General features: G+C 62.5%; 94 protein-coding genes and 2 tRNA genes (1 of these 96 only partly in view). 91 read left to right on the top strand and 5 right to left on the bottom strand.

What is annotated here, in order from left to right; translation table 11 throughout:
• The 34 genes from ACFPN9_RS09025 to ACFPN9_RS08860 all read left to right on the top strand — a co-directional run.
• On the top strand, positions 1-93 hold the final stretch of the coding sequence (locus ACFPN9_RS09025) for a hypothetical protein (RefSeq protein WP_377816527.1). 861 nt of this gene lie to the left of the window's left edge; the window shows 93 of its 954 coding nt (coding positions 862-954); the start codon falls outside the window, past its left edge; it ends in the stop codon at positions 91-93.
• Positions 90-731: a hypothetical protein gene (locus ACFPN9_RS09020; RefSeq protein WP_377816525.1), complete on the top strand. Its 642-nt coding sequence runs from the start codon at positions 90-92 to the stop codon at positions 729-731. Before ACFPN9_RS09025 ends, ACFPN9_RS09020 begins: the two co-directional genes overlap by 4 nt.
• A 30-nt stretch (positions 732-761) precedes the next feature.
• Complete coding sequence (locus ACFPN9_RS09015; RefSeq protein WP_068204475.1) at positions 762-1,280, top strand: hypothetical protein; 519 nt, start codon at positions 762-764, stop codon at positions 1,278-1,280.
• 2 nt (positions 1,281-1,282) lie between these two features.
• Positions 1,283-1,462, top strand: coding sequence for a hypothetical protein (locus tag ACFPN9_RS09010; protein ID WP_156451798.1), 180 nt, complete (start codon positions 1,283-1,285; stop codon positions 1,460-1,462).
• A 65-nt stretch (positions 1,463-1,527) separates the two neighbouring features.
• Positions 1,528-1,833: a hypothetical protein gene (locus ACFPN9_RS09005; protein ID WP_068204471.1), complete on the top strand. Its 306-nt coding sequence runs from the start codon at positions 1,528-1,530 to the stop codon at positions 1,831-1,833.
• A complete protein-coding gene (locus tag ACFPN9_RS09000) occupies positions 1,820-2,989 on the top strand; it encodes a DNA cytosine methyltransferase (RefSeq protein WP_068204468.1) in 1,170 nt (389 codons plus the stop codon). Before ACFPN9_RS09005 ends, ACFPN9_RS09000 begins: the two co-directional genes overlap by 14 nt.
• A 214-nt stretch (positions 2,990-3,203) precedes the next feature.
• Positions 3,204-3,959 (top strand): hypothetical protein, encoded by a 756-nt coding sequence (locus ACFPN9_RS08995; protein ID WP_377816521.1) that lies wholly within the window; start codon positions 3,204-3,206, stop codon positions 3,957-3,959.
• Position 3,960: 1 nt separating this feature from the next.
• Positions 3,961-4,425: a hypothetical protein gene (locus ACFPN9_RS08990; protein ID WP_377816519.1), complete on the top strand. Its 465-nt coding sequence runs from the start codon at positions 3,961-3,963 to the stop codon at positions 4,423-4,425.
• Positions 4,426-4,589: 164 nt separating this feature from the next.
• Positions 4,590-5,093, top strand: a complete 504-nt coding sequence (locus ACFPN9_RS08985) for a hypothetical protein (RefSeq protein ID WP_377816517.1) — start codon at positions 4,590-4,592, stop codon at positions 5,091-5,093.
• A 36-nt stretch (positions 5,094-5,129) separates the two neighbouring features.
• Entirely contained in the window at positions 5,130-5,498 is a 369-nt protein-coding gene (locus ACFPN9_RS08980; RefSeq protein ID WP_156451700.1) for a hypothetical protein, read from the top strand.
• A 301-nt stretch (positions 5,499-5,799) separates the two neighbouring features.
• Positions 5,800-6,174, top strand: coding sequence for a hypothetical protein (locus tag ACFPN9_RS08975; RefSeq protein WP_377816515.1), 375 nt, complete (start codon positions 5,800-5,802; stop codon positions 6,172-6,174).
• Positions 6,167-6,439, top strand: a complete 273-nt coding sequence (locus ACFPN9_RS08970) for a hypothetical protein (protein WP_377816512.1) — start codon at positions 6,167-6,169, stop codon at positions 6,437-6,439. The genes ACFPN9_RS08975 and ACFPN9_RS08970 overlap by 8 nt, the downstream gene beginning before the upstream one ends.
• Before the next feature lie 86 nt (positions 6,440-6,525).
• The gene (locus ACFPN9_RS08965) at positions 6,526-6,972 is read left to right on the top strand and encodes a hypothetical protein (RefSeq protein WP_377816510.1); all 447 of its coding nucleotides are present in this window, start codon (positions 6,526-6,528) and stop codon (positions 6,970-6,972) included.
• Between the two features lie 61 nt (positions 6,973-7,033).
• Positions 7,034-7,714 carry a hypothetical protein gene (locus tag ACFPN9_RS08960; RefSeq protein WP_377816508.1) on the top strand — a complete coding sequence of 227 codons (681 nt, stop codon included), beginning with the start codon at positions 7,034-7,036 and terminating at the stop codon, positions 7,712-7,714.
• Between the two features lie 64 nt (positions 7,715-7,778).
• A complete protein-coding gene (locus ACFPN9_RS08955; protein WP_377816506.1) occupies positions 7,779-8,456 on the top strand; it encodes a hypothetical protein in 678 nt (225 codons plus the stop codon).
• A gap of 60 nt (positions 8,457-8,516) precedes the next feature.
• Positions 8,517-8,696: a hypothetical protein gene (locus tag ACFPN9_RS08950; RefSeq protein ID WP_068204269.1), complete on the top strand. Its 180-nt coding sequence runs from the start codon at positions 8,517-8,519 to the stop codon at positions 8,694-8,696.
• 52 nt (positions 8,697-8,748) lie between these two features.
• On the top strand, positions 8,749-8,922 hold the full coding sequence (locus tag ACFPN9_RS08945) for a hypothetical protein (RefSeq protein ID WP_156451698.1): 174 nt from the start codon (positions 8,749-8,751) through the stop codon (positions 8,920-8,922).
• A gap of 128 nt (positions 8,923-9,050) precedes the next feature.
• The gene (locus ACFPN9_RS08940) at positions 9,051-9,725 is read left to right on the top strand and encodes an HD domain-containing protein (RefSeq protein ID WP_377816503.1); all 675 of its coding nucleotides are present in this window, start codon (positions 9,051-9,053) and stop codon (positions 9,723-9,725) included.
• 109 nt (positions 9,726-9,834) lie between these two features.
• Entirely contained in the window at positions 9,835-10,170 is a 336-nt protein-coding gene (locus ACFPN9_RS08935) for a hypothetical protein (RefSeq protein ID WP_377816501.1), read from the top strand.
• A 31-nt stretch (positions 10,171-10,201) separates the two neighbouring features.
• On the top strand, positions 10,202-10,750 hold the full coding sequence (locus ACFPN9_RS08930; RefSeq protein ID WP_377816499.1) for a hypothetical protein: 549 nt from the start codon (positions 10,202-10,204) through the stop codon (positions 10,748-10,750).
• A gap of 157 nt (positions 10,751-10,907) precedes the next feature.
• Complete coding sequence (locus ACFPN9_RS08925; RefSeq protein ID WP_377816496.1) at positions 10,908-11,264, top strand: hypothetical protein; 357 nt, start codon at positions 10,908-10,910, stop codon at positions 11,262-11,264.
• A gap of 92 nt (positions 11,265-11,356) precedes the next feature.
• Positions 11,357-11,953 carry a ribonuclease H family protein gene (locus ACFPN9_RS08920; protein WP_377816494.1) on the top strand — a complete coding sequence of 199 codons (597 nt, stop codon included), beginning with the start codon at positions 11,357-11,359 and terminating at the stop codon, positions 11,951-11,953.
• 200 nt (positions 11,954-12,153) lie between these two features.
• A complete protein-coding gene (locus tag ACFPN9_RS08915; RefSeq protein ID WP_377816492.1) occupies positions 12,154-12,720 on the top strand; it encodes a hypothetical protein in 567 nt (188 codons plus the stop codon).
• Between the two features lie 34 nt (positions 12,721-12,754).
• The gene (locus ACFPN9_RS08910; RefSeq protein ID WP_068204285.1) at positions 12,755-13,300 is read left to right on the top strand and encodes a hypothetical protein; all 546 of its coding nucleotides are present in this window, start codon (positions 12,755-12,757) and stop codon (positions 13,298-13,300) included.
• A gap of 120 nt (positions 13,301-13,420) precedes the next feature.
• A complete protein-coding gene (locus tag ACFPN9_RS08905; protein WP_068204287.1) occupies positions 13,421-13,807 on the top strand; it encodes a hypothetical protein in 387 nt (128 codons plus the stop codon).
• Positions 13,808-13,817: 10 nt separating this feature from the next.
• Entirely contained in the window at positions 13,818-14,345 is a 528-nt protein-coding gene (locus ACFPN9_RS08900; RefSeq protein WP_068204289.1) for a hypothetical protein, read from the top strand.
• A 222-nt stretch (positions 14,346-14,567) separates the two neighbouring features.
• Complete coding sequence (locus tag ACFPN9_RS08895; RefSeq protein WP_377816489.1) at positions 14,568-15,641, top strand: DUF2336 domain-containing protein; 1,074 nt, start codon at positions 14,568-14,570, stop codon at positions 15,639-15,641.
• Between the two features lie 315 nt (positions 15,642-15,956).
• Entirely contained in the window at positions 15,957-16,301 is a 345-nt protein-coding gene (locus tag ACFPN9_RS08890) for a hypothetical protein (RefSeq protein WP_377816487.1), read from the top strand.
• A gap of 11 nt (positions 16,302-16,312) precedes the next feature.
• Positions 16,313-16,492 carry a hypothetical protein gene (locus ACFPN9_RS08885; RefSeq protein ID WP_377816485.1) on the top strand — a complete coding sequence of 60 codons (180 nt, stop codon included), beginning with the start codon at positions 16,313-16,315 and terminating at the stop codon, positions 16,490-16,492.
• A 23-nt stretch (positions 16,493-16,515) separates the two neighbouring features.
• Positions 16,516-16,683: a hypothetical protein gene (locus tag ACFPN9_RS08880; protein ID WP_377816483.1), complete on the top strand. Its 168-nt coding sequence runs from the start codon at positions 16,516-16,518 to the stop codon at positions 16,681-16,683.
• Between the two features lie 53 nt (positions 16,684-16,736).
• The gene (locus tag ACFPN9_RS08875) at positions 16,737-17,495 is read left to right on the top strand and encodes a hypothetical protein (protein ID WP_377816481.1); all 759 of its coding nucleotides are present in this window, start codon (positions 16,737-16,739) and stop codon (positions 17,493-17,495) included.
• A gap of 30 nt (positions 17,496-17,525) precedes the next feature.
• A complete protein-coding gene (locus tag ACFPN9_RS08870; RefSeq protein WP_377816479.1) occupies positions 17,526-17,942 on the top strand; it encodes a hypothetical protein in 417 nt (138 codons plus the stop codon).
• Positions 17,943-18,007: 65 nt separating this feature from the next.
• Positions 18,008-18,298, top strand: a complete 291-nt coding sequence (locus ACFPN9_RS08865; protein ID WP_377816477.1) for a hypothetical protein — start codon at positions 18,008-18,010, stop codon at positions 18,296-18,298.
• Positions 18,299-18,417: 119 nt separating this feature from the next.
• The gene (locus ACFPN9_RS08860; protein ID WP_377816475.1) at positions 18,418-18,834 is read left to right on the top strand and encodes a hypothetical protein; all 417 of its coding nucleotides are present in this window, start codon (positions 18,418-18,420) and stop codon (positions 18,832-18,834) included.
• Between the two features lie 59 nt (positions 18,835-18,893).
• Here the strand turns inward: ACFPN9_RS08860 and ACFPN9_RS08855 are convergent, their stop codons facing one another.
• Positions 18,894-19,523 (bottom strand): hypothetical protein, encoded by a 630-nt coding sequence (locus ACFPN9_RS08855; protein ID WP_377816473.1) that lies wholly within the window; start codon positions 19,521-19,523, stop codon positions 18,894-18,896.
• 89 nt (positions 19,524-19,612) lie between these two features.
• Between ACFPN9_RS08855 and ACFPN9_RS08850 the strand changes: the two genes are divergently transcribed.
• The 27 genes from ACFPN9_RS08850 (at position 19,613) to ACFPN9_RS08720 (ending at position 32,120) form a co-directional block, all read left to right on the top strand.
• Positions 19,613-19,969 carry a hypothetical protein gene (locus ACFPN9_RS08850; protein WP_377816471.1) on the top strand — a complete coding sequence of 119 codons (357 nt, stop codon included), beginning with the start codon at positions 19,613-19,615 and terminating at the stop codon, positions 19,967-19,969.
• Positions 19,966-20,460: a DUF6283 family protein gene (locus ACFPN9_RS08845; protein ID WP_068204748.1), complete on the top strand. Its 495-nt coding sequence runs from the start codon at positions 19,966-19,968 to the stop codon at positions 20,458-20,460. The genes ACFPN9_RS08850 and ACFPN9_RS08845 overlap by 4 nt, the downstream gene beginning before the upstream one ends.
• Positions 20,461-20,752: 292 nt before the next feature.
• The gene (locus ACFPN9_RS08840; protein WP_377816468.1) at positions 20,753-21,100 is read left to right on the top strand and encodes a hypothetical protein; all 348 of its coding nucleotides are present in this window, start codon (positions 20,753-20,755) and stop codon (positions 21,098-21,100) included.
• 186 nt (positions 21,101-21,286) lie between these two features.
• Positions 21,287-21,646, top strand: coding sequence for a hypothetical protein (locus ACFPN9_RS08835; protein ID WP_377816466.1), 360 nt, complete (start codon positions 21,287-21,289; stop codon positions 21,644-21,646).
• A gap of 121 nt (positions 21,647-21,767) precedes the next feature.
• A complete protein-coding gene (locus ACFPN9_RS08830) occupies positions 21,768-22,115 on the top strand; it encodes a hypothetical protein (protein WP_068204737.1) in 348 nt (115 codons plus the stop codon).
• Positions 22,115-22,735, top strand: a complete 621-nt coding sequence (locus tag ACFPN9_RS08825; RefSeq protein WP_377816464.1) for a hypothetical protein — start codon at positions 22,115-22,117, stop codon at positions 22,733-22,735. The genes ACFPN9_RS08830 and ACFPN9_RS08825 overlap by 1 nt, the downstream gene beginning before the upstream one ends.
• A 1-nt stretch (position 22,736) precedes the next feature.
• A complete protein-coding gene (locus tag ACFPN9_RS08820) occupies positions 22,737-23,021 on the top strand; it encodes an integration host factor subunit beta (protein WP_377816462.1) in 285 nt (94 codons plus the stop codon).
• Between the two features lie 34 nt (positions 23,022-23,055).
• Complete coding sequence (locus tag ACFPN9_RS08815; protein WP_377816460.1) at positions 23,056-23,370, top strand: hypothetical protein; 315 nt, start codon at positions 23,056-23,058, stop codon at positions 23,368-23,370.
• Positions 23,371-23,436: 66 nt separating this feature from the next.
• The gene (locus tag ACFPN9_RS08810; protein WP_377816458.1) at positions 23,437-23,841 is read left to right on the top strand and encodes a DUF2442 domain-containing protein; all 405 of its coding nucleotides are present in this window, start codon (positions 23,437-23,439) and stop codon (positions 23,839-23,841) included.
• Between the two features lie 180 nt (positions 23,842-24,021).
• Positions 24,022-24,189, top strand: coding sequence for a hypothetical protein (locus ACFPN9_RS08805; RefSeq protein ID WP_156451657.1), 168 nt, complete (start codon positions 24,022-24,024; stop codon positions 24,187-24,189).
• A gap of 7 nt (positions 24,190-24,196) precedes the next feature.
• A tRNA-Ser gene (locus ACFPN9_RS08800) sits at positions 24,197-24,286 on the top strand.
• A gap of 28 nt (positions 24,287-24,314) precedes the next feature.
• Positions 24,315-24,761, top strand: a complete 447-nt coding sequence (locus ACFPN9_RS08795) for a hypothetical protein (protein ID WP_377816455.1) — start codon at positions 24,315-24,317, stop codon at positions 24,759-24,761.
• Positions 24,718-25,080 (top strand): hypothetical protein, encoded by a 363-nt coding sequence (locus ACFPN9_RS08790; RefSeq protein ID WP_377816453.1) that lies wholly within the window; start codon positions 24,718-24,720, stop codon positions 25,078-25,080. Before ACFPN9_RS08795 ends, ACFPN9_RS08790 begins: the two co-directional genes overlap by 44 nt.
• 3 nt (positions 25,081-25,083) lie before the next feature.
• Complete coding sequence (locus tag ACFPN9_RS08785) at positions 25,084-25,404, top strand: hypothetical protein (protein ID WP_377816451.1); 321 nt, start codon at positions 25,084-25,086, stop codon at positions 25,402-25,404.
• A 4-nt stretch (positions 25,405-25,408) separates the two neighbouring features.
• The gene (locus ACFPN9_RS08780; protein WP_377816449.1) at positions 25,409-26,218 is read left to right on the top strand and encodes a hypothetical protein; all 810 of its coding nucleotides are present in this window, start codon (positions 25,409-25,411) and stop codon (positions 26,216-26,218) included.
• Entirely contained in the window at positions 26,218-26,712 is a 495-nt protein-coding gene (locus ACFPN9_RS08775) for a hypothetical protein (protein ID WP_377816447.1), read from the top strand. Before ACFPN9_RS08780 ends, ACFPN9_RS08775 begins: the two co-directional genes overlap by 1 nt.
• Complete coding sequence (locus ACFPN9_RS08770; protein ID WP_377816445.1) at positions 26,709-26,921, top strand: hypothetical protein; 213 nt, start codon at positions 26,709-26,711, stop codon at positions 26,919-26,921. Before ACFPN9_RS08775 ends, ACFPN9_RS08770 begins: the two co-directional genes overlap by 4 nt.
• A gap of 80 nt (positions 26,922-27,001) precedes the next feature.
• Positions 27,002-28,081 (top strand): IS630 family transposase, encoded by a 1,080-nt coding sequence (locus tag ACFPN9_RS08765; RefSeq protein ID WP_377816443.1) that lies wholly within the window; start codon positions 27,002-27,004, stop codon positions 28,079-28,081.
• 71 nt (positions 28,082-28,152) lie between these two features.
• Positions 28,153-28,788 (top strand): hypothetical protein, encoded by a 636-nt coding sequence (locus tag ACFPN9_RS08760; protein WP_068204695.1) that lies wholly within the window; start codon positions 28,153-28,155, stop codon positions 28,786-28,788.
• Between the two features lie 5 nt (positions 28,789-28,793).
• A complete protein-coding gene (locus ACFPN9_RS08755) occupies positions 28,794-29,273 on the top strand; it encodes an NUDIX hydrolase (protein ID WP_377816440.1) in 480 nt (159 codons plus the stop codon).
• On the top strand, positions 29,270-29,473 hold the full coding sequence (locus ACFPN9_RS08750; protein WP_068204689.1) for a hypothetical protein: 204 nt from the start codon (positions 29,270-29,272) through the stop codon (positions 29,471-29,473). Before ACFPN9_RS08755 ends, ACFPN9_RS08750 begins: the two co-directional genes overlap by 4 nt.
• A gap of 76 nt (positions 29,474-29,549) precedes the next feature.
• A complete protein-coding gene (locus ACFPN9_RS08745) occupies positions 29,550-30,116 on the top strand; it encodes a hypothetical protein (RefSeq protein WP_377816437.1) in 567 nt (188 codons plus the stop codon).
• A 218-nt stretch (positions 30,117-30,334) separates the two neighbouring features.
• Complete coding sequence (locus ACFPN9_RS08740; RefSeq protein ID WP_377816435.1) at positions 30,335-30,757, top strand: hypothetical protein; 423 nt, start codon at positions 30,335-30,337, stop codon at positions 30,755-30,757.
• 89 nt (positions 30,758-30,846) lie between these two features.
• Positions 30,847-31,026 (top strand): hypothetical protein, encoded by a 180-nt coding sequence (locus tag ACFPN9_RS08735; protein ID WP_377816432.1) that lies wholly within the window; start codon positions 30,847-30,849, stop codon positions 31,024-31,026.
• A gap of 13 nt (positions 31,027-31,039) precedes the next feature.
• Positions 31,040-31,360 (top strand): hypothetical protein, encoded by a 321-nt coding sequence (locus tag ACFPN9_RS08730; RefSeq protein ID WP_068078174.1) that lies wholly within the window; start codon positions 31,040-31,042, stop codon positions 31,358-31,360.
• Between the two features lie 245 nt (positions 31,361-31,605).
• Complete coding sequence (locus ACFPN9_RS08725; protein ID WP_068204673.1) at positions 31,606-31,788, top strand: hypothetical protein; 183 nt, start codon at positions 31,606-31,608, stop codon at positions 31,786-31,788.
• Between the two features lie 47 nt (positions 31,789-31,835).
• On the top strand, positions 31,836-32,120 hold the full coding sequence (locus tag ACFPN9_RS08720) for a hypothetical protein (RefSeq protein WP_068204671.1): 285 nt from the start codon (positions 31,836-31,838) through the stop codon (positions 32,118-32,120).
• Positions 32,121-32,200: 80 nt separating this feature from the next.
• On the opposite strand, the gene ACFPN9_RS08715 is transcribed toward ACFPN9_RS08720, so the two are convergent.
• Entirely contained in the window at positions 32,201-33,010 is an 810-nt protein-coding gene (locus tag ACFPN9_RS08715) for a DUF4339 domain-containing protein (protein ID WP_377816428.1), read from the bottom strand.
• Positions 33,011-33,286: 276 nt separating this feature from the next.
• Here ACFPN9_RS08715 and ACFPN9_RS08710 point away from each other — a divergent pair, with 276 nt between their 5' ends.
• From ACFPN9_RS08710 to ACFPN9_RS08695, 4 genes are read left to right on the top strand one after another with little or no spacing between them, the layout of a single operon-like run.
• On the top strand, positions 33,287-33,580 hold the full coding sequence (locus ACFPN9_RS08710) for a type 2 periplasmic-binding domain-containing protein (RefSeq protein ID WP_377816426.1): 294 nt from the start codon (positions 33,287-33,289) through the stop codon (positions 33,578-33,580).
• Position 33,581: 1 nt separating this feature from the next.
• Positions 33,582-33,752: a hypothetical protein gene (locus tag ACFPN9_RS08705; RefSeq protein ID WP_156451654.1), complete on the top strand. Its 171-nt coding sequence runs from the start codon at positions 33,582-33,584 to the stop codon at positions 33,750-33,752.
• A 42-nt stretch (positions 33,753-33,794) separates the two neighbouring features.
• Positions 33,795-34,106, top strand: coding sequence for a hypothetical protein (locus ACFPN9_RS08700; protein WP_068204662.1), 312 nt, complete (start codon positions 33,795-33,797; stop codon positions 34,104-34,106).
• 51 nt (positions 34,107-34,157) lie between these two features.
• Entirely contained in the window at positions 34,158-34,388 is a 231-nt protein-coding gene (locus ACFPN9_RS08695; protein ID WP_068204660.1) for a hypothetical protein, read from the top strand.
• A gap of 51 nt (positions 34,389-34,439) precedes the next feature.
• Here the strand turns inward: ACFPN9_RS08695 and ACFPN9_RS08690 are convergent, their stop codons facing one another.
• Positions 34,440-35,564, bottom strand: a complete 1,125-nt coding sequence (locus tag ACFPN9_RS08690) for a Fic family protein (RefSeq protein ID WP_377816423.1) — start codon at positions 35,562-35,564, stop codon at positions 34,440-34,442.
• A 211-nt stretch (positions 35,565-35,775) separates the two neighbouring features.
• Between ACFPN9_RS08690 and ACFPN9_RS08685 the strand changes: the two genes are divergently transcribed.
• The 17 genes from ACFPN9_RS08685 (at position 35,776) to ACFPN9_RS08605 (ending at position 41,957) form a co-directional block, all read left to right on the top strand.
• Positions 35,776-36,069 (top strand): hypothetical protein, encoded by a 294-nt coding sequence (locus ACFPN9_RS08685; RefSeq protein WP_377816421.1) that lies wholly within the window; start codon positions 35,776-35,778, stop codon positions 36,067-36,069.
• Positions 36,059-36,337: a hypothetical protein gene (locus tag ACFPN9_RS08680; RefSeq protein WP_377816419.1), complete on the top strand. Its 279-nt coding sequence runs from the start codon at positions 36,059-36,061 to the stop codon at positions 36,335-36,337. Before ACFPN9_RS08685 ends, ACFPN9_RS08680 begins: the two co-directional genes overlap by 11 nt.
• Positions 36,337-36,573, top strand: coding sequence for a hypothetical protein (locus ACFPN9_RS08675; protein ID WP_068204644.1), 237 nt, complete (start codon positions 36,337-36,339; stop codon positions 36,571-36,573). Before ACFPN9_RS08680 ends, ACFPN9_RS08675 begins: the two co-directional genes overlap by 1 nt.
• A gap of 97 nt (positions 36,574-36,670) precedes the next feature.
• The gene (locus tag ACFPN9_RS08670) at positions 36,671-37,006 is read left to right on the top strand and encodes a hypothetical protein (RefSeq protein ID WP_377816416.1); all 336 of its coding nucleotides are present in this window, start codon (positions 36,671-36,673) and stop codon (positions 37,004-37,006) included.
• A 1-nt stretch (position 37,007) separates the two neighbouring features.
• Positions 37,008-37,166: a hypothetical protein gene (locus ACFPN9_RS08665; protein ID WP_377816413.1), complete on the top strand. Its 159-nt coding sequence runs from the start codon at positions 37,008-37,010 to the stop codon at positions 37,164-37,166.
• A 143-nt stretch (positions 37,167-37,309) separates the two neighbouring features.
• Complete coding sequence (locus ACFPN9_RS08660) at positions 37,310-37,765, top strand: hypothetical protein (RefSeq protein ID WP_377816411.1); 456 nt, start codon at positions 37,310-37,312, stop codon at positions 37,763-37,765.
• A gap of 72 nt (positions 37,766-37,837) precedes the next feature.
• Complete coding sequence (locus ACFPN9_RS08655) at positions 37,838-38,272, top strand: hypothetical protein (protein ID WP_068204634.1); 435 nt, start codon at positions 37,838-37,840, stop codon at positions 38,270-38,272.
• Between the two features lie 33 nt (positions 38,273-38,305).
• Positions 38,306-38,476 (top strand): hypothetical protein, encoded by a 171-nt coding sequence (locus ACFPN9_RS08650; RefSeq protein ID WP_156451652.1) that lies wholly within the window; start codon positions 38,306-38,308, stop codon positions 38,474-38,476.
• Positions 38,477-38,571: 95 nt separating this feature from the next.
• The gene (locus tag ACFPN9_RS08645; RefSeq protein ID WP_068204632.1) at positions 38,572-38,931 is read left to right on the top strand and encodes a hypothetical protein; all 360 of its coding nucleotides are present in this window, start codon (positions 38,572-38,574) and stop codon (positions 38,929-38,931) included.
• Positions 38,932-38,992: 61 nt separating this feature from the next.
• Positions 38,993-39,322 carry a hypothetical protein gene (locus ACFPN9_RS08640; RefSeq protein WP_068204630.1) on the top strand — a complete coding sequence of 110 codons (330 nt, stop codon included), beginning with the start codon at positions 38,993-38,995 and terminating at the stop codon, positions 39,320-39,322.
• Between the two features lie 36 nt (positions 39,323-39,358).
• Complete coding sequence (locus tag ACFPN9_RS08635) at positions 39,359-39,805, top strand: hypothetical protein (RefSeq protein WP_156451651.1); 447 nt, start codon at positions 39,359-39,361, stop codon at positions 39,803-39,805.
• 39 nt (positions 39,806-39,844) lie between these two features.
• On the top strand, positions 39,845-40,168 hold the full coding sequence (locus tag ACFPN9_RS08630; protein WP_377816407.1) for a hypothetical protein: 324 nt from the start codon (positions 39,845-39,847) through the stop codon (positions 40,166-40,168).
• A 57-nt stretch (positions 40,169-40,225) separates the two neighbouring features.
• Positions 40,226-40,303, top strand: a tRNA-Ile gene (locus tag ACFPN9_RS08625).
• Positions 40,304-40,353: 50 nt separating this feature from the next.
• Positions 40,354-40,773, top strand: a complete 420-nt coding sequence (locus tag ACFPN9_RS08620) for an aminoacyl-tRNA hydrolase (RefSeq protein ID WP_377816723.1) — start codon at positions 40,354-40,356, stop codon at positions 40,771-40,773.
• Between the two features lie 9 nt (positions 40,774-40,782).
• The gene (locus tag ACFPN9_RS08615) at positions 40,783-41,352 is read left to right on the top strand and encodes a hypothetical protein (protein ID WP_377816405.1); all 570 of its coding nucleotides are present in this window, start codon (positions 40,783-40,785) and stop codon (positions 41,350-41,352) included.
• A gap of 84 nt (positions 41,353-41,436) precedes the next feature.
• Positions 41,437-41,751, top strand: a complete 315-nt coding sequence (locus tag ACFPN9_RS08610) for a hypothetical protein (RefSeq protein ID WP_377816403.1) — start codon at positions 41,437-41,439, stop codon at positions 41,749-41,751.
• Positions 41,748-41,957, top strand: coding sequence for a hypothetical protein (locus ACFPN9_RS08605; protein ID WP_068204610.1), 210 nt, complete (start codon positions 41,748-41,750; stop codon positions 41,955-41,957). Before ACFPN9_RS08610 ends, ACFPN9_RS08605 begins: the two co-directional genes overlap by 4 nt.
• Before the next feature lie 67 nt (positions 41,958-42,024).
• On the opposite strand, the gene ACFPN9_RS08600 is transcribed toward ACFPN9_RS08605, so the two are convergent.
• A complete protein-coding gene (locus ACFPN9_RS08600; protein WP_377816720.1) occupies positions 42,025-42,372 on the bottom strand; it encodes a KTSC domain-containing protein in 348 nt (115 codons plus the stop codon).
• Positions 42,373-42,524: 152 nt separating this feature from the next.
• Between ACFPN9_RS08600 and arfA the strand changes: the two genes are divergently transcribed.
• The 9 genes from arfA to ACFPN9_RS08555 all read left to right on the top strand — a co-directional run bounded on the left by arfA (position 42,525) and on the right by ACFPN9_RS08555 (position 46,621).
• Positions 42,525-42,677 carry an alternative ribosome rescue factor ArfA gene (gene arfA, locus ACFPN9_RS08595; protein WP_156451650.1) on the top strand — a complete coding sequence of 51 codons (153 nt, stop codon included), beginning with the start codon at positions 42,525-42,527 and terminating at the stop codon, positions 42,675-42,677.
• A 165-nt stretch (positions 42,678-42,842) separates the two neighbouring features.
• Positions 42,843-43,205, top strand: a complete 363-nt coding sequence (locus ACFPN9_RS08590) for a hypothetical protein (RefSeq protein ID WP_068204605.1) — start codon at positions 42,843-42,845, stop codon at positions 43,203-43,205.
• A gap of 13 nt (positions 43,206-43,218) precedes the next feature.
• Complete coding sequence (locus ACFPN9_RS08585) at positions 43,219-43,581, top strand: hypothetical protein (protein ID WP_377816399.1); 363 nt, start codon at positions 43,219-43,221, stop codon at positions 43,579-43,581.
• Positions 43,582-43,652: 71 nt separating this feature from the next.
• A complete protein-coding gene (locus ACFPN9_RS08580) occupies positions 43,653-44,102 on the top strand; it encodes a hypothetical protein (protein WP_377816397.1) in 450 nt (149 codons plus the stop codon).
• A gap of 180 nt (positions 44,103-44,282) precedes the next feature.
• Positions 44,283-44,594: a hypothetical protein gene (locus ACFPN9_RS08575; RefSeq protein WP_068204597.1), complete on the top strand. Its 312-nt coding sequence runs from the start codon at positions 44,283-44,285 to the stop codon at positions 44,592-44,594.
• Between the two features lie 32 nt (positions 44,595-44,626).
• Positions 44,627-45,238 (top strand): hypothetical protein, encoded by a 612-nt coding sequence (locus ACFPN9_RS08570; protein WP_377816394.1) that lies wholly within the window; start codon positions 44,627-44,629, stop codon positions 45,236-45,238.
• Between the two features lie 14 nt (positions 45,239-45,252).
• Positions 45,253-45,375 (top strand): hypothetical protein, encoded by a 123-nt coding sequence (locus tag ACFPN9_RS08565; protein WP_377816392.1) that lies wholly within the window; start codon positions 45,253-45,255, stop codon positions 45,373-45,375.
• A 464-nt stretch (positions 45,376-45,839) separates the two neighbouring features.
• The gene (locus tag ACFPN9_RS08560; protein ID WP_377816390.1) at positions 45,840-46,181 is read left to right on the top strand and encodes a hypothetical protein; all 342 of its coding nucleotides are present in this window, start codon (positions 45,840-45,842) and stop codon (positions 46,179-46,181) included.
• Positions 46,182-46,219: 38 nt separating this feature from the next.
• Complete coding sequence (locus tag ACFPN9_RS08555) at positions 46,220-46,621, top strand: hypothetical protein (RefSeq protein ID WP_377816388.1); 402 nt, start codon at positions 46,220-46,222, stop codon at positions 46,619-46,621.
• 93 nt (positions 46,622-46,714) lie between these two features.
• Here the strand turns inward: ACFPN9_RS08555 and ACFPN9_RS08550 are convergent.
• Positions 46,715-47,256 (bottom strand): UPF0149 family protein (locus ACFPN9_RS08550; RefSeq protein ID WP_377816386.1); only part of this gene is annotated, 542 nt, incomplete at its 5' end.

Genomic DNA, 47,256 nt, shown 5'->3' with positions numbered 1-47,256 from the left:
TGCGTATGGGCCCGCTGGTGGGAGGCCGGCAGCGACCTCCTCGAGGATCCAATCCTCAACAAGATCGCCGCCGAGACGGAGCGATATCAGTGACAACGGCCTTCGTTCACCACATCCCGGGCGAGCTCGACCAGGCTCGCGCTCAGTCCCTTGCCGAAAGACACGCCGGCAACCCCTTCATTTCCAGCGCCAACTGGGGAGCTGTGCAGTACGCGCTCGATATCATCGGCAAGGAGTTCGGCCAGAACCCGACCGCTGCTGACCTGATCGTCGAGAGGCACGTGCTCTGCGATGTGTCGTCTCTCGTCGCGATCCTCAACGAGGCCGACTACGAACACGGCGCTGACAGCCTTGGCTCACTGATGGATCGCGCTGAGCATCTCGCGGAAGGCATCGGCCACTACGAAGCCGCCGCACGATCTGCTGGATGGGCCGAAGGCACGCAAATCCACCGGATGGATGAGGACGATGAAATCCTCGTCGCCGACAGCTGGGAAGACGCCTGCGAGCAGGACGAGCTCGATGTGACCGAAACCGACATCCACCAGTTCTGGTCGGTCACCCCGTGGCTCGCGACCAAGCTCCTTGCGAAAGGCGAGAAGGTCGATCGCCGCTTCGCTGGACTGAATGTCTGGGCCCGGACCGAGTCGAATGCCCTCCTCAACGAGGACAAGGTCATCATCGCAATCGCTGAAGCCGGCTCACCTCCCGAGGCGCCCACGAAGGGTTAGCCGATCGGTGTCTCAAACCAGGATCTCGACGTGACAAGCACCAGCCACTCCAAGACCTATGAAGACGGCGTGCGCGAGGAGCGCACCCGGATCGCCGCTTGGCTCGATGAGCAGCGAAAGGATGTCCCAGCCCATGGGTGGGAATTCGCCGCTGCACTGAGGGCAGAGTGCGCGGGTGACACGAACCCCGTCGGGATCGCGCACGCGCTCACCCTGATGTGGGCCTTCGCCACTGAGCTCGTCGAGCGTCACGGCATGAATGGCGATGACACCCTGACCGATGCCGACCATCGGGCCTGGCAAGAGGCCTCTGGGGCCGCCTCAGAGGCTCTTCAGAAGGCCGCTGTCGATTGGAGTGTCGTCCGGCACAGCGAAGCTGTGGAGCTCCGCCCGATCACCTCGGCTGCGCGCCAATGGGCCATCGACTCCATGCCGGACGGCCTCACGCCTCACGACGGTGCATACCGCGTCGACGGCCCCCGATTGGAAGCCGTCCTTCAGTCCCTGCGCGACGAGAAATTCGTCGTCGCCGAAATGAACGGCACCTGATCGTGACTATGCTTCGCGTCGTCTCGGCCCAAACGCGGGTCACCAAATACTACCTCAACGGCCGCCGCTGCACGCGTGATCGCTGGTACGATCAGCTCGCGGTGGCCATCCGAGCGGGCAGCTACAATTCCAGCTTCACGCTGCGCAACAAGCGCGGCGATTACCATTATTGCCACGGCTGACACCCTGGCGACCAATCTGATCGGTCGCCGTCACGAGCTTCCTCTTACCAAATCGAGCCCGCCTGATGACTGACTTCTCCTTGCCCGAGAAAATCGGGACGATCTTCGATTGCTTCATGCGCAATGGCACCCGTGAGGGTGCATTCGGCACCCTTCGTGCCCTGGGCGCCAACGCTTACCGCATCGACGTCGATGGTCGAGAATTCACCGTTAGACGATGGATCGGCAGCTGGGCTGTCAGTCATCTCGGAGTCGAAGGTCTAGGCGCCAGCGTCGAAGACGCAGCCTATCTCGTAATCGATCAGCTTCGATCGATGTCCACTCACACCCCCGACTATTTCGAGGCTGCGCGCAACAATGCGTTCCGTTGAACTTTTCGCTGGCGCCGCCGGGCTTGCGCTTGGAACCCAGCGTGCTGGCTTCCACCATGAGATCGTGGTCGAGCGCGATCATGCCGCCTGCAACACCATGCGCCACAACCAGCGTCTTGGCTTTGCCGCCGTACAAGGCTGGAAGGTGCTCGAGGCAGATGTCGCAACGCTCGACCTGAGCGATGTCGCTTCCGAACCCGATCTCCTCTCGGGCGGCCCGCCGTGCCAGCCGTTCAGCATCGGCGGAGAACACGCCGGTGCCAGTGACGAACGCAACTGCTGGCCCTGGACGATCAACGCGACCCGGATCCTGCGTCCGAGAGCCGTGCTCTTTGAAAACGTGCCGGGCCTGCTCCGCTTCGCCGAGTACCTCGACTACCTGAAGCTCGCGCTCGGCAACCCTGGCCTATCGACCCCCGGCGTCGACTGGCGCGAGGATGCAGCCTTCCTGCGTGCCGCCCTCGACGCCAAGGCAATGAGCGACCCGCGCTACCGGATCTCCGTCGTCAAGCTCGACGCCTCCGACTACGGTCTCGCCCAGGCGCGGACCCGAGTATTCATCGTCGGCTTGCGCGAAGATGTGGCGCAAGAGTGGGAAGCGCCTGAGGCCACCCATTCGTCCGATCAGCTGATGACAGATAAGTGGATCACCAGCTCCTACTGGGATCGCCACAACCTTGCCCGCCCGGAAATGGACGATGCAGGGCGCCGCTATCTTCGCAAGCACAACCGCGCGACCAGCGATATCTTCGCAAAGCGCCTCGCTGCTCACCGCACCGTCCGCGATGCGATCGGCGACCTGCCCGAAGCGATGCCCGGCGGCAGCCCGGGGATCCACAACCACGAGGCCGCGCCGCGCGAGGCGAAGGTTTATAAGGGCCACACAGGATCGCCCATCGACGAGCCGTCGAAAACGCTGCGCGCCGGTGTCCACGGCGTTAGCGGTGGCGAGAACCTCGTCGACTACGGTGCTGGCCACAAGGGCAAGCGCTATCGCCACTTCACCGTGCGCGAAGCTGCCCGTCTGACTGGCATGGATGACGAGTACCAGTTTCCAGGAACCTGGTCCGACGGCCTGAAGCAGCTCGGCAACGCCGTCGGCGTCGACATGGCCGCCGCCATGGGCAAATCGCTAGCCCGCGTGCTCATCAACTGACTTGAGCGGCTTCCTCGATCTTGGGACCGATCTCGGCGGCGTCATCGGGCCAGCACTGCCAACCCTGTGCGGTGTCTACAGCTCGAGAACAGCTGGGCTCTCAGTCACCGCGGGTTCGAAGGTCTTGGAGCCAACGTCGAAGACACAGCCCCTCTCGCAATCGATCAGCCTTGATCGATGTCCACATATCTCCCCTGCCACATAGCGTGATCTCATGACCATCGAACCGCTCTCCGACGACGCCGACGCCGACATCGTCGGCGCTACGATCGAATTCGATACCTCAGTCGAATTCGACAATGGCATCTCATCAAGCGAGGGGTGGGGCATTTTCGAATGCAGCGGCTCCGCCAACGGCATCTACCAGCTTTGCCGGTCTGACGAAGAAGCCATCTTCCCGGATGACGAGGCAGCCTGGAAATATGTCGTCGGCAGGGTCGCCGAAGGCAGCGCCTATCATCGTGGCGCACTCGACTACATCCGCGCGAACAACGTGATCGAGTGGGCCTCATTCGGAAACGTGCACGGTGAGCCGCTCACGCACATCAATGGCAGCCCCATGCTCGACGCCGAAGGCGCACTGATCGATGTCGAGGGCAAGCGCATTCTCAGCGATGGACGCCCCCTGATGTTCAACAGCGCCGGCGGGTGCCAGCGTGACACGCAGCCTGCGGCCACTTCGCTCGACAAGCTCATTTCGATCCACAACGAGAAGGGCGTGCTTTCGATCGAGACCGAAGACGGAAAGGCCGTAGCGGTGTCCGCCGAACAATTCCCCATTGCGGATCTGCGACGGATCTTCGGCCAGTTCGCAGCGGCGCAGGCCATGGACAAGGCCGTCCGGAGCGCCCTCAAGATCCTCGAGCCCGCCGCCATGGTGGCGGAAAGCCACGGGGCCCATCACACCGCCTCTGCGCTACGCGAGACCCTCGTAGAGCTCAAGGCATCCCTCGCAACCACGGGAGCCTGACATGAGCGCGCTCAACCAACCGGACAACTTCATCGGCCGAGTCAATTATGCGGCCGCCGTCATTTCTGCAGGGAGGCACACCACGCGCGCCTTCGACAACTGCTTCGAAAATGATGACGGCGACGCTGTGGCCGCTGCCATCATGCGACGGGCGGAAAAGAACGAGAAGCTCCGGGCAAACCTGCCTCGCTACCTCGACCTCGCGCTGGCGACCGAAAATCACACGACGTACGCCGGCCGAGATCTGAAGGAGGTTTCTCGCCAGCTGCGGCTCCGGGCGCGCTGGTACAGCCATCTCTCCCATGGCAGTCGCAGTGTCGGCGAACTGGAAGAGCTCGCCGGCATCGAGGACCGCACCGGCTTTTGGCAGGCGTTTGCCAAGCTGGATAACAGCCTCGAATTGGGCATCAAAGAGCTCAAGCGGATCATCGTCGACAAGAAGGTCGACGAGGGAAATTTCCCGTGATCAAAGCCCCTTCGGGGGCTTTTTTCATGGCTGCCTGGAAAACCCCGATCAGCAACCAAACCATCCGTTGGTCGGGCAGACATATCCACGTAAAATAGGACTGAAAATCACGTTTTATCGTGAATTAGGCGAATTGAACCACGGCAAAAACCCCAAGGACCCCGATGACGCGGAATATTCGCCTCACCGTCGAGACCTCCCGCAAAGCGGTCGTTATCGACATGGCGCCCCGGCACGCCTGCAATGAGCAGGTGATCCAGGACGTCTTCCGGTCGCCCGAGTTTTCCCTCGCCTACCGCAGCGGCGACGACGCGAGTGTCTCACTTCCCGTCCAGACGATGGTCAATCGCATGCGCGGCTTCGAGCTTTGCGCCCGGATCCTGGATATCCAGCGCGACGCTGCGATGCGCGTTTCACTCATCGAGTTCCGCGACGCGGTTCTCGACGCCGCCGGCGACCCTTCCCTGAGGATCCATTTCGGTATCGGAAATGGCGTCGTCCCTGAGGTCGACGAGGAAGCGATGCGGATCGATCCCAACCGCTACCTCACGCCCCTGCGACAGCAGGAACTCATCGACCTGTCCGATGCCGGGCAAGGCGCCAGTGCAGTGCGTCTGGCAATCCGGGAAACCGCTGCAGCATTCAGCCGGCAGCTTCACCTCCACTAAGGCTCGAACCAACTGATCGCCACCGTCACTGCTGTGATGGGCCTCATCTGGTCGAGCATGCGCCCAATTGACGAATTGCAGCGCACCAGAAGCTCCGATGACACGGAAGGAAATCCGATGAAGACGTCCACGCTCAAGAGCGAGCCTGTAAACGACTCCGACTTCCTCAGGCTCGACAAGTTCGAGAACGCCCGCTTCCACGGATCGAAGCCAGGCGACGTCCTCGTGCTCTTCTACGCCGAGCGCCACGATGCCAAGAGCTTCAACAGCGTCGGCGCTGAGTACTTCTCGCCGCTGGACATCGCGAAAGCTGAAGGCGCTTTCGCCACCCGCCTCAAGGCAGCGAATCCTTGCCAGCCTGTCTACGGCCGCGGCCCGTCGGACATCCTCCCAGCGTCGCACTGACCGTCGCTTGGTCCCGGAGAACACATGGCAGACCTCAGCCATAACGAGACAATCGCGTTGAAGGCCCTCTGTGAGGTCTCGGGCGACTGGGATTATCTGAGCTTCAAGCTTATCTGCAAGCGATCAGGCCTTAACCTCGTGGAGACGAGGCAGGCTGTCAGATCACTCGCCGATCGAGGGTGCGCCGCATTCTCGCGAGGTCTCTGGACCGAAGACGGCGAACCCGCCGGAAGCGGATATCGGGCTACCGATGACGGCCGAAGCCGTTATCACGCCATCTCAGTCGTGAACGGAGAAAACCATGCTTGATTGGATCGCAAATCTGCTCGGCTTCGCGTCGAACTTCCCTTGGCGCCGACCCATCGTCGGTTTGGGCCTCGGCGTCATTGGCGCTTTAATCACCTGGTATTTCTCGGATCTGCCCTTTGCGAATATTGCGCTAGGGTTCGGCATTGCAACGGGCATCTGGGTCTATCTCGAGTCGCTCGGGCACTCTACTGCCGGCGCAACGGCCGGCTTCGGCGCTGGGTTGATCGCATTCTGGCTTACGAGCGGATTTGGCGCTGTCCAGAAGACCATTCAGAACGCACCGCCTGTAAAATGCGTTTATTTCGATCAGCGAACGCCGGAAGAGTGCCACGAGATTCTCGAGAAATCGAAAGAGCGCAATGGGTAGAAACGCGACGCCGAAAATCGGCGAATGGCGCGACGGCGAACGCTATGACGTCACCGAGCGCAACGGCATGACCCTGGCGACGCGGACAACCTTCCGCATCGAGGCTGGGGTCCGCGTCGAGCACGAGGAGATCCTGTGCTGCTTCTACAACGACAGCTTCGCTGAAGCCATTTTTGCCAGCTACAATTCCGGCTTCAACCGCGGAAAAGCCGCCGGCATCGCCGAGGCGCAGGCCACGTTCCGACAGGCGATGGGCTTGAACTAAGCCGGCCATAACGTTCGCCGACAGACCCGTCGCGGCCACCTTTGTCGGCCATTGCCAATGCGCCGTCGCTCACTCAAAGCCGGATCATGACGCTCTCAAACGTGACCAACAAACACCTCCAGCTCTATGCGGCCCTGGCTGCCGCCGTCGTGATGTCGCTGATCATTCTGATCGTCCCGATGGCCTTCATCATCAGGGACAAATACAGCATCTTCTGGCTCATCCCTGCCTGGGGCATCGGCCAGGGCATCGTCTATCTCTGGATGACCAAAATCGTCCGCCCTCTGTCGCTCTCGCTCGCGGCGGCCGAGAAGAACCCATTCTTGCTGCGCTACGATCTGCGGAAATACGCCATTGGCGCCGGGATCCTCGTCATCGCCTACGCCTCTTACAGCCTTGGGCATCGCGATGGCCGCTACGAGATGGACCGGATCGTCCAGCAGAACTGCGGGACGTCGCTCACATGTCACGCGAAGTACACCTTCGATCATGTGAAGGCCCGCAAGCGCGCGGAGCGCCAGAGCGAGAACTGAGACGATCTCGAAACGATCTCACGGGTGACCCCGTCGTCTGGGAAATCCCAAGGAGATCATGATGACCAACTCCGACACGACTTCCCCGACCTGGAACCGTCTCGCGGTGTCCGGCGGCCGCGCCTTTCTCCGTGCGGAAGCCTCTGGCGGCTCTTGGAAGATCAATCCGCCGATGGGCGCGGAGCCCGTTCGCCTCTCGTACAACCTCGCTGATGGCCGGGATTATTCTGAAATTCTCGCCGCCAAGAACGCCGAGAACCCAGAGCATGGCACGGAGGCCTACTGGCGCTACGCCAGCCTGCTCGGCACCGACTTCGAGCATCACGGCTATGCCGATACGCAGGAGGATGCCGTCGCCATGATCGAAACGCTGCTGAACGGCAGCGAAGATGGCGATGTCTCGGCCATGCTTACGGAAGCCAAATTCCGGTTCAAGCACCGCGTCGAGACGCGCTGGGCCGGCCCGCTCGATTTCTTCATCAAGCGCATGGGGCACAGCTACTTCACGATCATCCGGTCGGATACCCACATCCATCTCACCTTCGAGAAGGACGGCTGGGGCTACTGCGAGAATCTCGCGACGTTCACGCTGCGCTTCAAAGCCGATGCGGGCTACGATCACACGGTGTTCTGGCCCGAACGGGTGATGCAGAATTTCCCCGTCCTCACCCTGCGCGCCTGCCTGCAGATGGTCGATCGCTACATCGCAGACGGGCGCAACAAGCGCCGCAAGCGCGCATAGGCCCCTTGCGGAAGGCTTCGATTTTTCGTCGTTTAGCGGCTGCCGCCAACTTAATGATCCGAGAATGTCAGCGAGCCTTGCCTTCAACACCGATACCGATCGAAGCACAGTCTGGATCCACCAGAAGGATCGGCTTGTCGCCCGTTTCGGCATGATGGCGTACGAGATCATGTCGCCAGCGGCGCCCGAGCAAATGCTCACCTTCGGACGTGTCGTGTCCGCTCAATCCTGGCTTGAGTTTCGGGACAAGGTGCGAGCGGCTTATGGCTTTGAAGTCGTCGACGGACTGACCCCGCGCCGCTTCCACCAAGAGCTCGGCCTCAGCTTCGGATACGATTCCACCGATGAAATTTTCGAAATCGCGGTCTCGGCGATATCAAGGCTGTCGAATCCGCTCCGCCACAATATCTGGGGCCGCGACCGCGTCACCCGCGCGTCAGTGAAGGCGTGCATCGACCAGAACCGCCTCGCACCCACTTTCATTCCCATGGGTGTCCGAGGGCGTGTCGCGCCCGGCTGGGACAGCCAGCGGGTGGCATACTTCGTTGTCAATCCTGACCCCTGGCCCATCTCGATCGAGGTCACATCTCCCTGCGGGGCATGGACCATCGACGACGGGTTTCATCGGCTCGCAGGCGCAATCTACCGACAGACCCCGACTATCCTGGTCGCCCTGAGCGGCTACGTCGACGGGTGGGATCACTGCTTCCCGAAGAGAGTGCCGATCAAGCTCCAGACATAAGCTGCAGGGCAGGGGACCTTTGAACCAACTGCGTTCGAAACCCCGAAAAGGACATGAGCCATGGCCCTGCTCATTCTCGTCGCGATCTTGAATTTCGCAGCCGTAACCGGCTTCGTCGCCTACCGGGCCGCCAAGGGCAGGACCAACCTGATCGCTCTGTCCTGCCTCGCCTGCTTCGCGGCAACCGTCAGCGTGGGCGCCGTCCTGACGTTCGCCGTCACCAAGACCGGCATGGTTTGAGCCAAGCTCACCAAAGGCCGCCTGACCTTCTTCGCACACCGAAAGGCTACCCATGCAAACGATCGGTGCAGCGATCGCGGCGCTCGGCCTCGCCGGCGTATCCGCGGGCGTCGTCTGGACTGCTACTGCGAGCAGCGCGCGGTCCCAACTCGACCGAATGCTGAGCATTGTCTCCGCGGTGATCGTTGCCGCCATCGGCCTTGTCGTGAAGTCCTATCCCCTCTGACGCTTCGCCACGGAAGCCAACTCACCCGCCTCCGGCGGGTTTTCTTTTGCCCAAATCGGGCAACCCCTGACGCCGAGATCCTGGGAATTCGGGCGAAACCGCTTCGTCAAAAAACCCGAGGAAATGACATGGGCTCGATCGTTCCCGCACATATTGGCGGCCCGCAGAAGCGACTGATCGCCCTCCGCTACTGGCTCACCGGCAAGGGCTTTCACCTTGCTCTCGATGCTCTCCATTTCGCTTCGCTCTATCACACCGGCATGCGCAAGGACGGCGTCACGCCCGAGCTCGACCACCAGGTCTCGATCGCGCTCTACGCCCGCACGCTTCCGATCGCCGATGGGGACATCGAAAAGCTTATCATCGTCATCCTGCTGCATGACGTGCGTGAGGATTACTCGTCACCGGACCAGGTGCCTCCTGGCCTTATGCCGGTGAGCGAGGAGATTATCGCCCAGCGCTTCGGTGCGGACGTTTCTCGCGACATCGAGCTCCTGTCGAAGGTCACTCACGGCGTGAAGAAGGATGGGGCGATGTACTTCGCTCAGATCAGAGAGACCTGGCGCGCTTGCCTCGTGAAGCTGCTCGACCGGCTGCACAATCTCTCGACGATGCAGGGGGCCTTCAGCCCGCAAAAGCAGGTCGAGTATGTCGGAGAGGCCCGGCGCGATATCCTTCCGCTTGCGCGCTACGCGCGGCGCGCCTTCAGCCGCTACGAGCCGGCGTTCGAGAACGTGAAGCTCGGGATCGGACTGCAGATCGCGCTTCTCGACAAACTCAACGAGCCACTTTCTGTAGGCTAGCGCGGCAGCAGATCACTCGGGTCCGATGAAACTCGGGCCCGAGTGGGATATAATCGGCGACATAAAACGCGAACGATATTCCATCGAAAATCCCGAAAAGGATAATGCCATGGCGCGCAAGGTCGAACCCCATCAGGTCATCGCCCGCAATTTCGACAGCCTCACGCGCTGCGTCAGAAACCTCCTGATCGATAATCGGAATTTCAAGATTCAGCGCAATCCTGAGACGCACCGCGAAACCCAGGCCCATTATTTCAGCGAATATCCGAAGACGCCCGATTTCGTGCGCGAGGTCCTCGCCTCGCAGGCCGACTGCATTCTCGAGCGCATCGACGAACTGAAGACGCTCGCCGTCGATTATTCGAACATCCAGGAATTCTCGCTCGAAGAGCTCGAGGCCGAGGTCACCCGCCGCAAGACACTTCCGACCCAGGCCGCCGCCTGAAGGCCACATCGAGAAACAGGACGCCAGAGCCATGATCGAACTCCTCACCGCCCAGAGGCGGATCGACCCCGCGAGCCTTGACGCAGGGACGCTCGGGATTTCCCTTCGGCAGTTCTACTGCCGCAAGTATGTCACCCGCGCAGCCGGCCTCGGCGCGGCGCGTCTGGACGCAGAAACGCGCGACCTCATCGACACCACCGCGCGCTTCGTCGGCCGGATGGATGACGATTTTCGCGCAAGCCTGGAAGCCAAGCTGCGAAAGGCATTCCTGGTGACCGCCGACGAGCGGCAGAAGGCGATGGGCCTCTCCTACGTCTGCGCCGAGCTCGACGCCCTCGTCACCATCGTCACGGACCTCGCCAAGCCTAGCGCCCCGCTGGACCCGGTGGCCGAGGCGGAAGAAGCAGCACGCGCCGGCGTCGAGCAGCTCCTGTGCGGCACGCGCATCATCCGCAAGATCTCCGATGCCCTGGGCTTCAAGGACCCCGAAGGCGTCGCCGCAAAAGTCGATACCGACACCCTGCAGCGCGTGATCGCCGAACTCCTCGTCGCCGAGGTCCAGCGGGCCACCGGCCGCTAACAGCCTGCTGGAGAAGAACAGCCCGCCTTGCGGGCTTTCCTTTTGAATATCGGTGGCAACCCACAATAATATGGACGAAGCTCGGATGCGTCGATAATTTGGGTGTCAACAGTTTCAAAGACGAAAACTCGTTGACTAAACCGAATTAGGAGCATCAATGGACTACTCGATCTACGCGACGTTGTTTACAGTACGGCCTGAGGGGCCGATTTTCGCATCTTTGCCTATCGGCTTCGGCCCAGAGGATTTCCGTTCCGTTTATGATTTCATGCAAGGGGTGGATCCAGGTTTGGCCGATTATCCCGATCTCATGTGCCAGGATCATGGGGTTTTCGTCGGGGTGGATGCCAAAGCGCTCATTGATCTTATCCCAGACGAGGAGCACTTGCGGATCGGCGCCGGGCTGTTCAACAGAGCCGCATTCGATCGGATGCGCGACCTCAAGTCCAAGGCGGCAATGCTGGGGCTGGCAGCCAACAGCACTCCTGTCCACCTGTTCTTCCAACGCCGATAGAAAAATCGGGGGCTCAGACATCTGAGCCCCTTTCAGTTTGATCGACCGCCTCCTGCGAAATCACTCGACAAGAAAACCCCGAGGAAGTCGCAATGAACGCTCGCGTTACCCTGCTTTATGTCGCCGCGGCCGATAATGCGCGGATGACCGGCTTCAGTCACGTCATTGTCGAAGGGAACGAGCGCCCCGTCGCCAAGGGATCGAGCGAGGAAAAGCAGGGCGACCTCCTCCGCGGTCATCTCCTGGCATTCACTCGCGGCCTCGAGGCTCTGCTGCAGCAGAACCCGTCCGGCGGCCGGGACAGCATCCTTCTCGTCTGCCACCACGAATACCTCGTCAAAGGCATCGAGGAATGGATGCCCCGCTGGAAGGCCAATGGCTGGCGCAGCGCATCGCGCAAGCCGGTCGCCTACGCCGAACTCTGGATGAAAGCTGACGCTCTCATCGGGCGCCTCAAGAGCAGCAATACCGGTGACGTCCTTCTCTGGAAGGGGAAGGCTGATCATGAGCATCAGCGGCTGGCGCTCGCCGTCGCCGAAAAGGCGGCTCAGGTCGGTCTGGACATCACCGCACTCGGTGACCAGTCACCACAGCACCCGTACGACGGCTGCAACAGCGATGCCGAGCGGGCCGCGCGCGACGCCGCGATCGTCGCTGCTGATGACGGCTCCCTGCCTTGGGCTGCCTGACATGAAGATCACCTGTCGCACCAGCTACCGAGAGTGGCACCGTGTCTTCGCCTGGCTCCCTCGGAAAGTCGCAAGCGGCGAGTACCGATGGCTCGAAACAATCGAGCGACGCGATGTCGGCGTGACCGGGAATGGCAGCTTCTTCGCCATCTGGCAGTACCGACCGCTCAACAGGGCAACACGCCCAGTTAGAGGAACGAATGATCGACGCACAGCGTGAAATGGAGCCCCAAGGCGGCTCGACCATTCGCCTTGCAGCTTTGCCAGTCGATGATGCAGCGCGCGAGCACGCCGACAGCGCGCTCCCGTTCGAGATGATCTCTGCCGGCGCCGACGCGCTGGATGCCTGCCGCCGCGACCTCGACAACTACGTCGCCGGCCAGACAGCCGACTGGGACAGCGGCATGATCGCGGTCAGCGTCTTCCGCGCCATGACGGCGGCGGGCCTGTCGATCGCGCAGCGGCAGGAGGCACCTGCAAGTGTCGCCGCTCTGGGGGCTACCATCCCGGCCGAGCGCGAGGCATGCGCCAGCCTCGCCCGCACTGAACCCTGCACGGCAGACGAACGCAGGTTGCTCGATCATGCACGGTCCCTCAATCCTCACGGCATCGGGACGAAATGTGCGACCGGCGAGGACATCGACGTCGCAAAGACAATGGTCGCCAGGGGCTGGCTGACCGAGACTCCTGAAGGCCGCTTCATCACCGACGCCGGGCGTCGAGCTCTCGATGTGGCATCCGAAATGGGTCTCAAGCGACTGGGGTGAGCCGGCATGGCGGAACCCCCGGAAGGACAATCCAATGGCGTTGAACGTTGACCAGTTGGCCAAGGTTGTCCGCCTGATCGATTCCGATCAGGACCATGAGGCGTTGTCCGCCCTCAGAATGGCGCGAAAACTCCTCGAGAAGGAGGGTAGAACACTCGGCGCGCTCCTCGAAGCCGGTGTCCAAGGTCTGGATGTCCCGAGGCAGAGCAATCCGTTTTTCGATGCATTTGGGATCAGACCTGCGGCTCAGGCTGCGCCCAAGCCCCCCGAGCCCCAGCCCCGTCATGCGCGCCGGATCATTGTCGGCATCACCGATCTTCCGGAGGGCTACTTCAGCGCAATCCTGTCGATCCAAGGAAGCCGCGAAACGCGGAAGAAAGAGCCCATGCTGGTGGTCGACGTGACCCAGACCAGAGACGGCGTGATCAAACAGTTCCCGACCATGTACGCATTCGGCCAACAGGCGCAGACCATTTCTCGCGCGCTCGCAGATCGAAACTCGCCGGTCGAGGTGATGATCAGAGTGCGGCCTCCCCAGAACAGGGGCCATCTGCCCACCATCACATCGGTGCAGTTCTGATCTGACCGCGCCGGTCACGCGCCCCCTGAGAGCCGGCCCCTTTGGGCCGGCTTTTTCGTTCCGACAGGCAGGGGAGGGATGAACCCTTCGGGGTCCGAAATCCCACAAAAGGACGACACGATGCTCATCGACGCCCTCGCTCGCACCGCCGAACGCGCTCGCCCGATCGTCACGCCGACCCCGCCCACCGCTTCTGCCCTCGTCTCTGTCGCGCTGCCCGAACCGGACTTCGTCGAGATGGTCCATATCCGGACCTTCTTCTTCGACCCGATCTCGACCGACGACATCGATGGCTTCAGCCTCGCGCTGACGCTGCCGGGCCCCTGCGTCGGCATTATCGCTGACGGCACGGTCACGGTGCTCGAGGGCAACGGCGAGGCGCTGATGAGCCTCCTGAAGGGTCGAGCGCTCGATTTCAAATACGAGAGCAGCTGGATTCCCAGCACCTCGCCCTGGCTTGCGGACTTCTACGCCGCTCCCGCCCGCGATCAAGACAACTGGCACTGAGGAATACGCCATGACCGCATTGATCACGCTCACCTTCGGCAAACACGCAGGGAAGCCGCTCAACGACGTCCCACCGGACTACGTGAAGTGGCTCGCCGAACCCACCTATCGCGAGCGCAGCACGTTCCGGGTGCCTGCCGACGTCACCGCGGCCGCTCTGATCCTGCGAGACGCCATCGAGATCCAGGAGCGCGAAGCGAAGGACGTGCGCGCTCAGTTCAATGGGAAGACCGGCATCTGCGAGACCATCTCCTATATCGTCGAACGCCTCGGCGATATCGATGGCCTCACGCGGCATGTCAGCCTGGATGCAGCGCTGGTCGCCCTGTCCAACGAGTTCGGTGTGAACGGCGATGGCATTCGCGACATCGACACCGAGGACAATCGGCTTCTCGTCTGGGAAGTCCTGCCGTCCGGGCACAAGAAGGTGGTCTGGCACTTCTCCGGCGACCACTGGAATGCCGACGAATTCGGTCTCGAGCAGGGATCGCTGCCGGGCGACGACAAGCCCCTCTACGAGATGGCCTACACCCTGTGAGCAAATGATCACGGGCCGCCCGGTAAGGGCCGGCCCGTTTTCTTCTGCCGAACCGGCAAACCCCTAAAGAGCATTTTGAAGTCTGTGCAACTCCGAGCACTCATTATTCACCGAAAACGAAGCTTCAGCTGGCAAAAGCACGCAATAATCGTTGCAGACGCTAACAGTTTGCTCATTGGTATATGCAATTCGTGCGCCCGGTTTACGGGGGGATTCTGACTAATGAGCTCGGTTGACGCGCTGCTGCGCGAGCTGGAACAGACCCTCATAAACGGCTCGCAAAGCGATCGATCGAGCATTCTCACGCAAATTACCGACCTCTTTGTATCCGCCGCCTCAGGGCTCCAGGACGAGCAGATCGGGCTCTTCGACGTCGTCATTTCTCAGGTTTCCCGTGACATCGAGCGTGAAGCTCGGATCACCCTCGCAGAACGCCTTGCACCGGTTCCAAATGCGCCGGCGGGCGTCATAAGCCAGCTCGCGATGGACGAGATCGCGGTCGCCAAGCCCGTGCTGTCGACCTCAAAACGCTTGAGCAACAGCGACCTGCTCAAGATCAGCCAGGCCAAAGGCGAGGAGCATATGCTCGCCATGACCGCGCGCGACGATCTCGGGGAGAGCATCGCCGACTACCTCGTGCTGAAGGGCGGCCGCGTGGTGACGCGTGCGCTCGCTGAGAATACGACCGCGAAGCTCTCGACCCAGGCCATGGGTGTCCTGGTCATGCGGGCCGTCACCGATCACGAGCTCCAGTCGGCACTGTCTGTCCGACACGATCTGCCGCCGGCGCTCTCAAGCCAGATCATCCACCTTGCGAAGCTTTCCGCGCAAAAGCGCCTGAAAGCCGATCTCGAACCTCGTCTTGCCAGCGAGATCGATTCCGCGGTCGAGGCCGGGGCGAAGAATGTCGCCGCGGCCACCCAGTTCTCGGTCGGCGTCACGGCGCTGGATCCAGACCAGGAAGCCTTGCAAGCGAGGGCCGACGCCGGAACCCTGACCGAGAGCGATGTTCTCGGGCTCGTCCAATCAGGCGATGCGAACAAAGCCATATGCGCCTTTGCGGCGATCGCCGGCATCGCGGTGTCGACCGCGCACCAGGTCATTCATGGCACCGACGAAAACTCGCTCCTGCTCGTGACCCGAGCGCTGGGGTGGTCCTGGGAAACCGTGCGAGCCATGCTGTCGCTGCGCTCAACGGGAAGATCGGAGCTTCAGCTGCAGCGGGCGAAGAAATCCTTCGAAGCGCTGAAGCCGGAAACGGGCGCCCAGGTCTTGGCCTTCCTGCGCAACAGCTGAGACCGCCTCCCGCACCTAAATCGCTTGTGTGCCGGTTCTTCCCCGTGCGAACCGGACGCTTTTACCCGAGGGTCCATCGCGACGGACATGCCGTCGCAACCCTTGGAGACGTTTATGAAAGTCCCAAAATCGAAGAGCGGCTTCTACATCAAGGTTCGGATCCGCCGGCCTGGCACGCAGCGATCCCAACCAATGAAGCCGTGGAAAGGCACCGCGGCAAAGATCGACGACCTCCTCAAGCGCTGCTCTGGATCGCAGGCATCATCTCGGCAAAGTCCGATGGACCCGAAATCCCCGTGAATGACCGGAGGTCGCGTGCTGACCCAGCGCATGAAGCTCAAGATCGAGAGCATCGCCCAGAGCCCGGAACACATGGCGCTCTATAAGCTCACCATCGCCGGGGTTGGCTTCCTCCAGCCCCAAAAGAAGCGCTACGAGTTCTTCAGCCACGACGGCGACTTCATCGGCTCCGCGCCGATCTATCGGGTCGAGCCGTTCGTCGCTTTCATGAAGCGGAACTTCGACATCTTGCGCGATGAGTTCCTGGTCGGGCCCACTGAGCCACCCGCGCTGACATACGCCTGGCGTGACCTGGTCGACCACGAGACCATGTCCTCGTGGATGAACGAGCTCTACGCCAACCCAATCACGCTTCACTGAAGGAATGCCAGATGGCTGACGGCAACGCGCCTGCGACCAACAGTGCTCCAAAGGTCGAAACGACCGGCACGTCACACCAAGACTGGATCATCGTCAGCGATCGAGGTGACGACGACCTCCATGACGACTACGCTTCGTTGATGCATCCGATCGACGGGCCATACGCCGATACCCCCTTTCGAGTGCTGTAGGCGCCGCGACGCAGGAGACGACCATGATTCTCGGATTTATCGAGGCGACCCCGTGGTACCTTCGGCTCCTCGGTTTCAAGCCACGCCGGCGGGCTGAGTATCGCGTCTCGAGGGACACGCCGAACGAGCCCTCGAAGTTTGTCGGCTACTTCTACCTCGACATGGGTATGACGCCGGTGAGATCGCGCTAATATCGAATGCGCGCCTGCTTGTTCAAGCGGCGGCCGCCGTCAGGAGCCGTACCGTGTGGAAGCTTGCAGCCGCGATTTTTCTGATCGCTTCATCGCTCGCCTCGCAACCCAGCTCTGCCGCGAGCACTCGCGAAAACATGCAGCTGTTGGCCCAGCTTTGGGGCTTCACGACATTTGCGACCGAGTGTCGCCTTACGCTGGATAGCAAATCGCTGCTGTGTTCCAGCGGGCCTATCACCCGAACAAACGGGATCATCATCGCCCGAGAGTGGGCCTCGATGTCCTCCAATTACATGCGCGGAGAGGCTGAGAACGCCTGCAAAGATGTAGGGGGCGCCTTCCTCAATCGTGGCCGTGTCCAGGAAGCGATCGTCCAGGGAACCTTGGACAATAACGCGTTCGAGGTCCTCATCTGCCTCTTCACGGACGCCTCGGTGAAAGCCGAGGTCAAAGGCAGTTCGAACATCCCAGAAGTGCGCGCTCGAACCGATGGTCTTGCCACTCCGCTCATCCAGCGGCTGCTGATCGAGTATCAAGGCGACGATGACAACCTGCGGGACTGTCGCGCAGCTGGGACCATGCTCGAGTGCTGGGTCGGACCGAAACTGCGATCGAGCAACAGCGCGCTCACGCGCACCACGCGATATCAGGCCTATGACTGGGAGGTCATCTCCGGGAAAAGCGACCCGATTGACGATCCTACGGCAGCGGCGCTCTGCGCAAACCTCAACAACCGCTCAACCCTGCTGGGCAGTTCGTTCGACAAAGGCGAACACGGGGGAGATTCCCTCCTGATTTGCTTCGTCGATTGAACCGCACGCAGCCCAATTTCGAGACGAAAATTGGATATCGAAGCCATCATTCTCCATGCCAAAATCGGCGGTGAGCGGAAGGCCGCGCAGGTCGACACTTGCGGTCCATTCGCGGCTGCTCTCTTCGACGTGCTCTGCGAATGCGGGCTCAAACCGAGCATAAAAACCGCGTCGTTCATCGTCCTGCCGGGCAACCAAGCGTCATGGTATCACGCTGTCGTTGAGGTCGACGGGCGGCTTTATGACTCGAAGGGCGAGTTCTCTCACGAGATCGCTCGCCAACGGCAAAAGACGCACCGGACGGTGCAAAGCCGCCTCGACATCAAGCCCGACGACCGATCCTGCTGCTACGAGGAAGAGCTCGACGTGCTCCACCAGTTCCTGATTAAGGCGCTGCGGAAATCCGTGAAGAAGCAGCACCCTGAGGCCATGGCCAAGGCTGCATAATCCAGTCTCTCGAAATCGGACCGGTTGAACCCTGACGGATTCAAAACCCCGAGAAGGACGAGACAATGCGGATCACCGATCGCTTCCCCTGCTTCGCCGACACGATCCGTTCCTCGCGCCACAAGCTCGTCAGCGAGTTTCTCGATGTCAGCACGGCGGCCGATCATGAGTTCTCCGCCGAGATCCATCGCCAGCGCTACGCGCGTTACATCCACTCCCTGGGGTGCTTTCAATACGGCGACCGGTTCCTGCAGGAGCTGGAGCAGGCCTACGCCGCCGGCGCGGCGCGTCCGACCTTCTCCCTCGATCCTCAGGTCGCCGAGGTGGCGGACCGCCCCTCGCAGCAAGCGGCCTGATCGACCTACCGCTGGAAACAAGAAGCCTGTCGTCTCCGACAGGCTTTTTTCATGCTGATCCAAGGAGCAGGGGGAGCGAACGCCTTCAGCTTCGAAATCCCACGAAAAGAGAGACGACAATGACGCTTCAGATCGCTTCCGAACTCGCCCTGACCGCTGACCTGATCGACGCCGCCACCGGCCTCGTCTCCTTCTCCGCTTCGGACCTCGTCGGTGCCGACATCATCGACGTCGACTACACCGTCATCTCCGAGATCGACGCCGCGATCGTCTCGCCGCTCATGCTGACCGGGCCGAGCCTGGTGAACGCCGTCGAGCCGGCCCCCAAGAAGGTCTATGCCACGCCCTATATCCCGCGCGGTCAGTTCCTGAAGAAGCTCCGCGAGGAGGGCAAGCTGGCTCCCCGCGTCTCGAGCAAGCGCTCCGCCGCGAAGCCCGTCGAGAAGACGGTCGAGGCCGAGGCGACGCGTCAGCGCAGCCCGAAGGAGCTCGCCGCCATCCGTCGCCACTACGGCCTCGCCCGCAAGGCAGCGTGACCAGAGGGCCCGTCATCGAAAGGTGGCGGGCCTTTTTCGCAGCGATCGGCGGAAAGCCCTTACGGGTACAGATCCGCTTGGTCGGCCGGGATCCATCTGTCACCATGGAGCCGAACCAAGCGCCCGTCATGAATCTGATAGACGGGATAGCCGAAGTCTTCGGCCAATCCTTGGCATTTTTCCGTCCCTACCGAGAAGCCATTACGCTCAAGGATGATTAGACCGATCGGCACGTAGTCGTCGACGATCCACTCGTTCCACTGGTCCGCAGCGCGCTGTTCGATCGAATTCGAAAGATCATCCTTGCTCACGGCTTTTGGCGGTCTTCGGAACCATCTGACCCCGTCCTTGTAGACGGAGCCGATATCATGCGGCGCGGCGGCTAGGACAGAACGGTCAGAGGCTGGTCGCAAAAGCACGCCGACAGATCCAGCCACGTTGACGCCTCCACGTGGTTCGTCTGCAGCGCAAAATGTAGAGCAACAGATACCACCAGGGCATTGTCGGTTTAGAACCCTAAGCAAGCTGTCCGGATAAAGCGGAGAAGGCCCCCACCCGCTATCCATCGGCGTGTCGCTTATAAAATGCGACAGAAGCACCCGATGCGTGCGCAGCGCCTCGTGCACCTCGCTCACCGTTGGACGCGTGAGGTCGCCGTCCTCGACGTTACCGGCGTACCATCCTTCCATTCTTCATCATCTCCCTTCCCAGTCGCGATCCATCCCCTAGGCGCGCTGAAAAGCGCGCGCTACCCTCATTATCCGAGTTGAGAGATCCCATGACGCCCGAGAAGGCCGCCGAAATATTCGACATCCTCATCCGGGAGGCCGGTGCAAAGTCGGGTGATCGGAGCACCTTCATCTTGCATCTGTCGAAAGCGAGCCCTCCCACGGAATACCGCTTTCAGGGCAGTCTGGGCTTTGGCGGCAAGTTCCGCCTTCGAGCCGGCGGGTCGGAGCCGCATCGGGTGGACTGCTACCCAGAAGACATGAACCCGGCGCGCCGTTCGATCATCGATCTCACCAACCACGCGCTTTCCGAACTCGACACGGCAGACAGGCCCGAATACGGCGAAGACCCTGAGGTGATCGAGGTGAAACGGTACCGGGTGTTGAAAGGGGGAATTGCGGAATGACGGCCGAAACCAGCGAGCGTCGCCGACCGGCAGTCCTCCGCGTGCAGCCGGTCGATGACGAGCACCAGGTCATCACCCTCGAGACGCAAAACAGAAATCGGGATGTCATTCGCAGGAAGCCCTGCGAAGAGTGCCCCTGGCGGAAGGATGCTCCCGTCGGTGCCTTTCCCGCTGATGCCTATCGCCACTCCGCCGTCACTGCGCACGACCTCTCCACGCATCGATTCTCATGCCACATGAGTGGCGCCGGCGAGCCAGCGACTTGTGCAGGCTTCCTGCTGCGCGGCGCAGAGAACAACCTCGCAATTCGCATGGCGATAATGGAAGGCCGGCTGGATCCGGAAGACGTCACCGACGGGGGCGTCGAACTCTATGAAGGCTATCGGTCGATGGCGATCGCTAACGGCGTGCCCGCCGATGATCCCGCGATCGCGCGTTGCCGCGGGGACGATGAGGTTCCCTTCACGCACTACCGCGATCATCGAGACTGAGATGGTCTGCCCCGGATACGGGCGCACAGTCGTCATCCCCGGCACTTCAGCGAGATCATGCAGATCAGTTGGCGGGATGAAACCCCGGTAAGGACAGCCTCATGATTCAGAACCGATGCTCCTTCGAGCGCGCGGCCCGCAACCTCGCGTCGCGTTACGCTCGCCGATTTCCGCAAGGACGAAGCTGGGACGCGACATCGATCAAAGACCGCTGGTACCGCCGCCAGACGTGCCAATACGTCCGCGTCAGGCTGTCGGCCGCCGGACGCTAACCATTGCATCCGGATGAGCCATGCTGAGTAAGCGCGCAATCGAGGTCCTTCAGTCGCTACTGGAAGCCGAACGTGCCGAGAACTGGGACCACGCTGAGATCGTCTGCGACGGGATCGATTGCTGGATGGGCGACGAGCGCCTCTCTCGGCAGACCGTCAACCGGCTTGTCCGCGTCGTCGCCGTATCGCTAGACGATGGTGGCGGTGCAGACCACTACACCTTGAACGGTACCGGCCGGGCCCTCGCAGAGAACCCCGCCCTGGTTGGCGATGTCGAAGCCGCCATCCTCCGCGGTGGAGCCTTCTCGGTCATCGACGGCAAAATCGTCGACCTCGAAGTCGTCGGGCGGAAGTCTCCAATCGGCTGACAGGCAAGCTGGCAGTGCATGGTATCTGCGCTGCCGACCTGATAAAATCGCGACATAATACGCGTTATTTCGAGGCCGCTCGGCGGATGCGCCGAGCCCAAATTCAGCATTGCGACACGCATAAATAATCCACCAGCAGTACCGCTCGATGCCGGCGGTCGCTGCACAATTTCGAGATAAATTCCCATGGCGAAATCCATCGAACGCTCGGTTCCCCTTGCTGCATTGCGCTGGATTGCCGGCGACCATGTAGGCGCCTCTTCCATGGCGATCTTTGCCCATATGACAGGGGTAAAGCCCCGCCGCGGCTGGGCACACCCATCGGATCCGGACGACTTGAGCCGCTGCTTGCGGCTGCTGCGCGCCGTGCCGGCTTGGCGGGCCCGCCTCCCGGAGATGGCCCGCCGTTCCAAGACCTGGAAGGCTCTCAGCGCCCGCTGGAATGAGATCGAGCGGTCCATGGAGAACGAGGTCGGCTGGAGCTGGTCAAAGGGCAAGGCTGCCCCGTTGACCTACGCTCTCATGAAGGACGTGATCGGCCGGTAAGCACGCCAGCGGCGTCTACAGGAAGGCGGTACGCTCACCAGCGGCCGCCTTTTTTCGTGCCCGCTCTTCGACCTCGGACTTGAACCCGATCGGGATCAAAACCCCAAGGAAGGACAAGCCGATGACCGCCATCGCTGCGCTCTCGAACATCCGCGTCACCGCGCTCGACCAGGCCGACGAATGCGAAAGCGTCTTCGCCATGCGGCTGCGCCTCAATCTCGCTCGCGAGCTCGCCCGCATCATCGAAGATCTGCGCAACGGCAGCATCGCCGTCGCCGCGACGCTGAAGGCCGGCTGGGCCAAGATCGCGATCAACGAGAAAGCCAGCTGCGACGACGAGCGCGAGGGCCTCTCGGCTCTGCTGAATGACGTCCGCGATCTCGGCATCGAGGTCTGCGACAACCTCGCGACCTACCCCGACCACGCGACCGATGACGAGCCGGAGTTCGCGTTCCGCCTGGCGGCCTGATGACCGCAATCCAGTGGCCGCTGCGCACGATCAAGCGCGCCTACCACGTCGGCACCCTCAACCCCTCCGATAAGCGGAGGGGAAGCCAAGAGGGCGCCGGTCTATCGATCTCGCAGCACCCAGAAGCATGGCGCCAGATCGCCCGCGGCCTCGTGCACGGCGACGACTGGGTCGTGAGATCGACATCCGGCGCGACATTCCTCGACGTTTATAAGCTCTCGGATGCGCACAAGGCGATCATCCGAGAGTGGGCGCTCGGCGAGGGGCTGGCGACCTCATCGCCGATCTTCGAGGTCAGCTACTACGATGACGAACTCGAGGACGACCTCAGGTTCACGGCAACCAACCGTGCCGAAGCCGAAGCGGAGGCCGAGGAGGTCGACGGAGAGGTCACCGTCATCGATGGGCTTCTAGCGACCGAAGCCTTGCAGGCGCTGAGTTTCGGCCCATGCGAACCCATCATGGTGATGGACATGGTCGCAATCGCCTATGCTGATCTCGTGCTCGAGCTCGACGGGGCGTGGTGGTCCGACAGGCTCGATCCGATCCGGTTGTCTGCCCCTCGCGGCGTGATATTCAAACGTCGTCTGGATGGCTGGGTCATCCGCAAGAGGGCGTAGGATGATCAAGTCGGAACTCGTGCAGCGGATCGCCGAGCGCAACCCTCACCTCTATCAACGGGACATCGAAATCCTCGTGGGCGCGATCCTCGATGAAATCATCGAGGCTCTCGCTCGCGGAGATCGGGTCGAACTCCGCGGCTTTGGCGCTTTCAGCACCAGAGCCAGACAGGCCCGCATCGGACGTAATCCTCGCACCGGCGGAACCGTGCAGGTCGAAGACAAGGTCGTTCCCTACTTCAAAACGGGAAAGGACCTGCGCGCGCGGCTGAACCAGAAACCCTGACGCGCTTTCCCCGCGTCGACGTGGAGCAGAGCAGGTGGTCGAAATCTCTACGAAGCGCGGCGCTTCCTTCGCCGATCTCCTCGCGTTCATCGCCTGGTGCGAGATCTATGTCGGCACCAGAATGGCCCAAAACGGCTTCATTCTCACGCCCAACGCCTATCACCACCTCCGAACCGGCTACGCCAAGAGCGTCGGCTTTCCGCTGGGCGCCGCGAGCTTCACGTTCCATGTCACCGACCAGGCCACGCGCAGGAAAATCCGCAAGCGCTTCCCGGCGCTGATCCGGAAGAAGCGGTCGCAACCAGCTCCGGCAAACGACGCCCACCACGAAATGCGCGCCGCCGCTTGAATAACCCAACACGATGGGTTTAGGTCGCCGTGCAGCCTGTCGCTGCGGCTGCCGAGGGAGTATCCCGTGACCGATCAATCTGACGCACTCATCGACACCGCGATCGAGCGGATGCGTCAGGATATGGCTCGCGAGCCTCGCGCCGTTGCCGCTTCATACGACGCCGCCAGCGGCCGAATCTCGGTCGATCTTGCGAACGGATGCATGTTCGCCTTCCCGCCCCGACTTGCACCAGGATTGGAGCAGGCGAGCGCTGAACAGCTGGCGGCCGTCCAGATCGAACAGTTCGGCTTTCGCCTTACCTGGCCGACGCTGCGGGTCACGGTATCGCTGCCCGATCTCATGGCGGCGCGGTTTGGGACGACTGCTCATCTCGCGCGCCGCGCAGGCCAGGCCACATCGCCCGCCAAGGCGTCTGCAGCGCGCGCCAACGGCAGCAAGGGCGGCCGCCCACGTCGGCCCACCTCTTGAGCGGCCACGCCTCCTGAGGCGATGGCGCCGGGCTTGCCTGACTGCAGCCTCTCCGCAGCAACATCAGAAAATTTCCGAAGCTGAAGCGGCGTGAAAACTGCGACGGTTCGAATGAACACATTCGCAGGAAAATCCCCATAAGCGGGCAGGGTGAAGCGCCCTCGCTTCAGGAGAGCCGTCATGCCGATCAACGAGTTCGAATGCGAAGAGGCCGGCTACGAGGAGGCCTGCAGTCACATCGCGATCGTCTCGATCAACTCGAGCGAATGCCAGTGCATGGACTGCCTCCTCACCTGGCCGAAGAGGCCAGATTTTAAGTCCGATTTTCCCGAGTTCGACCGCGGTTGAACTCAAAGGTGAGATGGCCGAGTGGCTGAAGGCTGCGGTCTTGAAAACCGCCGTGGGCGCGAGTCCACCGTGGGTTCGAATCCCACTCTCACCGCCAATTCCCAGAACGCACCAGGAGGGCCCCGATGCCCACATATCTCGTCGGCGGAGCCGTGCGTGACCTCCTGATGGGTCGCGACCCCAGCGACCGCGATTATGTCGTAACCGACACCACGCCCGCGCAAATGCTCGAACTCGGCTTCACTCAGGTGGGAGCCGATTTTCCGGTATTTATCCACCCGCAGTCGGGCGAAGAATATGCGCTCGCCCGCAAGGAGCGGAAAACCGGCGCAGGATACAACGGCTTCTCGACGGAATACGCCGGCGTCACGCTGTTCGATGATCTGTCCCGCCGGGACCTCACCTGCAATGCGATCGCGATCGACCCGGCCAACTCGGACATCATCGATCCGTTCGGCGGCGGTCGCGACATCCGCGACAAAATCCTGCGCCACGTCTCAGAGGCTTTCCGAGAGGATCCGTGCTGCCGTGCGGGTCCACGACGACCGACTCAACGACGGCGTCGGCGATGAAGGTCCGAAGTCGCCCGATGGGGACGACTACAACACGATCTTCAGCCTGATCATGAACGGCGTGCCGGTGCAGCCCCAGGTTTCTGCACATCCGCGCACGTACACGGTGCTGCTGCAGCAGTACGTCGAGCAGATCGCCGAAGTCGTGGTCACGATTCCCGATGGCGACGCGCTCGACGAGGAACAGGCCGTTGCCCAGGCGTTGATCCTGGCCAAGCAGAAGTCTGACACGGCGACCTGGGGGCCCGGTGACGACGCTCAGAGCGTCGAGGTTTATTCCGTCCTCGATCGCGCCGGCGAAACGGTGTGGGAGCGCTGACCGATGGTCGATCTCCCCCAGCCATCCAGCCCTTCACCCTGTCGCGAGGCGAAGCCGATCTCCCAGATCAGGCTCTACACGCAACACGGCAAGGACGAGCGCGGACTGAAGTTCGCCTACTGCATCGCCCGCGAACCGATCGGCGATGATGACGGAGAGGACCTGGGCACCACCCAGCGTGTCTTCGTCATGGAGGCAGGCTCTCTCGACGACGCCTGTCTCCACGCGCGCCGCCTCGGGCTGCGCATGATCGAACGCTTCACGCTCGACCTCCATCGCACGGTGACCGTCGAGCTCGTCAACGCAATGGATGAGGAAGGCTGAGCCCATGGAGCACCTTGACCGCTACAAGGTCCACATCGCCGTCGATGGCTTCGACAGCACGACCCCCGTCACAGGCTCCGGGGTCAGCGACCTCACCGTCGCTCAGGTTGAGCCTATCGGCACCTGCGAACTCTCGGCCGGCGACCCGTCCCCGATTGGTCGCTGCCCCCAGACCGGCGACCTGGTCTACCTCGACCGCGAGGTGGATCGCATCCGACTGCACGCGCAGGAAATGTTCGACCTCCTCGTCGACATGCTCACCCCCGGCGCGACGAGCGCCGCGGTGATCTCGGATGGTCGCAAGCTCCTCGCTAAGCTGGGCAGAGATGTCATGGCGGTTGAGAACCTGCTCATGCACCATCGGCTCGGATATCGAACCGACTTCCTCACGAGCATCGCCAACGACACGCTCAACGACAGTGACCCGCAGGGCGTGCCGCTGATCATCCAGAAGGCGAGGGCACTCGTGGAGCCGGTCTACGACTACCGAAGTGCGGCGGAGGAAGCCGGCTGGTCGATCGGTCCCGACGACACCGACGACGGAACGTTCGGATACTCCGGGCACGGACGTTTCGCCCGAGCCTTCAAGTCCGCCAATGAGGCGGCGCGCGTGTGCTGCGAGCTCAACAATATCGAGGCCGCAGAAATTCCCCTCGAGCATTGGCTCGTCGATGAACGCCTCGGAGCCAGTCTTGCGGCCCATGGCGAGCGCGTCGACCTGTCGTTCCCCGGAGGTCCCATTTGGGTTCGTCCCGCAAGACGCGGGCATCTCAAAAAGGATCCTGCTCTCCTCAGCATCGCGAAAGCAGCCTGATGACCTATCCCCTCATTCGCCACGACACCTACACCTTCAAGGCGCCAGCCACCGCCATCGAGCTGAAGGGCTTCGTCGAAAACGGCGTCACCTACGAGAGCCACACCTTCCATGTGGACTTCGGCAAGCCGGGCTATCTCGGCTTGGTCGATGCGACCATTTACGTCCGCCACGGCGGCGGCTGGGAAAGCATGCCGGTCAGGCACATGATCGCGACAGCGCTCCGGAGTCTCCTCGACGCCGGTGTCTCCCGGGCAGCGTTCTTCCTCTGCTTTGAGCTCTTCGAGCAGGTTCGCAACGCCTATGGCGCCGGGAGCGGTGCAACAGCGCGCGAGTACCAGAAGGCGTTTGTCGAGGGTCGCCTGAAGAAACGGAAACGCCCCGGCCTCGATACCGCGAAAGTCTGGATCGAACCGGAGGCCGGCGGTTTTGCCACCAGGAAGGTCTCGGTTTCGATGAAGCCGGCCATCGCAACTGAAAGCCATCCATCATGATCACCGAGCTCGTGCCGGTCGCCGACGTCGACGACGTCGGCCGGTATCTCTACGAACACGTCATCCCGACGCTCGACAGTGAGAAGTCGGCTCGCTTCACGGCAGTCGCAGACGCCCTGGTCGCACTCGGAAATGACACCGACGCCATTGTCACATCCAAGCGCGTTGAGAAGCTGATCTCACCGCTTGCTGGTGCCGGCGCCGAATAGCCCAACAGCTAGTGGATTGAGGTTGACGGAAGAGTCCCGATAGGGATTCCGCTGGGCCGGTCGGTGTGCGAGTCTGGGCGATGCGTCCAGGGATCATCATCACCGTGACCACCGCGGACCGCGCCCGGCTTGAAGCTGTGGTCGCGGATCGCAACAGCCCTCAGAAGCACGTCTGGCGCGCCGCCATCTTGCTGGGGACTGCCAACGGGCTGGGCACGAACGCCATCATGCGTGTGACCGGCAAGAGCAAGACCGCCGTCTGGCGCTGGCAGGAGCGCTTTGCCAGCGACGGCTTGGACGGGCTCTTTCGTGACAAGACCCGTCCCTCGCGCATCGCGCCGTTTGGGCCGGAGGTAGGGGAGCGCATCGTCGCCCTGACGCTCGCTGAACCGCCGGGCGAGACGACCCAGTGGACCGGGCGGGCCATGGCGAAGGCGGCCGGCGTCAGCCTTTCTTATGTCCAGCGCGTCTGGCGCTCGCATGGGCTGCAGCCGCATCGCATCCGGACCTTCAAGCTCTCGAACGACCCGGCTTTCGTGGCCAAGGTCCGCGACATTGTCGGGCTCTATGTCGATCCGCCCGCTCATGCGGTGGTTCTCTCCATCGACGAGAAGAGCCAGATTCAGGCGCTCGACCGCACGCAGCCCGGTCTCCCCATGAAGCGCGGCCGCGCTGGCACCATGACACATGACTACAAGCGCCACGGCACGACGACGCTGTTTGCCGCCCTTGACGTGCTCGACGGCAAGGTGGTCGGCCGGTGCATGCAGCGCCATCGCCATCAGGAGTTCATCCGCTTCCTCAACGCGGTGGAGAAAACCGTCCCGGCCACGAAAGCCATGCACGTGATCCTCGACAACTATGCGGCCCACAAGCACCCGAAAGTGATCGCCTGGCTTGCCCGCCACCCGCGCGTCACCTTCCACTTCACCCCGACCAGCGCCTCCTGGCTCAACGCAGTCGAAGGCTTCTTCGCCGCCCTGACCAAACGCAGGCTCCGCAGGGGCGCCTTCCTCGGCGTCGTCGACCTCCAGGCCGCCATCAACCGATACCTCGCCGAGCACAACGTCGATCCAAAGCCGTTCCGCTGGAAAGCCGACCCCAACGAAATCATTGCCGCCGCTGCACGAGGGCACCAGGCGTTGGATTCAATCCACTAGACACGCCATCTCGGGCTATTACTTAATTCCCTAGCGCCGTGAAATCTCGGCAATCTCAAAAGGCTCGTTCCATGCTTCCCTCGCATATTTTCTTCACCCTGGTGGACTCATCCATCGCGTTCCAGATCGACATTCCGATGCGCAATACCTCGATCAAGGTGGCGCGGGCCAAGGCAGGCAAGCTGAGGATGACGATCAACGATTCCAGCTTCGACGGTGATGCGACCTCAATTCTCCGGCAGCTGAACTACGCCATCCTCGCTGAAGATCTCGGCGGCAATTTCGGCTCAACACCGTTTTTCGACACCGGCGCCGTCGTGAGATTCACGATCACTCCTGAGCGCGCCACAAGCGAGCTTCGAGGCAGCATTTCCGTTGAAGCAACGATCCTGGCCCGCACACCCATTCTGGACGAGGGAACCAGGCTGGTGGTGCAGGTCGAGATCGACCGGAAACACTCCATCCACCTCGTCGCCGTCAACGGGCAGGTGATCGCAGAACTTGCCCAGGTCTCTCGACTGGCCATGCCGGATTTCGTTCACAAGATGATCGTCGCGGACGGAATGGACTGGGCCGGCTCCCCAAGCGCTGAGGAGAGCTACGTCGCGCTTTATGGAGAGGCCGCCCGCGACAGTGCGATCGCCGAAGCTGCTGATGCACAGGCTGGCTTCGAAAACGCGATGCTTGCAGCACTCAAGAAAGGCTAGGCCAGTTGACGTCGTCAAACACCGACCAGGACCTCGAACACTCGGAGGCGCTCGCGCGCACCGGCTTCTGGGGGAGGCGCGGGGCCGGCGCGATCGTCATGGCCCGATCCTCCGGGCGCGTGCTCCTTGCCCATCGTTCGCTGCAGGTCGAACAACCGTCCACCTGGGGATGCTGGGGCGGCGCCATCGACCGCGAAGAAGATGCGGTCGCCGCCGTGCAGCGGGAGCTCCAAGAGGAAGCTGGTTACGAGGGCGCGATCCTCGAAACGATCCCGCTCTTCGTCTTCAGGAAGGATGCGTTCTCCTACGAGAATTTCCTGATCGTCATCGACGACGAATTCATCCCATCCCTCAATTGGGAGTCGCAGGGCGCCGAATGGTTCGACATCGGCCTATGGCCTTCACCCCTGCATTTCGGTCTCGCCGCTCTCTTCGCCGACGAGCCCTCTATTTCAGCCATCACGAACGCGCGGGATCTTCGATGACCGTCATCCCCTTCGACCCGGAACGCCACATCACCCCATCTGAGATCGCAGCCATCCGCGGCCCATTCGTCCAGAGGCCGAAGGACATCGATCCTCGCGAGTGGCTTCGCTGGGCGCAGGAAGTCGTCGACGCCGAGCCGCTGGCGCGACAGATCCTCGAAGCGCAGGCACGCAAGGCGGCCGCAGCAGCGGGACGGTAGCCCCGACAAGCATGGAACCTTCCTTCCGGACTAAAGGCGCCAACCGGCGAACCTGAAATCCCGAGAAGGACGCATCATGATCGTGCCCAGCACACTCGAGCGCGCGACGCTCGGCTTCAAGCTCGCCGTCGACCGGCTCCTCGAGATGCGCGATCCGAACGGTCTGCGCGTCAAAAACCTGCAGGAGGCCGAAGTGGCCTCGATGCACGGCGAGCGCATGATCCTTCAGATCGACGACGCGCTCGCGCTGGTGCTCAGCAAAGCCGGCGTCACCCAGGCTGACATCGAGCGCCGCCGGATCGGCACCGGTGGCTTCGCCACTCCCTGGCGCCGTCAGTTCAAGCAAATCGTTCAGCTGATCAGCGCCCGCCGGCTTCTCGATGCGAGCCCGAAGGAGCGCCGGGAACTCGCCTTCATCCAGGCCTACGCGCGAGCGGCCTTGTCGAACTGCAACACACGTCCCAACGGCCTCTCGGCCGCCGTCGACAGCCTTCGCAGCGTCGAACGGGTGATCGGCTGCAGCGGAGAGTTCACCGCTGAGATCGAGAACTGGGCCGACTGGGACCAGAAGCAGCGCAGGCTCATCAAGCTGCGCCGCAGGGTGAAACAGATCGAAGCGGAAATCAGCAGGCTCGCGGCCTGAAAGCCAATCCCAGGAAACGGACGAGGGCGGCCAACAATGTTGGTCGCCCTTTTTCATTCCCAACGAGCAAGGCCGCACCGCGGCAAGATGGTCTCCGGACCAATTCATGAACCCGCACGGGTTCGAAACCCCAACGAGGACGACAGGCTCAAAGGAGCTCCGGCCTCGCCCCCATGAGGCGATCGCAACGATCGCTTGATCCATTGAAGGATGTCACCATGACCACCGCCACCGACACCGCCGTCGTCGCCACCCAGACCAAGACCTACGATCGCCCCTATCTTCCCCGTGGCCAGTATTTCGCGATGCTGCGCGAGCAGGGCCTGCTGAAGCCGCGTGAGCCGAAGGCCGCTTCCGAGAAGCCGGCAACGTCGAAGAAGACCTCCAAGACCACCGGCACGGACAAGGCCGCCGCGCGCGCCGCCTTCGCCAAGCGCCGCCACTTCGCCAACCGCGCCAAGGCCGCCAAGGACCCGAACGCTCCGGTCGTCGAGAAGAAGGTCTACGACACCCCCTACGTCACGCGGGGTCAGTGGTTCAAGATGATGCGCGAGTCCGGCCAGCTGGCCCCGCGTCAGCCGAAGACCGCTCCGGTCGGCGAGACCGTCGTCGAGACCGTCGTCGAGACCGCCGCCGCGTGATCGCGGCCGCTCGTCGGCAGAAAGGAGGCCCGCCCGAAAGGCGGGCTTTCTTTTTGAGGATCGCTCGAAACTCGCGATGAGGACAATCCATGCCTGGCACTGAACAGGACAGCACCCTCGAGGCCCTGCAGAGCGCTTACGACAAGCTCCTCGACGCATGGTCCGAGAACCAGCAGCTGCGCGCGCTTCTCGGTCTGAGAGCCGATGAGGCCATTCCGAGCGGACCTATGCCGCCTTCGGCGCCGGCCGCGAACTCGCAATTTGCCTGAACAGGAAACGCTCATGCTCAATCTCCCCGACGTTCACGCCCTCGATCGTGAAATCCCGCCCGGCAAAGTGCTCCTCGCGGAATACAGCCAGATCGGCGACGACGATCCCCGGCCGATCGAAACGGTTATCGACGAGAAGCTCGGCTGGGGCAGAACCCCCGTGAGGCTCGTCGCGCGCACAGCCGGCTGGGCGATCGCAGGCTCCATGCTCCGCTGGGACAACGGCCGCTTCGGCGTCTACTGGGAAATGGACGGCGCTCGCCACGGCTCCGGCTACATCGACTTCATCGATGCCGAAAAGCACTTCAATCGAATTCCGACCAAGGACGCCTGAGATGTTCGCCTCCAGGAGCCTCGCAGAAAGCGGCATGAAGCCCGTCCTCTATGCCGACAGCCGTAAGGCTGCTGGAAGGCTCGCGCTAAACCGCGCGGGCCGCAGCTACGTGAGCGCGTCGGCGAAGATGCCTCGGGCGCTGAACGGCTCGAGGACCGCCGCGCCCATCACCCCGATGATCTGGCCGAATCCGTTCCGGTTTCGTGAGCCCGCTTGGCTCAAAACCCCGAATGAGGAAAACGAACATGTTCACGACCGTCGCCATTCTCGCGATCATTTCGGCCGCACTCTACATCGGGTTCAAAGCTGCAGGATTGGTGCTGGCGCGCTTCAATTCCGTCGCGCTGACGCTGTTTGCTGGGCAAATCACCACCTTCGCGGCCGGCGCCGGCTTGCTGTTCATGGCGGGAGCCGTCGGCATCGTCTGAGCCTGATGAATCGACATCCCTGAAAGCGCCAGCCCGTAGGATCAGCGATGGCAATCCAGCCCTATCTCAAGCTCTACCGTCCGCACCTGAAGGGGGTCTGCCTCGAATGGTTCTTCCCCGAAGATCCCGCGGCTTCTGTCGAATTCGCGAACTGGATGCGCGCAAACGCGCCCCCGCGGTCCGACATGTTTCACCAGGGCGGATCGAACGAGCTCGCCGGCGGATGGCACCTCTTCGAGTTCTGGAATTTCGCTTCCCATTCCGAGGCGGTTACCGCGCTCGCGCGTGACGCGGCCAAGAAATGGGGCAAGCAGCTCATCGTCGAGCTGTAAGCTCAGGCTCAGCCAAAAAGCCGGTCCCTGGACCGGCTTTTTTCATGAAGAAGCGCACAAACCCGGCAAACGCCAGGCGCTCAATCGAATTCGAGGCTCGTGTAGAACTGATCGTTCTCCTGCATCGTCATCGTGTACGTGCCCTGAAGGTCGGTCCCGACGCTGGTCACGAATGTCGCTGTGCACTTCTTCTGCTTGGTGTTTCCGCTGACCTGCTTGGCATTCTTCACCTCCAAAGCGACGATCCCCCGCGCTTTCATCAGAGGGATTTCGCGGAAGATCTGTTGCGTCTGGGTCTTCATGTAATTGCTGTCGCAAGCGGGCAGCCCGGTGCCCCAGTAGGTGTCTTTATCGAACAGCGACTTCGCGTCGCCGCCGATCACCATGCCCAGCACCAGCGCGCCCCACCACGCCCAAAAATAGGTTCTGGCGTGCTTGAGAGCAGTTGCTCGCTTGTACAAATAGACGGGAACCAGCAGCCACCAATTCTCGAAGGGTGTGGTGTCGACCGCGTTCCCCGACGACTTGATCCGACGAACGTCGATCTGAACAAGGATCAGATAGGTGATCGCATATCCTGCGATGATCGCCCAAACCGGAATGACCGTTCGCTGCGAAATGAGGAGTTCGATCACGACCCCGATCAGAGGAACCAGGGCCATGAGCCACGCGAACGTGTTGTCGACATGGCTGGCCGGAAGAGGCGGCGGACCAGACGGTTTCTCGATTAAATCCGTATAGCGGATTGATTTCCAATCGGTCCCGAAACTCTCGGTCCAGACCAAGTTATCGCCATTCAAGGTACCGTTGCGGACAAGGTCCCGAAGAGCCTCCTCGCTGACCGGACCGAGCCTTTGGCGCTCCTTCTCGTAGAACCAGTTCGCTTCCATGTCGGCCCCGTTTACGCGTCCTCAAGGCCAGCTATAGCAGCAACCTTGAGTAGTGAAAGGGGCTCTTTCTCTAGATCAGCGCGCTAGGCGCCACCCCTTCATGCGTAGCGCCGAAATCGCCGCGGGCGTGTTTTTTGCCGATTGCAGGGAAGGGGCGACGTGTCGCCCAGCCGTGACAAAGGAAAGGCACCGCGCGAACAGCCGCGGGCCATTGCGATCCGAATTCCTCGGGAAGATCGACAGCTTTCGCTTCGAAACCCCAGGAAGGAACGGCCGATGTACGTCATCCGCTCGATGAGCACGACCGACGCCACCCCCGGCAACAACCCGACGCCGTATCACATCTACCTGCTGAAGCCGGAGAAGCGCGTCGGTGCGTACTGGGCGCGGCACCAGATCGATGCTGCCACCTTCCCCACCATCGACGCCGCGATGGCTCACGGGGATCTCGCGCTGACCGACAAGCGGTTCGACGTCGTGCCACGTCGCGACAGTGATGTCCCGACCTACTGGGATGCCCGCGCCGGCAATTCCCGCGCGCGCGTCATCGGCAATGCGATCGAGCACTGACATGAGCGCGCTTCCCATCGTCATTGCCACCATCGGCGCTTCCGCATCGCTCGGCGCGATCGCCGCCGACCTCTCGACGGAGTGTGGCCCGGTCAACCGTACTGTCCTGGGATTTGCCCGGGTCGGGCTTCTGGCCGCCGCTGCGGGCCTCACCGTGATGATCGCAGGCTGATTTCGCGAACCCATTCGCATTCGAAATCCCGAGGACGACGACATGACCAAGGACATCGCAAGCCGCATCAAGCCGGGCCAGGCCGACAACGTTCTCTACCTGAACATCGAACGCATTGGCGTTGCCGCCGATGGCAAGAGCCGGCTCATCAAGTTCGAGGGCCTCGAGGACGCGGTCATGCTCACCTTCGAGCCGGAGGCCGTCGGCGAAGAGCACTCGCCCGAACAGGATGTCGTCCTGGCTCTGCCCGGCGACATGGTGCGCGCCAACATCCGCTACCGCTTCGGGCGCCTCGTCGCCTCGGGCTTCCGCAATCTCACGATGCGGTCCCCTTACATGAAAGCCGTGGCGTAAACGCCAGGCGCCCGATAATCCTCCCCGAACTCGACGCCGACTGGAGACACCATGCACCCCATCATCGCGAACATGTCGGATGACGAGCTTCGACGCGTCGTCACGGCCGTAGACCGCGTCGCCCGACCGCTGGACCAGCGCTTCGAGGGAGATGATGAGCCCATCGTCGAGCTCATGACCAAGATGGGCCTGAGCCAGAGCATCGTCGACAAGCTGCTCATCGCCGGCCTGGTGATGCGCGAATGCCTGCATCGCGGCATCCAGATCCCGCACGGGAACTGATCGCCGTCTCGAAATCGAAACAGGCCCGTCGCTCACCGCGACGGGCCTTTCTCATGGGGCCTTAGCGGCCCCGTTCAACACCAGCGAATAGGTGGTGCTCCTGCCGATCCCGTCGTCCTTTTTGAGGACGCCGCGGGCGATCAGGTCGTTGATGTCGCGCAGTCCGGTATCCTGCGAGCTCTTCGTCAGCAGCCCCCACTTCTTGGCCGTGAGGTTTCCTTCGAAGCCGCCATCCAGCAAAAGGTTGAGCACTTTCTGCTGGCGCTCATTCACCGCCTGACCGTTGAGCCTCTCCCAGACGCTCGCCTTGATCAGGACATTCGACAAGATGGTGTCTGCCCCGTCGAAGGCCCGGTCGAGGCATTTCAAGAACCAGACGAGCCACTCGGTGATGTCGACGGTGTCCTTTTGCGTCCGCTCGAGGATCTCGTAATAGGCGTTTCGCTCGACCCGGATCTGAGCCGACATGCTGTAGAAGCGCTGCGGGCTCTTCTCCGACCGGGCAAGGGCCATATCGGCGATGGCGCGAGCGATGCGCCCGTTGCCATCCTCCAATGGATGGATCGTGACGAACCACAGATGCGCGATCGCCGCCCGGAGTACCGGATCGACGCCGTCATCCTTTTCGAACCAGGCCAAGAAGGCCTTCATCTCAGCATCGAGCCTATCCCAGGTCGGAGCCTCGAAATGCACGCGCTCGCGCCCGATGCGGCCAGAGACGACCTGCATCGGTCCCGACTGCTCGCCGCGCCACGCCCCAACGACGATCTTGTGCATGCCGCTGAAGCCCGTCGGAAACAGCGACGCGTGCCATCCGAAAAGCCGCCGATCACTCAATGGCTGGTCGTAGCGCTGGGTCGCGTCGAGCATCATCTCGACGACGCCCTCGACATTGCGATCCGCCTTCGGCGCGCCTCCGACATCCATGCCCAGGCGCCGGGCAATCGAGGAGCGCACCTGTTCCTTGTCCAGGACCTCGCCCTCGATCTCGCTCGACTTCGTCACGTCCTCAGTCAGAGTGCGTAGAACCGCTTCCTCGCGTAGATCGAAGCCAAGCGCTTCCATCCGACCGAACAGTCGGCCCTGCCGATGGCGTGCGTTCGCCAACAGGCTCAGCACCTGGGTGCTGTCCCATTTGAACACCGGCCAATCCGGATCCTGATGGATGTAAGCCACAACTTTCTCCGCAAATTCTGCGGTGAATATGGCGGTCTTTCACCGCAAGCGCAACCGTATTCGCCGCAAAATCTGCGGCGCAAATCGTTGTTTTCTCCGCAAGCCCAGTCCGGACCAAACCGATCTTGGCCCGAAATCCCAGCAATTGGAGCCGCTTATGTCCGCATGCGAAGCCATCACCCGATCGCGGCAAGCTCGGCACGACCAGCGCATGGCAGAAGCCGCCACGGCCGTGCCTCACGGGGAGTACTGCTACGCCCCCGTCGGCGCCGACAGCAAGCCCGACGGCATGCCGATCCTGAAGGTGAAGCCCTGCCCCTATTTCAAGCGGCGCGGCGACTGGCCCGAGCAGAGGAACGGCTACTGCCGCCTGCTCAAGGCCGGCGACCACACGCAGGGGCGCGACCGGAACGGCCAGCCTCGCTCGACGCTGCTTCTCTGGGACAGCGTCAAAGCCTGCGGCATCAATCTCACCCCGGATGAGGAGATCGACCATGTCGGCTGACCCGAACCGCGCGCGCGACAGCCGGATCGCATGGCTGCTCTATTTCGCGTTCCCGCGCATGGCTGGCGTCGAGAAGCACCCGCCCATCACGCTGGAAATGCTGCTGCTCGAGATGGAAGGCCTTATCAGGCGCAAGGTCATCGACTGCACCGCGGCCGGCCTTGGACGTGGCTACGCGATCACCTTCGAGCGGACGCGCGCCGGCAAGGCGTACCTGGAGAACGCTCTGACCCGGTATCGCCCGGCCCTCCCTACCGGAGCCCGGTGATGGGCGAGGGCTGGACCCGCAACGCGTACGGGGTGAAGGACGGGGCCAATATGTACCGGACGATCAAAGGCGTCCGGTGGGAATGGTGGTCGGCCGGCAATATCGACGCGCTCCGCGCTGCCGGTCTACGATGCCGAAAAAGCGGCGGCGAGATCTTCATCCATCCCGACGACGAGGAACGCGCCTGGACGCTCACCTACGGGTCGCCGCGCAATTCCAAGAGCGAGGAGAAATAGGCGCAGCGCAAATTCACAGCGCGCGATGATCGAAATTAAATCGGACCATTTCTGCGAAATCGAATTTCGAAAAAATCCCGATAAAAGGAAAAGTCCGATGTCGCTCGCGCTCACGCTCGCCCGCTCCGCCGACCGCTACCAGGGTGCCCGCATCATCAACGTCCTGCCGCTGAGCGTTGCTGCGCCGGCGGCGGCCGCGGAGCCGGCCTTCACCGAATTCACCCAGTTCCGGTCCTTCACCTTCGACAGCAGCGACGACGCCTCGATGGCGTTCCTGACGCTGAAGAACGTCCCGGCCCACCTCGATCTACGCGAGTGCCTGCTGATCGTCGACGAGGAGAACGGCGAAGCCGTCATGCAGGCGATCCGCACCGCTGGCCTGGAATTCTCCTACGAGCGCAGCTTCCTGCCCGTCGCCGAGGTCTGGGGCTGATATGATACAGATCGAGCAGCGCCACCGCGAGTGGGCCGCCAAGAAGATCACCTGGACGGGCCCGATCTGCACGCGCGCCAGAGAGCTGATCCTGGCGGGGCGATACGACGAACACACCTTTGTCCAGGACGCCTACTACGCGCTGATGGTGCGACCCTGAAAATACCTGAAGGCGGCCGTCTCGCGCGGCCGCTTTTCTTTTGCCTGCGGGCCGAAAGCCGCGGGCGCGAGCCGGGCTCGCGTGATGCGAAGACAAATCTGAGGTGCCCCCAGATTGCTTCGAAATCCCAGAGAGGCGCTGCCATGATGACCTTCGACGAGCTCGGCCTGACCGAGCGCGAACATGCGAACATGCTGCAGGTCAGGGACCTCTTCGCCCGCGGCGCGATCGAGCACAGCCCGTCAAATGTCGAGTTGCCGGCGGGCAGCGTCTTCTACATGGGCCACGCCTGCTTTCGGCTCGACCTCGATGAGGCCAGAAGCGGCGCGCTGATGTGCATCGGCGGCTGGATCAAGGCCTTCGACCTTGGACTCGTCGACGTCGAGGAGCCTTACGCCACGCGCGTCGCCGAGGCCGACGAGCGCGCGATCGCTGAATTCGTCTCCGAGGCCGAGGGCAGCCTTCACAGCCTGCTTCATCCCGACGTCCCCTGGTCCGCGATTACGCCGTCCGTGGTGGCCCGCGCGATCGACACCTTCCTCACCCACGGCGTCGTCGACTGGAGGGCCGTCATAGGAGCTGCCAGCACGGCGCACTGACAGCTCGATCCATTTCGCCATTCGCATCTGGCTGAGCCCAGATGGCTCCGAAATCCCGGAAAGGAATTGCCCATGACGAACTCGCTCACGTGGTCGGGCAAGACGAGCGTCGGCCATTCGCAGGAGGCGTATTTCGGCTCGCTGCCGGGCCGTCCCGAGGTGATGATGGTCTATGGCAGCTTCAGCCGCGGCCAGCCCGCCTGGAAGGTCATGTTCAACGACGGCAGCATGCGTCGCCCGGACATCGAGGATCACGCTTCGCTCGAGGCCGCCCAGGTCTATGCGCGGCAGTGCCTGTCTCAGCCGATCTGCGAGCGCGGCTATCGCTCGCTTGCTGCCAACGCCGCGATGGTCGCCACGCGCCTGTGCGACCCTTGCGACAGCTCGGCCGACATCGCCGCGGCGATCACCGTCGCGCATGAGGCTTATCCCGACGCCCGGATCGCCGACATTCGCCAGGCCATGGCGAAGCGCTTCATCGCCGGCAGCGACAAGAAGGCGGCGTAACCGATGACCCCGTTGTATGGCTGGGGCCCGGAAATGCGTACGACCCGGATCATCCTCTGGGCAGAGCGCACGAGCGCGATCGAGAGCGTCAGCCTCATCGCCCGGTCGACGGACGCCAAGGCCCGCTACAAGCCGCCCCACGCGCCCGGCGCCGCCTATTCGCCCGGCGGCCGGCGGATCAAGGACTGGGAACACCGCCGCTGAGGCGTCCCGGCCAAGCGCCACAGAACATCCATCCGTTCACTGTCGCGAGCACCAGATCAGGAATCCGGATGCCGCAATCCAGGCAAGGACCAATCATGTCGAACGAGACCGAAAAGCTCACCGTCTCGGGTGAGGGCCCGAACACCAAGATCTCGGTGATGTACCGGGATGGCGCCAATTATAAGAAGACCGCAGACGTTGTGCTCGCGGGAGCGCTCACCCAGACCGATCTCGACCAGATGGTCGGCGCTATGGACGGGGAGGTGTTCTTCCTGCCCGGCCAGGTCGGCCTGCGGGCTTTGAACCCTGCCGCCGCCGACTCTGACGAAGAGCTCGATCATCCCTGGCACACGATCGAAGGCGTGGAGCTCACCAGCGACGCCCCGACGGATAATCTCTCCACCGCGGAACTCGTCGACACGTGGCCTGCCAACTCCGACGAGTGGGATAACTGACCGCCGGCTCCTGACGGCTTGATGCGAAATCATCGATACGAAAACCCGAAAGGAAGTCGCCATGAGCTCTGCGACGCAGATCACCATCATCCATGGCAAGCGCGGCCGCCGTCGTTCGCGTTCGTTCATCCTCGGGGCCAGCAGCCAACAGGACCTGGACACCATCCAGCAGATCCTCCGACAGCCGGCTCTCGACGAGATCAAAGACGAAGGCGTGCATAGCGGCCTGGAGCTTGACGGGCTGCTGCTCACCCAGAGGCTCGGATACGACAGCACCTGCCTCGACATGCTCAGCAATGTCGGCGTGCGCCTGCCGCTTCAGAAGATGCGCGACTATTGGCTCTCGCTCGAAGATCGAGACAACGCGTTCGCCATTGTCGATCTCGTGTGATGAGAACGCGGTGATGGGACATCTGGGCAAATCCAGATGACCGCGAAATCCCAGGAAGGACGCCCGATGGCCTTCAAGCTCGACTTCACCACGCTCTCCCGCCCCCGCTCCGCTGAGGAGATCGAGGCGAATTACCAGGCGCAGCGCGCTCAGGCTCGCATGGACGACGCGAAGAAGCGCGAGGAGTTCTCCACCAAGACCCTCGCCCTCACCATCACAGAGGTGGAAAGCCGCCACGCCATGAACGGCGGGCGCGAAATTCACCTCTGGGGGACGCAGCCGGACGGCCGCACCGCGCGCGCCACGCTCTATTTCGGCGACTGCTACGATCGCGAAGCCTCGGATCCCATCTTCGAGGAGCTCTACGACAACCGCGGCGAACGCACGCTGCACGGCTACTGGAAGTCGTACCAGAACGACGCCGGCAAGAAGTTCTGGACCTTCCGCGCCCAGAAGATCGACGGCGTCACGATCGCCGCCTGACTGCTGCCGCCCCACGATCGAAACCGGAGACCACCGACCATGTCGAAGACGCCGAAGCGGCCCGGGCTCTATTGGGCAACCCTCGACAATGGCAATGGCCAGGTCGAAATCGCGCTCCTTCGGGTCGGCTATTATTCCGGCCTCATCTCGTTCGAGCAGGGAATCCTGTGCGAATTCGTCGACGGATCGAAACGCCACTTCGACCTCGCAAACTTCGGGCAGACGCTCGCACAGCCCTGGACGGAGCCCTTCGTCGCCAGCGCTGGCATCACCCATTTCGAGCACGTGAAAATCACCTGGCACGGAGAGGCAAAGCCTCCGCGTTCGGCGAGGATGACAATGCCGGTGAAATCCATCGATTAAATCGGCGGATGATCGGAACTTGAAAATCCCGATAAAATTCCATAATTGCAGAAATACGAGTGGTTAGCTCAGACGGTAGAGCGTCGAGTGTAATGAGCTCGCAGGTCGGGAGTTCGATCCTCCCACCACTCGCCAACCCTTCCGATCCCGGAAGCCAACGGAGACCATGATGACCCTGATTTCGCATTGACCTACCGCGGGACGTCCGCACTGCCGAAAAGGCAGACGATACGAACAAGCTTTACCTCTACGCCCTCATCCGAGCCGATCTCGAAATGCCCTCCGGGAAATTATCCTCCCAAGCCGGGCACGCCTACACAGACACGCTCTGGCAGGCTTACGACCACGATCCCGACCTTGCCCTGCGCTATCGGCGCGACGGCGCCGGCGGATCGAAGGTCACGATCAAAGCGAAAAATCTGGCTGCCCTCCTGCGCGCTCAACGCGAGTGCGAAGACGCCGGAATTCCGCACGCACTGATCACCGATCGAGATCACATCCTGCTCCCGCACTTCGACGGGTCGCCAGTCGTCACCGTATTGGGCATCGGGCCCTGCACCAAGGACGAATGCCGACACATCACGAAGCGCTTCCAGGTCGTTTGAGGAAAAGCCATGACCAACATTCAATCCGTTTGCCTCATCGACGCGATGAAGGCCTGCGAACAGATGCCCGGACTCTCCGTCCTCGATCACGGCATCATGGTTCGCGACTACTACCGTGACCTGATCGGCCACATCCGGCACGGCCACGCCCTCCAGCTCGAGTGGCGCCTGCCTGACTGGATCAACGATCCCCGGCTCCTGCAGGGCCTGCCCTGCGACGAGGTCATGGAGACCTATCACCTGTTCCATGACTGCGGAAAACCGCACTGTCGGACGGTCGACGAGAACGGGAAGCAGCACTTCCCCGACCATGCGCGGGTCTCCCGCGACATCTGGCTCAGCCTGGGCGGCGACGAGCGCATCGGCGATCTCATCGGCATGGACATGGATGCCCACCTGCTGAAGGATGAAGGCGTTGCAGCCTTCGCCCAGCGCCCGCAGGCCTGCGCGCTGCTGCTGACCGCACTCGCCGAGATCCACGCCAACGCCACCATGTTCGGCGGCATCGACGCGACCGGCTTCAAGATCAAGTGGAAGCACGTCGACAAGCGCGGCCGCGCGATCCTGCGCCACCTCTGACGAACAGGGCAGGGCGGAAACGCCCTGCCTTTCCTCGAACCCTGCGCGCGCTATCACCGCGGCGTGAGACCACCCGGAGAACCCATGAGCCAGACCTGGTATTCGCCCAACGGAGAGCCGATCACCGGCACCCTCGAAACCATCAAGGGCCGTTCGCACATCTCCGGGATCTCCGCCGAGGGCATCCCCGAGCATTCCGGTGGTACCGAGGTGTTCTACGACGAAAGCCGGACCGTCGAGCGTGACGGCAAGCTCGTCTTCCTCGACGACGCCGGCGGCGAGTGGACCTTCGACCAGCTCACCTCGGAACCGCCCGAGGATGAAGATGAGACCGAGGTCGACGACGACGCCGAGAATGAGGACGAGGACGACGTCGACGACGACGCCGAAAACGAATGAGCACCGGCGACAGCGCCTCGCGCGACGAGCTCAAGCGCCTCTACGACGCCTATGTGCGGCTCCTCGAGGTGGGCCGGGACCGGATCATCGCCGCCGGCGGCACCTGCGATCCCGTCGACGTCATGGAGAACGGTGACCCCGCCCTGAAGCGCGTTCGCGCCTATCTGGGGACCGAGCCGTCTCGCATTCACAGGCCGTCGGCCTGAAACCAAAAAGCGACCGCACACCGCGGCCGCTTTTCTTTTTGCCGATCGGCTGAAACCCCGATCGTGATCACATGCGCGGGACCGGATGGTCCCGGCAATCGAAGGGCCCGCGCGCCGAGCCGCGGCTGCGGATATTCGCGTTATAATAACGCCCCATCGAATCCGCACTCATCAGACCGCGGACCGTCCCGGCATCGATCGCGCAGTGGTGGTAATAGGTGCCATCGAGATTGATGACCATGTAGCGCTGCGCCGCCGCATAGCAGACGCGCATGATGAAGCTGCTGCGCGAAATCGAGTTGCACTCGAAGCGGCCCAAATCCACCGGCCCCTGGTATTTGACGTCGACCGTTTCGGCCTTCGCCGAAATTGCCATCGCGGCGAGAATTGCCGCTGCCAAAATTGATCGCTTCATCGCCACCCTCAAAATCAACACGAGCCAGAATTACGCCGCCCTGCAGATCCCGGCAATTCCCGCCGGAACAAGAAGCCCCATCAGATCATTCGATCCGACCATGGATTTGGGCAGACCCAAATGGCTTCAAAATCCCAGGAAGGATGACGACGATGACCAAGCGCAACGAACAGGCAGCCGCTCTCTCGCTTCGCGCCGGCAACGCCGGTTGCGCGGTTGCGGTCGACACCCGCACCAAGATCGTCCAGGCGCGCAAGGGCAAGGGCTCGTACAGCCGCAAGGGCATGCGCCGCGGCGATTACTGAGATCCAGCCAGACGCCATCCAGGCGGCCGCCAAGCGCGGCCGCCTTTTTTTGTTGCCGAGAGCGGCAAACCCCGACCGGGCCGAAGCATCACATCATCATCCGATGACACCATGCATTTGGGCAAAGCCAAATGGCTTCGAAATCCCAAGAGAAGGACCGGGCCCATGACCGACGCACGCCGCTTCAATCGCCTGCAGGCTGGTGACACCTTCCGCTTCGCCGATCGCACCATCCTCGAGCTGCAGCCCAACAAGGGCCAGGTGCAGCGGCGCTATGTCGACGCCCTCGAACATTTCATCGTCCTGCGGGCCGGCCCCACCACCGGCGGCGATCATATGGGCTCGAACGCCGACAATGGCGGCTGGTCGGTCTGGGCAGCGCCCAAGGGCACGGCTCTGGAAGATCTCCACGCCCGTTCGCTGACCTTCTATCAGGATGGTCCCTACCAGGCTTATGCCCTCGTGAAGGTCGTCCTCATCGAGCCCGCCAAGCCGCGCGAACATCGCCTGTCGGCCGTCAGCGCCTGAGGGAAGCGACAGCATGCGCACCCTCGCAGACACCGCCTATTCGCTGCGCCTCCATCAGGACGATCCGATGAAGGGCATCCTATTCGAGCTCCACGTCCATGAGGACACCGAAGAAGGCGTCGCCTTCCTCGACCAGTTCCGCGAAGCCTGCTTCGAGAACCTCGGCGCAGCGCCCGCCGGCAAGCCGATCCCGCCCGGCGCTGAGAGCGTGCACTGGTACCTGCAGGGCCAGAGCAGCGAATGGCTCATGTTCGAATTCTGGAGCCGAGACATCCCCGCCATCCGGCGCGCGGTCGCCCGTGTCGAGAACGCGCTGCGCACCGCCGGCGTCACCGTCACCATCGAGGATCGCCTGTCGCAACACGAAGCAGCCTGACAGCGAATTTCCGCAGGAATTCCAGACAAGCCCGAGTGGCTTCGAAATCCCAAGAACAGGAGCGAGCCCGCATGAGCCTGGACGTTTATCTGAAGGCACCGGACCCGATCGACGCCGGCACCGGCCCGCGCATCTTCATCAAGGAAGATGGCAGCGCCGAGCAGATCTCGCGCGAAGAGTGGGATCGCCGCTTTCCCGGCCGTGAGCCGGTCATGGTCGAGAGCGAGCCCTCGCCCTACGTCTTCACCGCCAACATCACCCACAACCTGAACAAGATGGCCACGGCCGCCGGCATCTATCAGCACCTGTGGCGCCCCGAGGAGATCGGCATCACCGAGGCCCGGCAGCTGGTCGAGCCGCTGGAAGAGGGCATGAAGCGGCTGCGCGCCGATCCCGAGCACTTCAAGACCTTCAACGCTCCCAACGGCTGGGGCAAATACGAGAACCTGATCGCCTTCGTTGACGACTACGTCCGGGCCTGCAAGGCGTTCCCCAGCGCCGAAGTCTCCGCCTGCCGCTGACGAGATCATCTCCCATACGAGAGCGGCCGCACACCCTGCGGCCGCTTTCTTTTTGCCGCTCCCAGGCAATCCCGGAGGGCAGGGGACATCAGGCATTCGCCGCCGATTCCGATTTGACCCCGACGGGATCAAAACCCCGACAAGCGAGCAAAGCTCGCCAGCACGCGAGAGGACAGCATCATGGGCTACACGCTCGAAATCGGCGCCTTCACGAACCGCAATGGCCGCCCCGCTTTCCGCTCCGTGACCGTCGGCAATCCGACCAAGAGCCACTATGGCCCGATCCTCGAACTGTTCGGCCTCGAAGACGCCGGTGAGCCCGACGGCACCTGGACGCCTGTCGCAGCCAGCGGCGTCCGCGCCATCGACACCGAGCGTCTCACCGCCGTGAACGGCATCAACGGCGACCTGCTCGGCGACCTCCTCGAGCTGCAGGGCGACATCGTCATGGCGGGCGACACCGCTCAGACCTTCGTTCGCCTGACCGTCTGACGCCAGCTCCTCGTGACCGAAAAGGGCCACCAATGACCGCAACAAAATCCTTCCGCATGTACTGGCCGCTCCAAAACTGGACGCAGGTTCTGCGCGGCACAACCATCGAGAACGCGATGGAAAATGCCGGCTATAATCCCGCCGCGCTCACGGCCGACCATATCTTCGTCGAAGGCGAAGAGGAGAAGTTCGAATACGACGCTGCGACGAACTCCTACGTCGACAACAGTAAGTCCCATCGCTGGGACGAAGCCACCCGAGCCTGGATCAAGATAGACCCGGCCGCAGAAGCCGAGGAGCGACCCACCTCTCCAGGCATCGCAGAGCAGGTGGACGCCCGCACGGACGCCATCGCCCGCATCATCTTCGCAGCCATCACATCGGGCAGTGCCAGCGCCTGGCAGGACTCGCTGAACGCAGCCAGAACCATCCAGGCGGCGTCGCTCCCCTCGTGGCGCGATATCGCCAGCGCCCCGCTCGACGGAACCCCCGTCGACCTCTGGCGTGACGGCGAGCGCCTGATCGAATTCCACTGGAACGTCGACCAGAGGCGCTGGGAGAAGAAGGTCGGCTATCCCGCCAAGACCATCGTCCTCACGCAAGCGCCGACGCATTGGATGCCGGTCCCGCCGGCGGCCGTTTGAGGAAGGAACACACAATGGATCCGCAAGGCACCGCCGTCGTCGCATTCTTCACGCTCGGCCCGCTCTCCTGGACGCTCTGCTGGGCGATCGTCCGCTTCGTGAAGCACCAATGGCCGAGCAAGCCGTACGGCGCGTAAGCGCCCGCCAGGGCCAGCGCTATCACCCGTGATGCGCCAGGCGCTTGATTGCCCGGCATAGGCGATCGCCAATGCTCGGAAAGACCGGGCTACAATTGAGAGATTCGAGAGCGGAAGCAGTGTGCGCCGGGCTCCAGCGGCGCGGTGGGGAGGAATGGGCCGCCTCACGCACTAGCGAGTGCCTCGCTCTCGAACCGGAGGTGATGATATGTGGCTATGGCCGCTTAGCGTCACGGTTACGGTGAGAAAAACCCGGACGGACTGGCAAGCCTCCGTCCGGGTCAATTTTCTCATAGGGTAGTCAAACAGCTCGGCGGGCGCTCCAACGCCCGTCGGCCACTCCGAAAATATACGCCCAGGTCACCGCCTCTTCAAGAACCGAGGCTGCCTGCGCAGCCGAACATCGATCTCGGAATTTTTGGGCAGACCCGAATGGGTCCGAAACCCCAAAAAGGACGAAGCCGATGACGACGATCGCTGCGCTCACAAGCATCCGCAACATCGCCCTCGACCGCGCCGATGCCTGCGAGACCGTCCTCGCGATGAACCTGCATTTCGCGGTCGCCCGCGAGATCGGCCGCATCCTCAACGAGCTGCGCCACGGCTGCATCGACGTCGCCGCCACGGCCAAGGCCGGCTGGGCCCGCATGACCATCGATGACCGCGCCACCTGCGATGCGCAGCGCGAAGGCATCCTCTCGCTGATCCAGGACCTGCGCGACCTCGGCATCACCGTCGTGCACGTCTTCGCCCGCCGCCCCGCGCCCAAGGCCGCAACGCAGACCAGCCTCAGCCTCGCCGCCTGATCGCCAGCAGCACGCTCCCAATCAGCACGAGGTCCAGGATGGAACACGTCGGCTATCACGGCACGGCAGCCGCCTTCGCCACCTTCTCCGAAGACATGCTCGGATCAGCGGCAGACCGCTCCGCCAACGGCGCACTCGGCGTCTGGCTCTTCACGGAGCGCGACTATGCCGACCGGTACGCCGTCGGCGCCAAAGGGCGCACCCTGAAGGTGACATCGTCGGGCACGAAGGCGATCAGGATCGACATGTCCCAGATGCGCCGCGATCACCAGTCCGCGGAAATGTCGGACGACCCCATCGCCTGGTTCCGCCGCCTGAGGGCCGAGCTCATCATGAACGGGTACGGCCGCATCGACGTCGTCGAGAAGGACGATGCCGTCGACATGTCGGTGCTGCTCGATATCGGCACGATCATCTCGATCGACGACGTCACCCACTAACGCCATCGCCAAAGGAGCTGCGCTCGATGAGCTACACAAAAACATCGCTTCAGGAGTAACCGTCCGGTCTCGGCCCTGTGAGCTTTAGCGCTCTCAGTTGAGACCGCAGCATTTTTTGTGTTTCTTGCCGGAGCCGCAGGGGCACGGGTCGTTTCGCCCGACCTTCTGAGCCGGAGCGGCGAAGGGGTTTGATCGGGTGGTCATGGTCGGCGCCGGGGCGGCGTTGGCGAGGCGCCAGTCGTTGAGTTCGATCACCCAGTCGGCGATCTTGTCGTGAGCGGTGGCGGTGATGGCGTCGATTTGCTCGTCGGAGAAGCGGGGATCGCGGCGGGCGACATCGGCGAGCATCATCAGGCCGGTCCAGGCCCTGGCGGCCTCGATATCGGCTGTGGCGAGGGGCACCCAGGCTTCGGGCTTCAGCTTGACGGCCTTTTCGAAGCCTTCGATCCAGATCTCCCACAGGATCTCGCCATTGCGCCTGTCGATGCTGACGATCGGACCATAGCGCTCGGGTTGGTCGAAGAGCGTGCGCGCGACGTCGTTGTAGTACGCCATCACCAGGCCCATCACCTTGTTGGCGTGGTCGAGGCTCTCGAACACCGGCTCGCCCTTTGCGTCGGCGCTGTTCCAGACCC

The sequence above is a fragment of the Allobosea massiliensis genome, from assembly GCF_042655245.1.
In the GTDB taxonomy this organism is placed as follows: domain Bacteria; phylum Pseudomonadota; class Alphaproteobacteria; order Rhizobiales; family Beijerinckiaceae; genus Allobosea; species Allobosea massiliensis.
The sequence above is the reverse complement of the archived record's forward strand: the minus strand, read 5'-3'. Positions and strand labels throughout refer to the sequence as shown.

Bases quoted from the DNA above. Each gene is read 5' to 3' on its own strand.
- ACFPN9_RS09005 (WP_068204471.1), top strand. From the start codon at position 1,528: ATGACTGACTTCTCCTTGCCCGAGAAAATCGGGACGATCTTCGATTGC.
- ACFPN9_RS09000 (WP_068204468.1), top strand. From the start codon at position 1,820: ATGCGTTCCGTTGAACTTTTCGCTGGCGCCGCCGGGCTTGCGCTTGGA.
- ACFPN9_RS08995 (WP_377816521.1), top strand. From the start codon at position 3,204: ATGACCATCGAACCGCTCTCCGACGACGCCGACGCCGACATCGTCGGC.
- ACFPN9_RS08990 (WP_377816519.1), top strand. From the start codon at position 3,961: ATGAGCGCGCTCAACCAACCGGACAACTTCATCGGCCGAGTCAATTAT.
- ACFPN9_RS08985 (WP_377816517.1), top strand. From the start codon at position 4,590: ATGACGCGGAATATTCGCCTCACCGTCGAGACCTCCCGCAAAGCGGTC.
- ACFPN9_RS08980 (WP_156451700.1), top strand. From the start codon at position 5,130: ATGGGCCTCATCTGGTCGAGCATGCGCCCAATTGACGAATTGCAGCGC.
- ACFPN9_RS08975 (WP_377816515.1), top strand. From the start codon at position 5,800: ATGCTTGATTGGATCGCAAATCTGCTCGGCTTCGCGTCGAACTTCCCT.
- ACFPN9_RS08970 (WP_377816512.1), top strand. From the start codon at position 6,167: ATGGGTAGAAACGCGACGCCGAAAATCGGCGAATGGCGCGACGGCGAA.
- ACFPN9_RS08965 (WP_377816510.1), top strand. From the start codon at position 6,526: ATGACGCTCTCAAACGTGACCAACAAACACCTCCAGCTCTATGCGGCC.
- ACFPN9_RS08960 (WP_377816508.1), top strand. From the start codon at position 7,034: ATGACCAACTCCGACACGACTTCCCCGACCTGGAACCGTCTCGCGGTG.
- ACFPN9_RS08955 (WP_377816506.1), top strand. From the start codon at position 7,779: ATGTCAGCGAGCCTTGCCTTCAACACCGATACCGATCGAAGCACAGTC.
- ACFPN9_RS08950 (WP_068204269.1), top strand. From the start codon at position 8,517: ATGGCCCTGCTCATTCTCGTCGCGATCTTGAATTTCGCAGCCGTAACC.
- ACFPN9_RS08945 (WP_156451698.1), top strand. From the start codon at position 8,749: ATGCAAACGATCGGTGCAGCGATCGCGGCGCTCGGCCTCGCCGGCGTA.
- ACFPN9_RS08940 (WP_377816503.1), top strand. From the start codon at position 9,051: ATGGGCTCGATCGTTCCCGCACATATTGGCGGCCCGCAGAAGCGACTG.
- ACFPN9_RS08935 (WP_377816501.1), top strand. From the start codon at position 9,835: ATGGCGCGCAAGGTCGAACCCCATCAGGTCATCGCCCGCAATTTCGAC.
- ACFPN9_RS08930 (WP_377816499.1), top strand. From the start codon at position 10,202: ATGATCGAACTCCTCACCGCCCAGAGGCGGATCGACCCCGCGAGCCTT.
- ACFPN9_RS08925 (WP_377816496.1), top strand. From the start codon at position 10,908: ATGGACTACTCGATCTACGCGACGTTGTTTACAGTACGGCCTGAGGGG.
- ACFPN9_RS08920 (WP_377816494.1), top strand. From the start codon at position 11,357: ATGAACGCTCGCGTTACCCTGCTTTATGTCGCCGCGGCCGATAATGCG.
- ACFPN9_RS08915 (WP_377816492.1), top strand. From the start codon at position 12,154: ATGATCGACGCACAGCGTGAAATGGAGCCCCAAGGCGGCTCGACCATT.
- ACFPN9_RS08910 (WP_068204285.1), top strand. From the start codon at position 12,755: ATGGCGTTGAACGTTGACCAGTTGGCCAAGGTTGTCCGCCTGATCGAT.
- ACFPN9_RS08905 (WP_068204287.1), top strand. From the start codon at position 13,421: ATGCTCATCGACGCCCTCGCTCGCACCGCCGAACGCGCTCGCCCGATC.
- ACFPN9_RS08900 (WP_068204289.1), top strand. From the start codon at position 13,818: ATGACCGCATTGATCACGCTCACCTTCGGCAAACACGCAGGGAAGCCG.
- ACFPN9_RS08895 (WP_377816489.1), top strand. From the start codon at position 14,568: ATGAGCTCGGTTGACGCGCTGCTGCGCGAGCTGGAACAGACCCTCATA.
- ACFPN9_RS08885 (WP_377816485.1), top strand. From the start codon at position 16,313: ATGGCTGACGGCAACGCGCCTGCGACCAACAGTGCTCCAAAGGTCGAA.
- ACFPN9_RS08880 (WP_377816483.1), top strand. From the start codon at position 16,516: ATGATTCTCGGATTTATCGAGGCGACCCCGTGGTACCTTCGGCTCCTC.
- ACFPN9_RS08865 (WP_377816477.1), top strand. From the start codon at position 18,008: ATGCGGATCACCGATCGCTTCCCCTGCTTCGCCGACACGATCCGTTCC.
- ACFPN9_RS08860 (WP_377816475.1), top strand. From the start codon at position 18,418: ATGACGCTTCAGATCGCTTCCGAACTCGCCCTGACCGCTGACCTGATC.
- ACFPN9_RS08855 (WP_377816473.1), bottom strand. From the start codon at position 19,523: ATGGAAGGATGGTACGCCGGTAACGTCGAGGACGGCGACCTCACGCGT.
- ACFPN9_RS08850 (WP_377816471.1), top strand. From the start codon at position 19,613: ATGACGCCCGAGAAGGCCGCCGAAATATTCGACATCCTCATCCGGGAG.
- ACFPN9_RS08845 (WP_068204748.1), top strand. From the start codon at position 19,966: ATGACGGCCGAAACCAGCGAGCGTCGCCGACCGGCAGTCCTCCGCGTG.
- ACFPN9_RS08840 (WP_377816468.1), top strand. From the start codon at position 20,753: ATGCTGAGTAAGCGCGCAATCGAGGTCCTTCAGTCGCTACTGGAAGCC.
- ACFPN9_RS08835 (WP_377816466.1), top strand. From the start codon at position 21,287: ATGGCGAAATCCATCGAACGCTCGGTTCCCCTTGCTGCATTGCGCTGG.
- ACFPN9_RS08830 (WP_068204737.1), top strand. From the start codon at position 21,768: ATGACCGCCATCGCTGCGCTCTCGAACATCCGCGTCACCGCGCTCGAC.
- ACFPN9_RS08825 (WP_377816464.1), top strand. From the start codon at position 22,115: ATGACCGCAATCCAGTGGCCGCTGCGCACGATCAAGCGCGCCTACCAC.
- ACFPN9_RS08820 (WP_377816462.1), top strand. From the start codon at position 22,737: ATGATCAAGTCGGAACTCGTGCAGCGGATCGCCGAGCGCAACCCTCAC.
- ACFPN9_RS08805 (WP_156451657.1), top strand. From the start codon at position 24,022: ATGCCGATCAACGAGTTCGAATGCGAAGAGGCCGGCTACGAGGAGGCC.
- ACFPN9_RS08795 (WP_377816455.1), top strand. From the start codon at position 24,315: ATGCCCACATATCTCGTCGGCGGAGCCGTGCGTGACCTCCTGATGGGT.
- ACFPN9_RS08785 (WP_377816451.1), top strand. From the start codon at position 25,084: ATGGTCGATCTCCCCCAGCCATCCAGCCCTTCACCCTGTCGCGAGGCG.
- ACFPN9_RS08780 (WP_377816449.1), top strand. From the start codon at position 25,409: ATGGAGCACCTTGACCGCTACAAGGTCCACATCGCCGTCGATGGCTTC.
- ACFPN9_RS08775 (WP_377816447.1), top strand. From the start codon at position 26,218: ATGACCTATCCCCTCATTCGCCACGACACCTACACCTTCAAGGCGCCA.
- ACFPN9_RS08770 (WP_377816445.1), top strand. From the start codon at position 26,709: ATGATCACCGAGCTCGTGCCGGTCGCCGACGTCGACGACGTCGGCCGG.
- ACFPN9_RS08765 (WP_377816443.1), top strand. From the start codon at position 27,002: ATGCGTCCAGGGATCATCATCACCGTGACCACCGCGGACCGCGCCCGG.
- ACFPN9_RS08760 (WP_068204695.1), top strand. From the start codon at position 28,153: ATGCTTCCCTCGCATATTTTCTTCACCCTGGTGGACTCATCCATCGCG.
- ACFPN9_RS08750 (WP_068204689.1), top strand. From the start codon at position 29,270: ATGACCGTCATCCCCTTCGACCCGGAACGCCACATCACCCCATCTGAG.
- ACFPN9_RS08745 (WP_377816437.1), top strand. From the start codon at position 29,550: ATGATCGTGCCCAGCACACTCGAGCGCGCGACGCTCGGCTTCAAGCTC.
- ACFPN9_RS08740 (WP_377816435.1), top strand. From the start codon at position 30,335: ATGACCACCGCCACCGACACCGCCGTCGTCGCCACCCAGACCAAGACC.
- ACFPN9_RS08735 (WP_377816432.1), top strand. From the start codon at position 30,847: ATGCCTGGCACTGAACAGGACAGCACCCTCGAGGCCCTGCAGAGCGCT.
- ACFPN9_RS08730 (WP_068078174.1), top strand. From the start codon at position 31,040: ATGCTCAATCTCCCCGACGTTCACGCCCTCGATCGTGAAATCCCGCCC.
- ACFPN9_RS08725 (WP_068204673.1), top strand. From the start codon at position 31,606: ATGTTCACGACCGTCGCCATTCTCGCGATCATTTCGGCCGCACTCTAC.
- ACFPN9_RS08720 (WP_068204671.1), top strand. From the start codon at position 31,836: ATGGCAATCCAGCCCTATCTCAAGCTCTACCGTCCGCACCTGAAGGGG.
- ACFPN9_RS08715 (WP_377816428.1), bottom strand. From the start codon at position 33,010: ATGGAAGCGAACTGGTTCTACGAGAAGGAGCGCCAAAGGCTCGGTCCG.
- ACFPN9_RS08710 (WP_377816426.1), top strand. From the start codon at position 33,287: ATGTACGTCATCCGCTCGATGAGCACGACCGACGCCACCCCCGGCAAC.
- ACFPN9_RS08705 (WP_156451654.1), top strand. From the start codon at position 33,582: ATGAGCGCGCTTCCCATCGTCATTGCCACCATCGGCGCTTCCGCATCG.
- ACFPN9_RS08700 (WP_068204662.1), top strand. From the start codon at position 33,795: ATGACCAAGGACATCGCAAGCCGCATCAAGCCGGGCCAGGCCGACAAC.
- ACFPN9_RS08695 (WP_068204660.1), top strand. From the start codon at position 34,158: ATGCACCCCATCATCGCGAACATGTCGGATGACGAGCTTCGACGCGTC.
- ACFPN9_RS08685 (WP_377816421.1), top strand. From the start codon at position 35,776: ATGGCAGAAGCCGCCACGGCCGTGCCTCACGGGGAGTACTGCTACGCC.
- ACFPN9_RS08680 (WP_377816419.1), top strand. From the start codon at position 36,059: ATGTCGGCTGACCCGAACCGCGCGCGCGACAGCCGGATCGCATGGCTG.
- ACFPN9_RS08675 (WP_068204644.1), top strand. From the start codon at position 36,337: ATGGGCGAGGGCTGGACCCGCAACGCGTACGGGGTGAAGGACGGGGCC.
- ACFPN9_RS08670 (WP_377816416.1), top strand. From the start codon at position 36,671: ATGTCGCTCGCGCTCACGCTCGCCCGCTCCGCCGACCGCTACCAGGGT.
- ACFPN9_RS08665 (WP_377816413.1), top strand. From the start codon at position 37,008: ATGATACAGATCGAGCAGCGCCACCGCGAGTGGGCCGCCAAGAAGATC.
- ACFPN9_RS08660 (WP_377816411.1), top strand. From the start codon at position 37,310: ATGATGACCTTCGACGAGCTCGGCCTGACCGAGCGCGAACATGCGAAC.
- ACFPN9_RS08655 (WP_068204634.1), top strand. From the start codon at position 37,838: ATGACGAACTCGCTCACGTGGTCGGGCAAGACGAGCGTCGGCCATTCG.
- ACFPN9_RS08650 (WP_156451652.1), top strand. From the start codon at position 38,306: ATGCGTACGACCCGGATCATCCTCTGGGCAGAGCGCACGAGCGCGATC.
- ACFPN9_RS08645 (WP_068204632.1), top strand. From the start codon at position 38,572: ATGTCGAACGAGACCGAAAAGCTCACCGTCTCGGGTGAGGGCCCGAAC.
- ACFPN9_RS08640 (WP_068204630.1), top strand. From the start codon at position 38,993: ATGAGCTCTGCGACGCAGATCACCATCATCCATGGCAAGCGCGGCCGC.
- ACFPN9_RS08635 (WP_156451651.1), top strand. From the start codon at position 39,359: ATGACCGCGAAATCCCAGGAAGGACGCCCGATGGCCTTCAAGCTCGAC.
- ACFPN9_RS08630 (WP_377816407.1), top strand. From the start codon at position 39,845: ATGTCGAAGACGCCGAAGCGGCCCGGGCTCTATTGGGCAACCCTCGAC.
- ACFPN9_RS08615 (WP_377816405.1), top strand. From the start codon at position 40,783: ATGACCAACATTCAATCCGTTTGCCTCATCGACGCGATGAAGGCCTGC.
- ACFPN9_RS08610 (WP_377816403.1), top strand. From the start codon at position 41,437: ATGAGCCAGACCTGGTATTCGCCCAACGGAGAGCCGATCACCGGCACC.
- ACFPN9_RS08605 (WP_068204610.1), top strand. From the start codon at position 41,748: ATGAGCACCGGCGACAGCGCCTCGCGCGACGAGCTCAAGCGCCTCTAC.
- ACFPN9_RS08600 (WP_377816720.1), bottom strand. From the start codon at position 42,372: ATGAAGCGATCAATTTTGGCAGCGGCAATTCTCGCCGCGATGGCAATT.
- arfA (WP_156451650.1), top strand. From the start codon at position 42,525: ATGACCAAGCGCAACGAACAGGCAGCCGCTCTCTCGCTTCGCGCCGGC.
- ACFPN9_RS08590 (WP_068204605.1), top strand. From the start codon at position 42,843: ATGACCGACGCACGCCGCTTCAATCGCCTGCAGGCTGGTGACACCTTC.
- ACFPN9_RS08585 (WP_377816399.1), top strand. From the start codon at position 43,219: ATGCGCACCCTCGCAGACACCGCCTATTCGCTGCGCCTCCATCAGGAC.
- ACFPN9_RS08580 (WP_377816397.1), top strand. From the start codon at position 43,653: ATGAGCCTGGACGTTTATCTGAAGGCACCGGACCCGATCGACGCCGGC.
- ACFPN9_RS08575 (WP_068204597.1), top strand. From the start codon at position 44,283: ATGGGCTACACGCTCGAAATCGGCGCCTTCACGAACCGCAATGGCCGC.
- ACFPN9_RS08570 (WP_377816394.1), top strand. From the start codon at position 44,627: ATGACCGCAACAAAATCCTTCCGCATGTACTGGCCGCTCCAAAACTGG.
- ACFPN9_RS08565 (WP_377816392.1), top strand. From the start codon at position 45,253: ATGGATCCGCAAGGCACCGCCGTCGTCGCATTCTTCACGCTCGGCCCG.
- ACFPN9_RS08560 (WP_377816390.1), top strand. From the start codon at position 45,840: ATGACGACGATCGCTGCGCTCACAAGCATCCGCAACATCGCCCTCGAC.
- ACFPN9_RS08555 (WP_377816388.1), top strand. From the start codon at position 46,220: ATGGAACACGTCGGCTATCACGGCACGGCAGCCGCCTTCGCCACCTTC.